Origin of the sequence: Acidovorax sp. Root217, from assembly GCF_001428645.1 — a bacterium.
Taxonomy (GTDB): Bacteria; Pseudomonadota; Gammaproteobacteria; order Burkholderiales; family Burkholderiaceae_C; genus Acidovorax.
This window is the reverse complement of the sequence record NZ_LMIH01000045.1, coordinates 38,786-95,108: the sequence shown is the minus strand read 5'-3', so window position 1 is coordinate 95,108 and position 56,323 is coordinate 38,786. Positions and strand designations below refer to the sequence as shown.

Annotated in this window: 51 protein-coding genes (1 of these 51 only partly in view); 32 read left to right on the top strand and 19 right to left on the bottom strand. The window is 67.4% G+C overall.

What is annotated here, in order from left to right:
* Positions 1–862 carry the 5' portion of a hypothetical protein gene (locus ASE31_RS30255; RefSeq protein WP_057206896.1) on the bottom strand. 620 nt of this gene lie to the left of the window's left edge, so only the first 862 of its 1,482 coding nucleotides appear in the window; the start codon lies at positions 860–862; its stop codon lies off the left edge, out of view.
* Between the two features lie 357 nt (positions 863–1,219).
* On the opposite strand from ASE31_RS30255, the gene ASE31_RS30250 reads away from it, so the two are divergent.
* A complete protein-coding gene (locus tag ASE31_RS30250) occupies positions 1,220–1,684 on the top strand; it encodes a VOC family protein (RefSeq protein ID WP_057206893.1) in 465 nt (154 codons plus the stop codon).
* A gap of 12 nt (positions 1,685–1,696) precedes the next feature.
* On the opposite strand, the gene ASE31_RS30245 is transcribed toward ASE31_RS30250, so the two are convergent.
* The gene (locus ASE31_RS30245) at positions 1,697–2,152 is read right to left on the bottom strand and encodes a GNAT family N-acetyltransferase (RefSeq protein ID WP_235514812.1); all 456 of its coding nucleotides are present in this window, start codon (positions 2,150–2,152) and stop codon (positions 1,697–1,699) included.
* A gap of 7 nt (positions 2,153–2,159) precedes the next feature.
* Positions 2,160–3,059: a LysR family transcriptional regulator gene (locus ASE31_RS30240; RefSeq protein ID WP_057206889.1), complete on the bottom strand. Its 900-nt coding sequence runs from the start codon at positions 3,057–3,059 to the stop codon at positions 2,160–2,162.
* A gap of 117 nt (positions 3,060–3,176) precedes the next feature.
* Between ASE31_RS30240 and ASE31_RS30235 the strand changes: the two genes are divergently transcribed.
* From ASE31_RS30235 to ASE31_RS30215, 5 genes are all read left to right on the top strand, one after another.
* Complete coding sequence (locus tag ASE31_RS30235) at positions 3,177–4,181, top strand: tripartite tricarboxylate transporter substrate binding protein (protein WP_057206887.1); 1,005 nt, start codon at positions 3,177–3,179, stop codon at positions 4,179–4,181.
* 27 nt (positions 4,182–4,208) lie between these two features.
* Positions 4,209–5,114, top strand: coding sequence for an alpha/beta fold hydrolase (locus tag ASE31_RS30230; RefSeq protein WP_057206886.1), 906 nt, complete (start codon positions 4,209–4,211; stop codon positions 5,112–5,114).
* A 24-nt stretch (positions 5,115–5,138) separates the two neighbouring features.
* A complete protein-coding gene (gene leuC / locus ASE31_RS30225) occupies positions 5,139–6,557 on the top strand; it encodes a 3-isopropylmalate dehydratase large subunit (protein ID WP_057207098.1) in 1,419 nt (472 codons plus the stop codon).
* Positions 6,554–7,204 carry a 3-isopropylmalate dehydratase small subunit gene (leuD, locus tag ASE31_RS30220; RefSeq protein WP_057206884.1) on the top strand — a complete coding sequence of 217 codons (651 nt, stop codon included), beginning with the start codon at positions 6,554–6,556 and terminating at the stop codon, positions 7,202–7,204. The genes leuC and leuD overlap by 4 nt, the downstream gene beginning before the upstream one ends.
* A gap of 117 nt (positions 7,205–7,321) precedes the next feature.
* Complete coding sequence (locus ASE31_RS30215) at positions 7,322–7,885, top strand: YcxB family protein (RefSeq protein WP_082604447.1); 564 nt, start codon at positions 7,322–7,324, stop codon at positions 7,883–7,885.
* A gap of 44 nt (positions 7,886–7,929) precedes the next feature.
* Here the strand turns inward: ASE31_RS30215 and ASE31_RS30210 are convergent, their stop codons facing one another.
* Both ASE31_RS30210 and ASE31_RS30205 read right to left on the bottom strand, forming a co-directional pair.
* On the bottom strand, positions 7,930–9,609 hold the full coding sequence (locus tag ASE31_RS30210) for a hypothetical protein (RefSeq protein WP_057206880.1): 1,680 nt from the start codon (positions 9,607–9,609) through the stop codon (positions 7,930–7,932).
* 172 nt (positions 9,610–9,781) lie between these two features.
* On the bottom strand, positions 9,782–10,795 hold the full coding sequence (locus ASE31_RS30205; protein WP_057206878.1) for a PhnD/SsuA/transferrin family substrate-binding protein: 1,014 nt from the start codon (positions 10,793–10,795) through the stop codon (positions 9,782–9,784).
* Positions 10,796–11,173: 378 nt separating this feature from the next.
* Here ASE31_RS30205 and ASE31_RS30200 point away from each other — a divergent pair, with 378 nt between their 5' ends.
* The 9 genes from ASE31_RS30200 to ASE31_RS30160 all read left to right on the top strand — a co-directional run bounded on the left by ASE31_RS30200 (position 11,174) and on the right by ASE31_RS30160 (position 19,780).
* On the top strand, positions 11,174–12,013 hold the full coding sequence (locus ASE31_RS30200; RefSeq protein ID WP_057206876.1) for a hypothetical protein: 840 nt from the start codon (positions 11,174–11,176) through the stop codon (positions 12,011–12,013).
* A 15-nt stretch (positions 12,014–12,028) separates the two neighbouring features.
* Positions 12,029–12,490: a hypothetical protein gene (locus tag ASE31_RS30195; protein ID WP_057206874.1), complete on the top strand. Its 462-nt coding sequence runs from the start codon at positions 12,029–12,031 to the stop codon at positions 12,488–12,490.
* Between the two features lie 176 nt (positions 12,491–12,666).
* Positions 12,667–13,929 carry a hypothetical protein gene (locus tag ASE31_RS30190; protein ID WP_057206873.1) on the top strand — a complete coding sequence of 421 codons (1,263 nt, stop codon included), beginning with the start codon at positions 12,667–12,669 and terminating at the stop codon, positions 13,927–13,929.
* A gap of 8 nt (positions 13,930–13,937) precedes the next feature.
* The gene (locus ASE31_RS30185) at positions 13,938–16,151 is read left to right on the top strand and encodes an ATP-binding protein (RefSeq protein ID WP_235514811.1); all 2,214 of its coding nucleotides are present in this window, start codon (positions 13,938–13,940) and stop codon (positions 16,149–16,151) included.
* 39 nt (positions 16,152–16,190) lie between these two features.
* On the top strand, positions 16,191–17,615 hold the full coding sequence (locus ASE31_RS30180; protein WP_157412716.1) for an ankyrin repeat domain-containing protein: 1,425 nt from the start codon (positions 16,191–16,193) through the stop codon (positions 17,613–17,615).
* 71 nt (positions 17,616–17,686) lie between these two features.
* On the top strand, positions 17,687–18,070 hold the full coding sequence (locus ASE31_RS30175) for a YkvA family protein (protein WP_057206867.1): 384 nt from the start codon (positions 17,687–17,689) through the stop codon (positions 18,068–18,070).
* A gap of 48 nt (positions 18,071–18,118) precedes the next feature.
* Positions 18,119–18,580 (top strand): GNAT family N-acetyltransferase, encoded by a 462-nt coding sequence (locus ASE31_RS30170; RefSeq protein WP_057206864.1) that lies wholly within the window; start codon positions 18,119–18,121, stop codon positions 18,578–18,580.
* Positions 18,580–19,098 (top strand): GNAT family N-acetyltransferase, encoded by a 519-nt coding sequence (locus tag ASE31_RS30165; RefSeq protein WP_057206862.1) that lies wholly within the window; start codon positions 18,580–18,582, stop codon positions 19,096–19,098. The genes ASE31_RS30170 and ASE31_RS30165 overlap by 1 nt, the downstream gene beginning before the upstream one ends.
* 46 nt (positions 19,099–19,144) lie before the next feature.
* Complete coding sequence (locus ASE31_RS30160) at positions 19,145–19,780, top strand: putative glycolipid-binding domain-containing protein (protein ID WP_157412715.1); 636 nt, start codon at positions 19,145–19,147, stop codon at positions 19,778–19,780.
* On the opposite strand, the gene ASE31_RS31995 is transcribed toward ASE31_RS30160, so the two are convergent.
* A complete protein-coding gene (locus ASE31_RS31995) occupies positions 19,736–20,209 on the bottom strand; it encodes a hypothetical protein (RefSeq protein ID WP_157412714.1) in 474 nt (157 codons plus the stop codon). The genes ASE31_RS30160 and ASE31_RS31995 overlap by 45 nt on opposite strands.
* Positions 20,210–20,508: 299 nt before the next feature.
* Here ASE31_RS31995 and ASE31_RS30155 point away from each other — a divergent pair, with 299 nt between their 5' ends.
* Positions 20,509–21,681: an esterase-like activity of phytase family protein gene (locus ASE31_RS30155; RefSeq protein WP_057206858.1), complete on the top strand. Its 1,173-nt coding sequence runs from the start codon at positions 20,509–20,511 to the stop codon at positions 21,679–21,681.
* A gap of 36 nt (positions 21,682–21,717) precedes the next feature.
* On the opposite strand, the gene ASE31_RS30150 is transcribed toward ASE31_RS30155, so the two are convergent.
* The gene (locus ASE31_RS30150; RefSeq protein WP_057206856.1) at positions 21,718–24,339 is read right to left on the bottom strand and encodes an ATP-binding protein; all 2,622 of its coding nucleotides are present in this window, start codon (positions 24,337–24,339) and stop codon (positions 21,718–21,720) included.
* A gap of 158 nt (positions 24,340–24,497) precedes the next feature.
* Positions 24,498–25,400 carry a LysR family transcriptional regulator gene (locus tag ASE31_RS30145; RefSeq protein ID WP_057206853.1) on the bottom strand — a complete coding sequence of 301 codons (903 nt, stop codon included), beginning with the start codon at positions 25,398–25,400 and terminating at the stop codon, positions 24,498–24,500.
* A 103-nt stretch (positions 25,401–25,503) separates the two neighbouring features.
* Between ASE31_RS30145 and ASE31_RS30140 the strand changes: the two genes are divergently transcribed.
* From ASE31_RS30140 to ASE31_RS30125, 4 genes are all read left to right on the top strand, one after another.
* Entirely contained in the window at positions 25,504–26,886 is a 1,383-nt protein-coding gene (locus tag ASE31_RS30140; RefSeq protein ID WP_057206851.1) for an acyclic terpene utilization AtuA family protein, read from the top strand.
* Positions 26,883–27,242, top strand: a complete 360-nt coding sequence (locus ASE31_RS30135; RefSeq protein ID WP_057206848.1) for a hypothetical protein — start codon at positions 26,883–26,885, stop codon at positions 27,240–27,242. The genes ASE31_RS30140 and ASE31_RS30135 overlap by 4 nt, the downstream gene beginning before the upstream one ends.
* 46 nt (positions 27,243–27,288) lie before the next feature.
* Positions 27,289–28,287 carry a tripartite tricarboxylate transporter substrate binding protein gene (locus tag ASE31_RS30130; protein ID WP_057206846.1) on the top strand — a complete coding sequence of 333 codons (999 nt, stop codon included), beginning with the start codon at positions 27,289–27,291 and terminating at the stop codon, positions 28,285–28,287.
* Between the two features lie 228 nt (positions 28,288–28,515).
* Positions 28,516–30,654 (top strand): alpha/beta hydrolase domain-containing protein, encoded by a 2,139-nt coding sequence (locus ASE31_RS30125; RefSeq protein WP_057206844.1) that lies wholly within the window; start codon positions 28,516–28,518, stop codon positions 30,652–30,654.
* A 55-nt stretch (positions 30,655–30,709) separates the two neighbouring features.
* On the opposite strand, the gene ASE31_RS30120 is transcribed toward ASE31_RS30125, so the two are convergent.
* Positions 30,710–31,609 carry a LysR family transcriptional regulator gene (locus ASE31_RS30120; RefSeq protein ID WP_057206842.1) on the bottom strand — a complete coding sequence of 300 codons (900 nt, stop codon included), beginning with the start codon at positions 31,607–31,609 and terminating at the stop codon, positions 30,710–30,712.
* A 114-nt stretch (positions 31,610–31,723) separates the two neighbouring features.
* Here ASE31_RS30120 and ASE31_RS30115 point away from each other — a divergent pair, with 114 nt between their 5' ends.
* The 3 genes from ASE31_RS30115 to ASE31_RS30105 are packed head-to-tail and all read left to right on the top strand — an operon-like array spanning position 31,724 to position 33,541.
* Positions 31,724–32,590: an MBL fold metallo-hydrolase gene (locus ASE31_RS30115; protein WP_057206840.1), complete on the top strand. Its 867-nt coding sequence runs from the start codon at positions 31,724–31,726 to the stop codon at positions 32,588–32,590.
* Positions 32,591–32,618: 28 nt separating this feature from the next.
* On the top strand, positions 32,619–32,900 hold the full coding sequence (locus ASE31_RS30110) for a hypothetical protein (protein WP_235514810.1): 282 nt from the start codon (positions 32,619–32,621) through the stop codon (positions 32,898–32,900).
* A complete protein-coding gene (locus ASE31_RS30105) occupies positions 32,897–33,541 on the top strand; it encodes a DsbA family protein (RefSeq protein WP_057206837.1) in 645 nt (214 codons plus the stop codon). The genes ASE31_RS30110 and ASE31_RS30105 overlap by 4 nt, the downstream gene beginning before the upstream one ends.
* A 25-nt stretch (positions 33,542–33,566) precedes the next feature.
* On the opposite strand, the gene ASE31_RS30100 is transcribed toward ASE31_RS30105, so the two are convergent.
* Positions 33,567–34,706: a zinc-binding dehydrogenase gene (locus ASE31_RS30100; RefSeq protein ID WP_057206835.1), complete on the bottom strand. Its 1,140-nt coding sequence runs from the start codon at positions 34,704–34,706 to the stop codon at positions 33,567–33,569.
* A 77-nt stretch (positions 34,707–34,783) separates the two neighbouring features.
* Entirely contained in the window at positions 34,784–35,650 is an 867-nt protein-coding gene (locus ASE31_RS30095) for a LysR family transcriptional regulator (protein WP_057206834.1), read from the bottom strand.
* Positions 35,651–35,734: 84 nt separating this feature from the next.
* Between ASE31_RS30095 and ASE31_RS30090 the strand changes: the two genes are divergently transcribed.
* The gene (locus ASE31_RS30090) at positions 35,735–36,703 is read left to right on the top strand and encodes a DMT family transporter (protein WP_057207094.1); all 969 of its coding nucleotides are present in this window, start codon (positions 35,735–35,737) and stop codon (positions 36,701–36,703) included.
* 12 nt (positions 36,704–36,715) lie between these two features.
* Here the strand turns inward: ASE31_RS30090 and ASE31_RS30085 are convergent, their stop codons facing one another.
* From ASE31_RS30085 to ASE31_RS30060, 6 genes are all read right to left on the bottom strand, one after another.
* The gene (locus ASE31_RS30085; protein WP_057206832.1) at positions 36,716–37,933 is read right to left on the bottom strand and encodes a porin; all 1,218 of its coding nucleotides are present in this window, start codon (positions 37,931–37,933) and stop codon (positions 36,716–36,718) included.
* A 524-nt stretch (positions 37,934–38,457) separates the two neighbouring features.
* Positions 38,458–39,417, bottom strand: coding sequence for a tripartite tricarboxylate transporter substrate binding protein (locus tag ASE31_RS30080; protein ID WP_082604457.1), 960 nt, complete (start codon positions 39,415–39,417; stop codon positions 38,458–38,460).
* Between the two features lie 72 nt (positions 39,418–39,489).
* On the bottom strand, positions 39,490–41,331 hold the full coding sequence (locus ASE31_RS30075; protein ID WP_235514809.1) for a CocE/NonD family hydrolase: 1,842 nt from the start codon (positions 41,329–41,331) through the stop codon (positions 39,490–39,492).
* 416 nt (positions 41,332–41,747) lie between these two features.
* Complete coding sequence (locus tag ASE31_RS30070; RefSeq protein WP_057206825.1) at positions 41,748–42,506, bottom strand: IclR family transcriptional regulator; 759 nt, start codon at positions 42,504–42,506, stop codon at positions 41,748–41,750.
* Positions 42,507–42,677: 171 nt separating this feature from the next.
* Entirely contained in the window at positions 42,678–43,124 is a 447-nt protein-coding gene (locus ASE31_RS30065; protein WP_057207092.1) for a nuclear transport factor 2 family protein, read from the bottom strand.
* 231 nt (positions 43,125–43,355) lie between these two features.
* Positions 43,356–44,360 carry an endonuclease/exonuclease/phosphatase family protein gene (locus tag ASE31_RS30060; protein WP_057206823.1) on the bottom strand — a complete coding sequence of 335 codons (1,005 nt, stop codon included), beginning with the start codon at positions 44,358–44,360 and terminating at the stop codon, positions 43,356–43,358.
* Positions 44,361–44,506: 146 nt separating this feature from the next.
* Between ASE31_RS30060 and ASE31_RS30055 the strand changes: the two genes are divergently transcribed.
* Both ASE31_RS30055 and ASE31_RS30050 read left to right on the top strand, forming a co-directional pair.
* A complete protein-coding gene (locus tag ASE31_RS30055) occupies positions 44,507–44,980 on the top strand; it encodes a DUF6882 domain-containing protein (protein ID WP_157412713.1) in 474 nt (157 codons plus the stop codon).
* A 118-nt stretch (positions 44,981–45,098) separates the two neighbouring features.
* The gene (locus ASE31_RS30050; RefSeq protein WP_157412712.1) at positions 45,099–45,425 is read left to right on the top strand and encodes a hypothetical protein; all 327 of its coding nucleotides are present in this window, start codon (positions 45,099–45,101) and stop codon (positions 45,423–45,425) included.
* Between the two features lie 90 nt (positions 45,426–45,515).
* On the opposite strand, the gene ASE31_RS30045 is transcribed toward ASE31_RS30050, so the two are convergent.
* Both ASE31_RS30045 and ASE31_RS30040 read right to left on the bottom strand, forming a co-directional pair.
* The gene (locus tag ASE31_RS30045) at positions 45,516–46,691 is read right to left on the bottom strand and encodes a trypsin-like peptidase domain-containing protein (RefSeq protein ID WP_057206817.1); all 1,176 of its coding nucleotides are present in this window, start codon (positions 46,689–46,691) and stop codon (positions 45,516–45,518) included.
* Positions 46,664–48,517, bottom strand: a complete 1,854-nt coding sequence (locus ASE31_RS30040; RefSeq protein WP_057206815.1) for a bifunctional UDP-sugar hydrolase/5'-nucleotidase — start codon at positions 48,515–48,517, stop codon at positions 46,664–46,666. The genes ASE31_RS30045 and ASE31_RS30040 overlap by 28 nt, the downstream gene beginning before the upstream one ends.
* Positions 48,518–48,755: 238 nt before the next feature.
* Between ASE31_RS30040 and ASE31_RS30035 the strand changes: the two genes are divergently transcribed.
* From ASE31_RS30035 to ASE31_RS30010, 6 genes are all read left to right on the top strand, one after another.
* Positions 48,756–49,973: an ROK family transcriptional regulator gene (locus ASE31_RS30035; protein WP_369818281.1), complete on the top strand. Its 1,218-nt coding sequence runs from the start codon at positions 48,756–48,758 to the stop codon at positions 49,971–49,973.
* Positions 49,970–51,457 carry a sugar ABC transporter ATP-binding protein gene (locus tag ASE31_RS30030; protein ID WP_057206813.1) on the top strand — a complete coding sequence of 496 codons (1,488 nt, stop codon included), beginning with the start codon at positions 49,970–49,972 and terminating at the stop codon, positions 51,455–51,457. The genes ASE31_RS30035 and ASE31_RS30030 overlap by 4 nt, the downstream gene beginning before the upstream one ends.
* Complete coding sequence (locus tag ASE31_RS30025) at positions 51,438–52,466, top strand: ABC transporter permease (RefSeq protein WP_200961183.1); 1,029 nt, start codon at positions 51,438–51,440, stop codon at positions 52,464–52,466. Before ASE31_RS30030 ends, ASE31_RS30025 begins: the two co-directional genes overlap by 20 nt.
* Positions 52,467–52,670: 204 nt before the next feature.
* Positions 52,671–53,651: a substrate-binding domain-containing protein gene (locus ASE31_RS30020; protein ID WP_057206811.1), complete on the top strand. Its 981-nt coding sequence runs from the start codon at positions 52,671–52,673 to the stop codon at positions 53,649–53,651.
* An 85-nt stretch (positions 53,652–53,736) separates the two neighbouring features.
* A complete protein-coding gene (locus ASE31_RS30015) occupies positions 53,737–54,750 on the top strand; it encodes a sugar phosphate isomerase/epimerase (protein ID WP_057206808.1) in 1,014 nt (337 codons plus the stop codon).
* Between the two features lie 18 nt (positions 54,751–54,768).
* On the top strand, positions 54,769–55,944 hold the full coding sequence (locus tag ASE31_RS30010; protein WP_057206806.1) for a Gfo/Idh/MocA family protein: 1,176 nt from the start codon (positions 54,769–54,771) through the stop codon (positions 55,942–55,944).
* Positions 55,945–56,323 lie beyond the last annotated feature (379 nt).

Here is a 56,323-nt window from a genome sequence, read left to right as displayed (position 1 = left end):
GGCTGCCGGCCTTTTCCGTGGCCCCGTAGCCGCCGTGCAGCGCCGAGAAGGAGGACTTGAACAAGTCCACCAGTTCCTGATTGCCGTTGCCGCGCTCTGCGGCCTTGTCCACCCGGCCCAGGTACTGCTGCACGGCTTGGGCCTTCTGCTCGGCGCTGCCCCAGATGGCGCTCTGGCGCAGGTCGGTCTTCACGCTCGCCGTGCCCTTCAAGGTCTTGATCTCGATCTCGCGGCTGTCGGCATTGGCCGTGAATCGCGTGCTCAGCACCATGGCACGGTCGCCCTTGTCGTTCAGGCCATAGAGCTCGGTCTTGAGCTCCACCTTGGTCAGGAGCTTGCTGTCGAACTTCATCAGCCCCTGAAGGTCCAGCGTGGGGGTCTCCCCCGTCAAGCCTTCAAGTGCCTGGTCGAATCCCTTGGACAGGGACTGCAGCGCCTCCTTCTCCTGGGGTGTCAGGTCGCCATCGACCTCAATCTGCACGGCGATGCCCGACCCCGTGGCGCTAGGGTTCTTTTGGTCGATGATGGAGATGCGCACCGTGGCGCCGGACTGGGTCTTGATGGTGAGGTCGGCACTGGCGCTGGGCCGGGACTGGATGGCCCACAGCGCATCGGTGGCCTTGCCCTGGATCTTGCCCGGCGAGTAGGTTGCGCCCACATTCACGATGGTCTGCCGGTAGCTGGCGCCCGTGCTGGCCACCTGCTCCAGCAGGGCCGAGCCCAGCCCGGCAAACCGGGCCTTCTCTGTGGTGGCACTGGCGTTGCGGCCGATGATCTGGTCCACCGCCGTGGTGGGTGCCTGCTCCCACACCTGCATCTGCCCGTTGCGGGTCTGCAGGTTCGCCAGTGCCTCGTAGGTCACGTCCACTGCTTCGAGGGACGCGGGGTACTGCGTGACGTGGAGAAAGCGGGTGTCGCCGGTGGCCGATGGTGCAATCGCCGGTGGGACAGATGCAGTGAATCTCGTGGCCGTGGCGACCGCTGCGCCCCCTCCACTGGAGGCTGTTGCAGGGACCGTGCTCGATGCGGTGGAGGCTTTGATGCTGGCACTCTGTGTGCCCAGGGCTGTTGCCGGAGAGGAAAGACTGACTGCACTCATTTTCTGGTTCTTGGTTTGTTGATGCGGTTCCGGTTGTTATCGGCAGGGCTTGAGAAAGCTGAAGATCCTGGCCTGTGCGAAGCTCTGCACCCTTGGAAAAATGAGGAGTGATGGCAAGCCATGGATCTGAAATTCAGCCACGTCGATGTTCTGGTCAGCAACCTGGAGGAGGCCTGCGCCTACTATGCCCGTGTCTTCAGCGCCCGGGTCTCCAAGACCCAAGTGTGGGAGCGCGGTGGCCTGCATGTGCGCTATGCCGTGGTGATGTTTGGCACCGAGCGCTTCATGCTCGTGCAGCCCATTGCCGGCAACCTGAAGGCGCTGATGGACACCCAGGGCGAGGGCACGATCTACCGCCACTGCTACGCCACCCCGGACATCGGGGCGGCCTACGATGAGTTGGTGGCCGCCGGTGTGCAGCCGGAAGACGAGCATGGCAAGCCCCTGGCGCGTGGCGATCTGCAGTCACCCAGCGGCGCGCGCATCCTGTGGCTGCCCAGGCGCTTTGGCCATTTTTCGATCGAACTGCTGGAAGAAAAAGAGCTTCAGCGCTTCATCGAGGATGCGTTTGCAGGCGTTGCATGAACCCGATGCGGCTCAGGGCCTGGCAATGAAGGCCTGTTTGCCATGCCGGTCAAAGCCTGCGGATTCATAAAACCGCAGCGTCGCCTCGTCCTTGCGCCCTGTCATCAGCATCACCTTGTAGCAGCCCTGCGCCCAGGCGAAGAACAGGGCATCGTGCAGCACCGCTTTGGCGTACCCGTGTCCGCGGTGATCGGCATGGGTCACCACGTTTTCGATCAACCCATAGGGGCGTCCACCGCGCGTGAGGTTGGGCACGATGGTGATGGTGCAACTGGAGATCAACTGGCCGTCAAGATAGGCGCCCAGGTACCGGTAGCGGTTGCTGCCCAGCAATTCCTTCCAGATATCCTCCAGTGCACCGCTGTCGGGCAGTGGCTCGTCGTCGGCATGCAGATGGGCATAGAGTTCCAGCAACTGCGGGAGCTCGGATCGTTCGATGGGGCGGATCTCCATGCGTGCATTCTGCATGGAGGGTTCAGCCTACCCGCCGCCCGCCAAACCACTCCCCCAGAAAATCCGCCAGCGCCCGCGTCTTGGCAGACAGGTCGCTCTTGGTCGGGTACACCAGCGTCACGTCCGCAGCGGGCAGTGCCCAGCCCGGCAGCACCAGCCGCAGGCGGCCTGAGGCGAGGTAGGGCGCTACGTCCCAGTGGGATCGCATGAGCACGCCGTGCCCGTCCAGCGCCCAGGTGGTGGCGGCGGCGCCATCGTTGGTGCTGAGCATGCCGCGCACCTTCACGGTCTCCTGCCGCTCGCCCTGGTGCAGGTGCCAGGTGCCGTAGGTTTCGTCGCTCTCGCGGATCACGATGCAGTGGTGGGCCAGCAGGTCGGCCGGCTGCGTGGGCTCGCCGGCCTGGGCCAGGTAGGCGGGTGAGGCGCACAGCATGCGCTGGTTGGCCATGAGGCGGCGGGCCGTGAGGCGCGAGTCGGGCAGGTCGCCAAAGCGCACGGCGGCGTCGAAGCCCTGTTCCACCAGGTTCACGGGGCGGTCGGTCAGGTGCAGTTGCACCTCCACCTCGGGGTAGGCGCGGGCAAAGGCCGACAGGGCAGGGGCGATGTGCACGCGGCCAAAGCCCAGCGTGGCGGCCAGCTTGATGAGGCCGCGCGGTGAGCTGCGGGCGCCGGCCACCGTGCGCTCCAGCGCCTCCAGGTCGCCGAGGATGCGGGCGCCGTCGAGCAGGTAGGTCTCGCCCTCGGGCGTGAGGTTGATGCGCCGGGTGGTGCGGTGCAGCAGGCGCACGCCCAGCCGGTGCTCCAGCTGGGCCAGGCGCCGGCTGACCGCGGGCGGGGTGATGCCCATCTGCTGTGCGGCAGCGGCCAGGCTGCCCTCCTTCATGAGCAGGGCAAAGAAGCGCAGGTCCGAAAAGCCGTCCATGGATGCTCTATTCGTGCTTTTAATTTATGAATGAAATGATTTTGACTGTATTTATGGCTTTGCACATCACTCATAAGATCCAACCACAACAAATAACCACCTGCAGGAGACAAACCCATGACTGATTTCCCGTCCCGTTTTCCAGGCCGCCGGCTGGCTTTGGCGGCAACCGCTGCCGCCACGGTGGCACTGCTGTCGCCCGCTGCGGCCCTGGCCCAGGCGGCAAGCTACCCCAACAAGGCCATCAAGCTCGTGGTGCCCTATGCCCCTGGCGGCAGTGCCGACATCGCCGCGCGGCTGGTGACGGACGAGTGGGGCAAGGCCCTGGGCGGCTCGCTGTTCATCGAGAACAAGGGCGGTGCCGGTGGCAACATCGGTGTGGACATGGTGGCCAAGGCCGCTCCGGACGGCTACACCATCGGCCTGCAGACCGTTTCGCTGGCCATCAACCCGGCGCTCACGGCCAAGATGCCCTACGACACCCTGAAGGACCTGGCGCCCATCGGCATGGTGGCCAGCTCGCAGCATGTGCTGGTGGTCAACAATGCGCTACCGGCGAAGAACATCAAGGAGCTGGTGGCGCTGCTCAAGGCCAAGCCGGGGCAATACTCTTACGGCTCGGCCGGGGCGGGCAGCACCTTCCACATGTCGGCCGAGCTGTTCAAGGCCGTGGCGGGCACGCCCATCGTGCACATCCCGTATCGCGGCGGCGGCCCGGCCATGATCGACACCATGTCGGGCCAGGTGGCGCTGAGCTTTCCGGTGCTGTCGGCGGCGCAGCCGCACGTGCAGGCCGGCAAGCTGCGGGCACTGGGCGTCACGGGCACCAAGCGCTCGGCGCTGATGCCTGATGTGCCCACCATTGCCGAGGCGGGCCTGCCCGGCTACGCTTTCGAGACCTGGTTCATCGTGTTCGCACCGGCCGGCACGCCCAAGCCCGTCATCGACCGGCTCAACACCACGCTGAACCAGGCGCTCAACACCCCGGCGCTCAAGGAGCGCATGGCCAAGGATGGCTTCGACCCCACGCCTTCGACCCCCGAGCAGGCCCGCGCCCGGCTTGAAAAGGAAATGCCGCAGTGGGCCAAATTGATCAAGGAGCGGGGTATCACTGCCGAATAGACCCCGCCGCAGTTCCAACGGACACCCATGACCACGACCACCCCGCTTTTCCCCGGCTTCACCCCCTACCGCGTGCCCACGCCCGACGGGCAGCACATCCACGCGCTGGTGGGCGGCAGCGGCCCGGCCCTATTGCTGCTGCACGGGCACCCGCAGACCTCGGCCATCTGGCACAAGGTGGCGCCAGTGCTGGCGCAGCACTTCACGCTGGTGCTGGCGGATTTGCGCGGGTACGGCGATTCGGCGAAACCTGCTGGCGATGCCGAGCATGCCCTCTACAGCAAGCGCACCATGGCCGCCGACATGCTGGCGGTGATGCAGCACCTGGGCCACCCGCGCTTCACCGTGCTGGCCCACGACCGCGGCGCGCGCGTGGCGCACCGCCTGGCGGCAGACCACCCGGCGGCCGTGCAGCGCATGGTGCTGCTGGACATTGCCCCCACGCTGGCCATGTACGAGCAGGCCAACAACGCCTTTGCCCGCGCCTACTGGCACTGGTTCTTTTTGATCCAGCCCGCGCCGCTGCCCGAGCGCCTGATCGAGGCCGACCCCGCTGCTTATGTGCGCGACGTGATGGGCCGGCGCAGCGCGGGCCTGGCCCCGTTCGACCCACGGGCCCTGGCCGAGTACGTGCGCTGCCTGGCACTTCCCGGCACGGCCCATGGCATCTGCGAAGACTACCGCGCCGCCGCCGGCATCGACCTGGTGCATGACCGGGCCGACCGCGACGCGGGTCGCCAGTTGGCAATGCCTCTGTTGGCCCTGTGGGGCGAGCAGGGCGTGGTGCACCAGTGTTTCAAGCCCCTGGCCGAATGGCAGCGCGTAGCGACCGACGTGCGCGGCCATGCGCTGCCCTGCGGGCACTACATCGCCGAGGAGGCGCCCGATGCGCTGCTCGACGCGGCGTTGCCCTTCCTGCTGGCCGGCCAATAAAAACGATATCTCCCCCCGATGACCATGACCATCCCCACAACGCTCTACCAGAAGCTGGTGGCATCGCACACCGTGGCCGTTCTGGACGAACAGAACGTGCTGCTCTTCTGCGACCTGCACCTGATGAACGAATACACCAGCCCCCAGGCCTTCGCCGGCCTGCATGAGGCCGGGCGCGGCGTGCCCGTGCCGGGGCAGAACGTGGCGGTGGTGAGCCACATCATCCCCACGCACCCGGTGCGCTGGCGCACCATCCAGGACCCGCCTTCGGCCCTGCAGGCCAGGAACCTCAAGGCCAACTGCGACCGCCACGGCATCCCGCTGTTCGACACCAACGACCCGCTGCAGGGCATCGAGCATGTGATCGCGCCCGAGCACGGCATGGTGCGCCCGGGCATGGTCATCATCTGCGGCGACAGCCACACCACCACCTACGGCGCGCTGGGTGCTTTGGGCTTCGGCATCGGCACGTCGGAGGTGGAGCATGTGCTGGCCACCCAGACCCTGGTCTACCGACTGGCCAAGGACATGCGGATCCGCGTGGATGGCACGCTGCCCACGGGCACCACCGCCAAGGACCTGATCCTCATGGTCATCAGCCGCATTGGCGCGCAGGGTGCGCGCGGCTATGTGGTGGAGTTCTGCGGCAGCGCCATCAGCGCGCTGTCGGTGGAAGCACGCTTCACGCTGTGCAATATGGCAGTGGAGGCGGGTGCGCGCGGCGCGCTGATCGCCCCCGATGCCACCGCCATCGACTACGTGCTGGCCAAGGCCCCCGACATCGCCGGTGACATGCGCGCGCAGGCCCTGGCCCACTGGGCCACGCTGCGTAGCGACGACGGTGCTGCGTTTGCCGTCGAGCATGTGTTCGACGCCAGCGCCGTGGCCCCCTTCGTCACCTGGGGCACCAGCCCTGACCAGGCCATGGCAATCAACGCCACCGTGCCCCGGCCCGAGGACATCACCGACGCCGTGCAGCGCAGCAGCGCCGAGCAGGCCCTGCGCTACACCGCGCTCACCGGTGGCCAGCCGCTGGCGGGCGTGCCGGTGCAGCATGTGTTCATCGGCTCGTGCACCAACGCGCGCATCGAAGACCTGCGCGAGGTGGACCGCATCGTCGGTAGCCGCCAAGTGGCCAGCGGCGTGCGCGCCATGGTCGTGCCCGGCTCGGGCGCCGTGAAGGCCCAGGCCGAGGCCGAGGGCATTGCCGAGCGCCTGGTGGCCGCTGGCTTCGAGTGGCGCCAGCCCGGCTGCTCCATGTGCCTGGCGATGAACGACGACGTGCTGGCCCCCGGCCAGCGCTGCGCATCCACCACCAATCGCAATTTCGAGGGCCGCCAGGGCCGCGGCGCCATCACCCACCTGATGAGCCCGGCCATGGCCGCCGCCGCCGCGATCACTGGCTGCATCACGGACGTCAGGACTCTGGAGGTGACTGCATGACCGCCGACAACAACACTACTGTGCGCGGCCAGGTGGCCCTGCTCGACATCGCCAACCTCGATACCGACCAGATCATGCCCAAGCAGTTCCTGCGCGGCATCGACAAGGCGGGCCTGGCGCCCGGCCTGCTGTACGACCTGCGCTTTGATGGCGCGGGCCAGCCGCGGCCCGACTTCGTGCTCAACCAGCCGGCGTTTGCCGGCACCGACGTGCTGCTGGCCGCCAGCAACTACGGCTGCGGATCGAGCCGAGAGCACGCCGTGTGGGGCATGCAGCAGTACGGCTTCAAGGCCGTGGTGGCATCGAGCTTCGGCGAGATCTTCTACTCCAACGCCATGAACAACCGCCTGCTGCTGGCCATGGTGAGCGAGCCTGATGCCCAGGCTTTCATGCAGGAGGCCCGCACCACCACAGCACCGCTGGCCATGGAGATCGATGTGGAGCAGCGCCAGGTGCGCACGGCGGGCCACAGCGCACCGTTCACCATCTCCGAGCGGCACCGGCGCATGTTCCTCGATGGGCTGGACGTGATCGGCGCGTCGCTCACTTACCAGGATCAGATCAACGCCTTTGCCGTGCGGCACTGGGCGGCGCAGCCCTGGGTGAAGGATGTGGCGCGGTTGACGCGGGACCGGCTGGGGGCGTGAGCGCACAACGCAAACTCTGCCGGCAACCGTGAGATTGTGCCGGTTGCGGCCGCCGTAGCAGGGCAGGGGATGGGTTGACCTCTATAGTGGGGTGACACATTGCCCCAAGCCGTACCCATGCAATCCTTTTCCCTTACGCGCAGCGACTATGTCGATATGCAAAAACGCATCCTGGCCAATGCCAAGGCCCAACTGCGGCGTGGTGCTGGCAGCAGTGATCAGCGCAGTGAAAAAGCCGCAGACGGGTCGGGACGATGGTGGTTGCCCCTGGTGCTGTGGGGTGCCTCCGTCGTGCCGCTGGTGTTCGTGTTCCGCTGGCTGGAGTCGTTGCCTGACATGGGCAGCCATCTGGCGGTGGGGGCTGTGGGCATCGTGGTCGGTGCATTGGCCTTCTGGGCGCTGGTCGGCAGCGGCACCCGTTCGCTCCAGAATGCCATGTTCGAGGACGACGGCTATTGCCTTGCGCCCCAGTCCCTCGACATACGGGCCGACTGCATTGAGCAGCGATCGGATGCGGCCCACAGCCTTTGGCAGTGGGCCGGCTTCAAACGCCGGCAGGAGAGCGATACGCTCGTGTTCCTGTTCGTGGACAACGCCGTGTGCTTGCCCGTGCCCAAGTCCATCCTCACGCCCGAAACCTATGCGCTCATCGAGCAGCGCGTGCCGCCTCAGGGGGACTGAAGATTTTTCACCCCTGGGCCGGCTTGCACGGGGGGGCCGTAGGGTCAGATCCCGAACACTTTGAGTACGGAATCCGCCAGGCCCTCCAGCCACCGCGCCGGGCCGCCCTGGTGCTTGCGCGGGTGGGGCAGTTCCTCGTACACATAGAAGCCGCGTTCGCCGCTGAAGGAGTCGTTGAGCAAAGCCTGCTTGCCGTGCAGGTAGGCGATGAAGGTCTCGCACCGGCGCGTGGAATAGCCCAGGTTGGCATTGAAGCCGATGGTCGCCGCCTGGCTGATGGCGCGACCCGCATCGGCCGGTTCCACCCGCACGCCCCGGCAGCCCTGTACGATCAACTGCGCGGGGCCATGGAACGCCAGGTAGCGCAACTGCAGCGTGAGCCAGGCATGCAGGCTGCCAAGCCGCCAATGCGAGGTGATGCGCACCGGCATGCCGCGCTGCTGCAGCACGCCCACCAGGTTGTGCGGCTGCATCACCAGGGCCGCGCCTGCGGGCAGCAGCAGCACGCCAATTTCACTGTGGGCGTCCTGCGTGGCCGACACCACGTAGGTGGCGGGCGCGGGGGTGCGGATGCGGGTGAGCGCCACCATGCCCGACGCCAGGCTGGTCAGCGGGTAATGTGGGTTCAGCAGCCAGCAGGTATCGCTGTGGCCTGCGGTGGATGCGCTCTGCAGAAAGTCGGGGTGCACCAGCAGCTCGTGGTCGGCGTCCACCACCACCTCTCGCGACACCGCTGCGTGGCCTGACTCCAGCGCCAGCTCGCCCAGGCTGTCCGGCAGCAAGCGCACGGGCGGGCGCCGTGCGGCCAGCGGCGCGAGCACGAAGTAGAACAGCGCCTTGATGGCCAGCGGCGTGAGCATGGCACCCAGCAGTATCAGCAGCGCCGTTGGCATGATCTCCAGCAGCGGGGCCGACAGCCTGCCAAACCAGTTGCCGGCACGCAGCTCCTGCAGCGCCGCCTGCCGTTCGCGCAGTGGTGCAAGCAAAGTGTCGATCTCGCTGCGGTTCGGCGCGAACGCCTGCAGGGCTGGCAGCGGCTGTATCTCCTGCACCAGCGCCAGCTGGCGCTGGTAGTCGCCGTCGGCGCGGCGGTTGTCTGCCAGCAACTGGTCCTGCAGCGCCCTCAATTGCCCGCACTGGCGGTACTCGGCCGATCCGATGCCCAGCCGGCATGCCACGGGATAGGTCTGCTCCAGCGCCTCCCGCTCCCTTTTGGCGGCCTGCCACTGCGTGTACACACCCTGGTGGATGAGGCGCAGCCGCTCCAGCTCTGCCCGGCGCGACTGCGCAGACTGGGTGGCCTGCAAGCGCAGCCGCAGTTCCTGCAGGTACTTGCGCTCCGCGTCAAGCAGGTAGATCTCGGCATCCAGCCGCATGCCAGCCAGCTGGTGCTCCAGGATGGGCTGGCCTTTGAGCAGAGGGCCGAGCTCACTGGCCTTCTGTCGCTCAAGCTGCTTGCGCCGGGTCTCCTGGTCCACTGCGTCGATGCGCTCGCTCAGGGCGCTCAGCGATGCGGACGATAGGCTGGCCACGCGCTCCTGGCTGGCGGCGGCAAGGGCGCTTGCATCGCGCGCGATGCGCTGGTCTGCCCCCGCCAGTTGCCCTATCTCGGCCCGTGATGACTGGTATGCCTGCCACTCGGCCCAACCCCATCGGCCCAGCAGCAGCACCGCGCAGATCAGCACGAACGACAGCAGGTGGCGCAGCAGGAACCGGGCGATCATTGCAGCAAGAGTGGTCAAGAGCGGGGCCTTTCGTCGTGGTGAAAGCGAGGTATCGCAACGCCTTTACAGGCGTGGGTTGCCAGCGTACCCGCCGGCAAGCGAGCCCAGACTGTGCCACGGCCGCGCAGCCTCCGAGCATGACCCACCAGTTGGCCGGCAGATCGGTGGCTCTTCAGGGCTTGGCCGCCGTGGCCGCCTTGCCCGCCTGGGCCTTCTGGGTCTTGTTGTAGACCTCCATCACCGTCGCAAAATCGCGCTCGAAGTTGATGGCCAGGAAGGTGTCGTTGCCGGGCAGCAGTTGGCGCAGCTTGGGCGAGAAGCTGTAGCTGTACGAGCACTTGGTCACGCGCGCCTGAACCTCGGGCGAGACGTCCTTGCCCAGGGTCCAGGTCTCGGTCATGAAGGGCGGGCTTTCCCACAGGGTGCGAATGCTCGACCCCTTCACGTCGCCCTTGACCACCATGCGTTGGTACAGGTCGCTGGCCACGGCGGCGGCCGGGTAAAAGCCGTGCATCACGCCGGTCACCGAGCGCTCGTGGCCATTGGAGAAGACCACCTCGTAGTTCTGGTCGGGTACCAGGCCCAGCGCAGGGAACAGGGCGCGTGGCGCCAGGTTGCCCGAGTTGGAGGTGGGCGTGGTGTGCGCGATCTTCTTGCCCACCAGGTCCTGCGGCTTGGTGAAGGGGCTGTCCACCCGCGAGATCAGGATCAGCTTGTACGAATTGCGCTGCCCGCTGGCCTTGTTGCCCGGAACGCCAAAGGGGGCGGGTTGGCCCGCCGCCACCAGCTGCGGAACCAGGCCGGGGTTGACCTGGGCGAGCTGCACCCTGCCGGCGACGATGCCGTCGATCAGCTCCTTCTCGCCCAGCGTGTCGATGTTCACGCTGCGTTCCAGCGATTCGCCCTGCAGATTCTGCAGGTCCAGGTTGCCGCAGCGTGCCAGGTGGTTGAAGTAGTCACCCCAGATGAGCATGGTCTCGCTCTTGGCGTAGGTCTTGGGCATGGCCACGACCAGCTTTTCGCGCGTGCCGCCAAACAGCGGGGCGGCGGGTCCGGCGGTCTGCCGCGCAGCGCTGGCCTTGGCCGGTGGGGTGGCCGTGGTCTGCGCGGCCACGGGGCCCAGCAGCAAGGTGGCGCCTGACAGCAGCGTCGCGCACAGGCGCGCATCCAGGGGTTTGGCAAGCATGGTGTTTTCTCTTCCTCGGTTCATTCTTGTGTCGGCCAACGCGGCGCCAGCCCCGCGCCCGGCGGGCGCTGGATGGCTGGTGGCAATGCGTTGGGAATGGCAGCCTTGCGGGGCAGGCCGTGGCGGCACAGGCGTGCTGCGAGGGGCCCGGTAGGCCGGGCCAGTATGCACGACGCGACCCACCTCTTTGTAACCTTGGCGACTTGCGGGGCCCCGGTGTGGTGCGCGTGCCAAAAGACCCATCCGCCATGGTTCGGTTGACACCCTGTCAAGCGCTGCGGGTGTGCAAATGGACAAGGTGGAGAGGGCGCAGCACACGCTCGGCGGCAACAATCCAACCACTTCGCAGCCAATCCCGGTCGCCACACCGACTCCACCATGTCCCAAAACGCCCATACCCTGCACCTGTTCTTCGAAGATTCGATACGGCTCAAGTACGCCCAACTGGTGTACCAGTACATCGCCGAGGGCAACACTGCAGAGGCCACGCGTTGGGCCGCAAAGCTGGGCGTGGCGCTGGCAGACCTTTGGGATGCCGAGTGGTTCAACCAGCAGGTGACGGCCGCGCCCGGTTACCTGCAGCTGAACTTCGACACCGGCACCAGCGACCCGCTGCCCCTGTCACCCCTGGTCGCACTGTTCGGCCACGGCCTGCAGGCTGCCGTGCTCGACGTGTTCTACGACCAGGTGGGTGAAACCCAGCGCATGTACTTCGACAAGGGCCAGTGGGTGCCGCGCCAGTACTTCCTGGCGCTGTACCCGCACCTGCAGGCCATCGTCGAGCCCGCGCACGACCCGGACGATGGCGACGAGCCCGGCGAACGCGCTGCAGCCGACGCGCACGACCCGGCCAAGCCCCTCTCCGTCGCCCGCCTGGCCAAGGACGAGGCGAAAAAGCGCAAGGAGGCGCAGGAGGCCGCCGAGGCCTTTGTCGAGATCGCCAAGGCCATGGGCAAGAACGGCGTCAAGAACACCATGGACGGCGTGATCGGCGTGGTGGTGCTGGGCTCGGCCCTCAAGGGCTTGCTGCACGCAGCGGTGTTCACCGTGGTCACCGTGCTGCTGTTCAAGGGCCTGTGGCTGTGGCTCGGGCTGGGCCTGGTGCTGGCCATTGCGCTGCCGCTGTACTACGCGACGCGCACGCACAGCGAGCTGAAAGGCGATGGCGGCGATGGTGATGGCGATACCGATGGCGAAGCCGCCGCCGTTGGCTCTTGACCAGGGAGAACACACATGCTGACGCAGATCGAATGGTGGGGTGGGGTGATCTTTGTGCTGGGGGCCTTGGCCTACCGGCTGGTGCTGGGCGCGCTGGAAAAGGGCGAGGGCTATGACTGGTACCGCTGGCTGATGCGCCTGTTCTTTGTGCTGCCGGGCGTGCTGCTGGCCGGCTATTTCTATCCGCTGGAACGCCTGGCGCTGCAGTACGCCTACCTGGGAGTGCTGGGCGTTGCGCTGCTGGCGGTGGCCGGGGTGATGGTGCAGGAGGTCACGGGCGACGCCGATTCGGACAAGGACAAGGCCGCAAAGGCCGGGAGGGAGGGAGAAAAAAGCCAGGCCGGGGAGGACAGCGAAGACGAGGAGCCTGGCTGGCTGATGACCATCGTGGGCGTTGCCGTGCTGTACAGCCCGGTGCTGGCTGCATGCGGGCTGGCTTGCCACAAGGCCTGGCCCATGGTGCAAAGGCTGGTGTGAGGGGGCATCGGATGGTCGCCTGTGCCCACCAGGCCGCTGTGGGGCGCGGTGTGCGTCCGATGCCATCGTTTTTTGGCCGCCAGCACCCCTGGCGCAGGAGACAATACCTGCTGGAGGCCTCGGCCTCTTTTTGTTGCCCTGCTCAAACCCCCTTGCCGGCTTGCCGCCCACCATCCATGGCCCACGATTCGTTCCCGGAGCTTTTGTCCCTCTACATGCGCCGCATCCGTGCGAGTGCCTCGGGGGTGGCCACCGAGATCGGCCTGAGCCGCGAGGCGGTGAACAACTGGCGCAACGGCATGTCGGCGCCCAACGCCCGTTCGCGCGAAAAGGTGGTGGCGTGCACCCGCTACCTGCGCCTGACCGAGGCCGAGGCCAACCGCCTGCTGAGTGCCGCCGGCTTCGCACCCGAGTTCCCGCTGCAGGCCGAGGTGGAGGCACCTGCCGCGGCCGTGGGCGCCGCCACAGGTGCCGAGAGCGAACAGCCCTTTGGCGCTTTCCAGGCCCGGCTGTTCGGCCAGCTCGCACAGGCCATGCCGTACCCCATCTCCATGCTGCTGTCGCCCGCGCACTGGGGGCAGCCGCCGTTCCGGCCCGCGCTGCTGCAGCGCGCGCGCCATCAGTATGGTGCCACCTCGGTGCTGCACATCCAGCCGCCCTACAGCGTGAGCACCGCGCCCACCGAGTACTTTGCCGCCATCGGCCGCCAGTGCGGGCTGGGCGAGGTGCAGTCGGACTACGAATTCGAATCTGCGCTGGAGCGGCGCCTTGTGGCCGGTGAGCGCCTGTTCTGTCTGGTCAGCCGCTTCGAGCAGGGCACGCCCGCGCTGCGCGAAACGCTGGCCGGCATCCTGCGCAGCCTGAGCGAAATGCACAGCGGCCGCCTGCACCTGCTGCTGTGCGGCGGCGAGGCGCTGGCCGACCTCAAGTACCGCAGCGGCGACATGTCGCTGCTCAACATCGCCCAGGTCAACCACTGGCCCGAGCCCACGCTGGCCGACCTGGCCCTGCTGGCGCGCCAGCGCTGGCCCGGCCACGACTGGCCGACGCCCGTGCTGGCCCACCTGCTGGACGCCAGCGGCGGCCATCCCGCGCTGTTCGAAGAGGGGCTGCAGTGGCTGGTGGAGCAGGGTATCAACGAGACCCAGGCTTCATCTGCCGCACTGCGCACGCAGCTGGCCGGCAGCCCGCGCCTGTGGCAGACCTTTCTGCCGCTGGCGCAGGAGGGCGCCCCGCGCGAGCGCCTGCGCAGCCTGCTGCAGGCCGACGACCTGGGCCGTGCCCGCCCCTACCTGCAGGACGACGACCTGCGCCGCCTGTTCTGGGGCAACCTCATCCACGTGCGCGGCACCGGCGATGCGGCGCGCCTGCACTGGCGCTGCGACACGGTGCGCCATGCGGGCCTGATGGTGCTGGAGGCCGCATGCTCGAGCAGTTGAGGTCCTGGATGACGTGGCCCGTGATCAGGGCCTTGATGGTCGCAGGCGCAACGCTGTTCATCGGTAGCGCGCTGCTCACGCCGCACCTGAACCCGGCCACCCGCGGATCGGTGCGCACGGCCGAGAGCATTGGCCCCGTGTGGGGCGAGCTGGTGCAGTGGCGCGTGGCCCTGGTGCAGGCCAGCCAGGAGCTGGGCCATTGGCCCGAGGACATCCAGAAGTACGCGCCGCAGATACCCTTTCCCAAGCTGCGCGTCACCTCGCCCGGGCCGCTGCGCCTGCAGGCCGACGTGATCAGCGACCCCGCGCTCGGCAATCTGTCCGGCACGCAGGTGCTGTTGCACATGACGCCCGACATGTACCACTGGACCTGCCGGCCCGGCAAGCCGCCCATGCCCCCGGGCATGCTGCCCATCAGCTGCGCAGCCGGCCCCGAAAGCCAGGACAACCAGGACGGCAAGGGCGACGACATGGACCCCGATGCCATCCGCCAGGCCCGCATCGCCGCGGTGGAAGCGGCCGAGCCTTTTGGCTGGCTGCGCAGCCTGATCAAGTGGTGTGCGCTGATCTTCGTGGTCGGCGCGGTGGTGTGGGTGCTGCGCCACCCGCTGATCGGCCCCGCGCAACTGCGCCCCGAGAAGCTGCTGCGCACCCCTGTCTCGCGCCTGCCGCGCATCGACCAGTTGCTGCGCACCGTGGGCCGGCTGCGCGCCACGCTCGAGGCCGCCGTGGTCCGCACCCGGGACTGGCAGAGCGCCGTGCAGTTCGCACACGACGACCCGGCCGACCAGTCCACGGTGCTGGCCGAGCGCGTGTCCGCCCGCAGCCAGCCGGCCCGAGACTGGGCGCTGCCCGGCGCGGTGTTCGAGTGGCAGTTTCCGCCCGACCTGCCGGTCTCGCTGGACCGTTGCCTGCTCTACATCCCCGCGCCGGGGCTTGACGAAGCCACCGTGCTGCGCCAGCTGCGTGCCGCGCAGACCGGTACCGATGTGCTGCTCATCCTGTGCGAGCACGGCACCGAGACCCCCTGGCCCCTGCTGCGCGCGCACACCGACGATGGTGCCAACCTGCACGTGATGGTGGACAGCGCCAGCCAGACCGAATGGCTGCTGTCGGCCCAGCCCCTGCAGGTGCTGCTGCGCCTGCTCTCGGCCCAGTTGCGCGTGACGCGCATCTCGCCCTACCAGACGCGCGGCGGCGTCACGCGCGAGGGCTCCTTTTTCGGGCGCGAGCAATTGCTGGCCCGGGTGGTCAACCGCGAACCGGCCAACTACCTGGTGGTGGGCGGGCGCCAACTGGGCAAGAGCAGCCTGCTCAAGGCCGTGCAGCGGCGCCTGCAGGGCCACCCGCAGATCGTGTGCCACTACGTGTCGCTGCGCGACCACCGGCTGGCGCCGCGCATGGCGCTGCAATTCGGCCTGCCGGCCGACACGCCGCTCGAAGCCATCGTGGACCACCTGCAGGCCCAGTACGTCGGCAAGCGGCTGTACCTGCTGATTGACGAGGCTGACCTGTTCTTTCGCGACGAGTCGAACAACGGCTACCACCAGCTGTCCACCCTGCGCTCGCTCAGCGAAGAGGGGCGCTGCTGGTTCATGCTGGCCGGCTTTTGGGACCTGTATGCCACGGCCGTGCTCGATTACCAGAGCCCCCTGCGCAATTTTGGCGAGGTGCTGGCCATCGGCGGGCTGGAGCGCCCCGCCTGCAAGGCCCTGGCCACCGAGCCGCTGCGCCGCCTGCGCCTGGGTTTTGGCGGCGATGCGCTGGTGGAGCGCCTGGTGGACGCCAGCGGCCTGCGCGCCAATCTGGTCGCCATCGTGTGCCAGGAATGCCTGGAGGCCCTGCAGCCCGGCGAGCGCGTGATCGAGGCGCGCCACCTGAACCAGGCCCTGGCCTCCCAGCCCGTGCAGGACGCCCTGGCCGGCTGGGGCCGCCTCTCGCCCGACGACGACGCCTGCCGGCTCGACCGCGTGGTGGTCTACCACGTCGCCCAGCAGGCAGAAACCAGCCTGGTGGCCCTGGCGGGGCTGCTGCAAGGCCATGGTGTGCAGGCCGACGCCCAGGCCCTGCGCCAGTCGCTCGCGCGCCTGCAACTGGCCTGGGTGCTGCGCCGCGTGGGGGCCGCCTACAGCTTTGCCATACCGCTCATGTCCGCGCAGTTCGAGCCCAGCGAGGTGGAGCTGTTGCTGCACCAGGAGCTGGCGGTGATGGCCAAGGCCTGACGAGCGTGTTGCATCTTTTCTTCTGAGGTTCCTTTTTCCATGGCCACATCTTCTTCCGTCACACTTGAACACGACATGGGATTCGAGCCCATCGTTGCCGAGATAGAGCGCTTGGTCCGCTCCGGCGTTCACCCTGACCGTATCAGCGTGTCCCAGTACCCCGCATCGCAGTGGGCCTGCAACCCCCATTGGGCGCGCAGCGATGGTCCTGACGAGGCCACAGCCACCCAGCGCGTGGATGCACAAATGGACTTGTTGCGCCTGCTGCTGGAGCACGGTGCGGATCCCAACAAGCGCAAGAACCGCAATTCCACGCCCCTGGCCGTGTGCTGCGAGCAATTGTGGAGCGGTCCCAGCGAGCGCTCTTTGGAGCGGCTGGGCCTGGTGCTGGCGGCAGGAGGTGATCCCCGCAAGACCAAGGATCCCGCGCTGTGCATTGTTCTCGGGTTGGGGGACATGCGCGGCGAGATTTTCAGCATCCCCTTTCGCGAGGATGCCGAGGCTGGGCATGCCGACGCCGTGTACCAGGCCATCGACATGCTGCTCGCGGCAGGCGCCGACATCGAGGCCATGGACCACCGCGAGATGTACAACCCGCTGCTTATGGCTGCCTACATGGGCAGCGTGCCGCTGCTGCAGTTTCTGAAGGGCCGGGGCGCCAACGTGCTGGCCACCAATCCCGCAGGCTCCAACGCATTGATGTACATCGCCGGCGACGTCGGCGGCCTGGACCTGAGCCGCGCAGGCATCTCGGTGGCCTGGATGCGCCACGGCGACCCCGTAGCCACCACCCGCCAATTGCTGGTCTGGGGCCTCGACCCTGCGGCCGCCAACGCCCGCGGGCGCACCCCGCTGCGCCTGGCCGTGAGCGCTGGCAACCTGGATGTGGCAGCCGTCCTGGCCGAGGCGCTGGCCGCGCAAGGCAAGTTGTTGGCGGCCGATGCACGCCTGTTTAAGGGCACCGAATACGAAGCCCGCGTGGCCGCTTTGAGTACCGCAGTGCCCGCGAAGAAGCCTCCCAAGGTGAACACCAACCCCGATGGTGCAGCCCAACGCGCATCGTGGGATCGCGCGCGTGCAGTATTCAACGGCCCTGCGTTCGCACCGCCCAACCCGGATTCCCAATGGTTCCTGCCTTTCATGCACGGCATCTTCGAGCATTTGGCCACCGTTGCCGACCCCCGCATACCGATGCAGGCCCTGTACGCCGAGTACGACAACCAGTTCACCGCCATCCGGCTGTCAAAGACGAAATCTTGGCTCAGCCGCAGCGGCGTGGTGGAGGTGGAGCCGGACGTGTTCTGGACCAACCTGCTCGTCAAGTATCGGCAACAGGAGGGCAATAATTTTCTCAGCAGGGAGGAGGTGGTGCTGCCCATCTCAGCCAACGCGCTGCCCCCATTCGAGGCGGTTGCCGATGTGGTGGGCCGTATGTGCGCGCACTACCTCAAGACGCAGGGATAGGGCAGGGCGCAGCTTTGGTTGGCCGTATCGCTGCGAAAAGAGTAGGACGCCTGCGGGATACTGCGCATGCCATGTCCCTCCTGACCACCGCCAAAGACTGGGCACGCCGCACAAAGCGCGACGTCGTCGCCGTCTACTTCGCTGCCCGCGATGCACGCACGCCATGGCCCGCGCGCTGCCTGGCCGTTGCAGTGGCCGCGTACGCGCTCAGTCCCATCGACCTGATCCCCGACTTCATCCCCGTGCTCGGCTACCTGGACGACCTGCTCATCGTCCCTCTGGGCCTGCTGCTCGTCATCCGCATGCTGCCGCCTGCGGTGCTGCAGGACGCCCGTGACAAGGCAGCCAGCGTGCTGGAGCGGCCCCGGAGCCGGGCTGCGGCGGTGGCCATCGTGCTGGTCTGGCTGGCCTGTGCGTCGGGGCTCATCTACTGGTGGGTGCATCGGCCGAACTGAAGGCAGCGGTGGGGTGCGATTCCTTACGATTCCCGTACGATAGCGGGCATGCAAATCCGATTGGAATCCCCCCGCCAGCCCGACGTGGTGCAGCTCATCGACGACCTCGACGCCTTCCAGAAGCCCTTGTACCCACCCGAGAGCCACCACGGCATCGACCTGAACGCGCTCGACCAGCCCCACGTGCTGTTCGCCGTGGCGCGCTCGGAGCAGGGCGTGGCCCTGGGCTGCGGCGCCATGGTGCTGGGCGCCGATTGCGGCGAGGTCAAGCGCATGTACGTGCGCCCCGAGGCACGCGGCCAGGGCCTGGCCCGGGCACTGCTGGCCTTGGTCGAAACTGCAGCCATCGCACGCGGCTGCACGCGTTTTGCGTTGGAGACGGGACCCCTGCAGCCCGAGGCGCTGGGTTTGTATGCCCGCATGGGCTATGAGGAGAGCGGGCCGTTTGGCGACTATGCGCCGGACGTGCACAGCGTGTTCATGCCCAAAGAGGTGCAGGTGGCTGCGTGATGGCTTCGGGCGATGGATTCATCCTGCGCCGGCTCACTGCCGAGGATGCCGAGACCTTCAGCGCGCTGCGCCGCCTGGTCGCTGCAGACAATCCCGTGCCCTTGGGCCTTGGCATGCAGGAGGAACTGGCTCGGCCCCTTCAGGGTTTTCGCGACCAACTGGGTGCCCCGACGAACGTGGTTTTTGGCGCCTTCGTCGGCGCAACTCTCGCCGCCACCGCTGCGCTAGCCCCGTCAGGACCCTTCGCATCGTCGCGCCACAAGCTTGTGTTGTGGGGCACCTTCGTGGCACCCGACCATCGCCGCCAGGGCCTGGGGCGCCTGGTGGTGGCGCAGGCCGTCGATCATGCTCGCCAGGCCGGTGTGCGCCGCATCCACCTCACCATGTACCTGCCCAATCTGGCTGCTGGTGCGTTGTACGAATCCCTGGGCTTCACCGTCTGGGGCACCGAGCCCGAGGCCGTGTGCGTCGATGGCATCTACCATGATGCCATGCAGATGGGTTTGCTGCTGCAGTAGGCAGTAACGTGGCGGCGCCCGGCATTCAATAGCAGGAGGAATCCCTGTGCCGCAGACCGTCGCGATGACCGCCGCACCGCAACACACCTTCTTCTGGCGCCGCATTGGCGGCGGGACTGGCAGCGATGTCTGCCGCGTCTACCCGCGGGCCGATGGCGGTTGGGACCTGCGCGGCATGGCGGTGTTCCATGAAGAAGGGCTGGCGTGCGACCTGGGCTATGCGGTCAGCGTCGATACAGGCTGGGTGACGCAGGCCGCCCATGTGTCCGGCCATTGCGGTGGGCGCGTAGTGGACTTGCGCTTTCACCCCGGCGCCGATGGCCGTTGGCGGGTGGGGCAGGGCGCTGGGCCCGATGCGGATACCGGCGTCAGCGTCAGCGCATGCCCGGACATGGACCTCAATTTCAGCCCTGCCACCAACATGATCGCGATCCGCCGCATGGCCTTGCAGGTGGGGCAGGAGGCGAAGGCGCCTGCGGCCTGGCTGTCGTTTCCGGAGTTGCGGCTTCAGGAATTGCCCCAGGTCTACCGGCGGCTGGATGCCCTGCGCTACCAGTACGACGCGCCTACGGTGGGGTACAGCGGAGTGCTGGAGGTGTGCGAGAGCGGCGCGGTGGTGGAGTACCCGGAACTGTTCTCAAGGCTGGGCACTGGGACCCCCTCGCTCTCGACGCCCGATTGAAAACAGCGCCGTCCTGCACTCAAGTACCAGTTTGTCCGCATCGGCCCGAAAACTTGGCCAGTCGATCACCGCGAGCGCCGCACGGGCGTCGTTCCTGACCGGCTCCCAATCGGAGTGGTTGAAAATTTCCGGATCACCACATTCCAAGGCGCCTGCATCCATGGCATTGCAGCTTTCCCACGTGCGCGCCAAAGCATGCCTGAAGTCCGGACCAACGGCCTGGGGGCAACTTTCAAGGTAGTCTTTGACCGGCAAGACCATGGAATACCAAGTCTCGCATGCCTGGCAATTGGGGATGCTGTTCGCCTGTTCTGGTGCACTGGAAGCCAGGAATTCGAGTGCTTGGCACAGCTCGCAAAGTGCGAGGATGTTCTTGTACTCGTCTTCTGCGTACCAGCTCCAGAGCACCAGGGATAGCCGTTCAGTCATGCAAACTACCTGTTCTTTAGCCGAGATGTCGAAAGGGCTCAATCCAGCGCCAGCTTGCACTGATCTTCATCCGCATGGCGGTGTTGGTGCAACAGCGATTGAAACATGGCGGCGGTCGATATCCAAGGTTGACTGCGGGAACCACCTGATTTTGATGCAACGCGCTGCTCCTGTACTGGATGTGCTGTGTTTCCCCGCAGCAACATGTGTCTCCAATGACTTGGAGTGTCACGCACCTGACGCATTCGCCCCCCAACCTCCCGTGCTGCTTTCCTCAATCCCCCAGAAAGACGCACAACATGAGTTTCGCTCACACCACCACCTCCGCCTGGCGCCGCACGGCTGCCGCGTTCGCGTTGGCCGCGCTGACGGCAGCCACCCTGGCCGCCTGCGGCGGCAGCGACGACGACAACGGCGAATCCCGCGTTGCATCCCTCAGGCTGATCGGCACCGCGTCCCTGCCCACCGGCACGCTGTTCGAGGGCGTCGAGTTCGGCGGCATCTCGGGGCTGGACCAGGCCACCGATGGCAGCTACTGGGCCATCTCGGACGACCGCGGTGGCGAGCGCGGCACGCCGCGCTTTTACAACCTCAGCATCGACTACGCCGCCACCGGCCCGGTGACGGTCAAGGTCAACCGCCAGACGTATATGCAGCGCGAGGATGGCTCCTCGTTTCCCGCATCGGCCCGCACGGTGGACCCCGAGGCGATCCGCCTGGCGCCCAATGGCAACCTGTACTGGTCGTCCGAGGGCAACTGGGGTACCACGGCGGCAACCCTGTTCCAGCCCTTCGTGCGCGAGATGACGACGGCCGGCAAGTTCGTGCGCGAGTTCAAGATGCCGGCGATCTACAACTATGTGGACAACACCACCACTGGCGCGCGCAGCAACAAGCTCTTCGAGGCGCTGACGGTGGCGCCTGATGGAACGGTGTTCGTGGCCAATGAGGATGCGCTGATCCAGGACGGCCCGCTCACCACCGTGCAGGCCGGCAGCGTGGTGCGCGTGACGGCCCTGGACCCGACCACCGGCGCGGCCAAGGCGCAGTATGCGTACCAGTTGCCGAAGATCCCGGTGGATGCGCCGGCCGGAGCGCCGTTCGGACCGGACAACGGCTTGTCGGACTTTCTGGCCATCGGCAACAAGAAGTTCATCGCGATCGAACGCGCCTTTGCATCGGGCATCGGCAACACCATCCGCCTGGTGCTGACCGAGATCACCGATGCCACGACCAACGTGACCAGCATGGCCAGCCTGGCGGGCTCGGCCGCCTACACGCCCATGACACGCAAGCTGCTGCTCGAGATGCCCATCACCTACCAGGGCGTCAAGCTCGACAACATCGAAGCCATCACCTGGGGCAAGACCCTGCCCAATGGCCACCGCACCCTCGTGCTTGCGGCGGACAACAATTTCACCGCCGACACGCAGGCCAATCAGTTCATCGTCTTCGAAGTGCTGCCAGATTGATTCTGTGAGGGGGCATGGTAGCCGCGCCAACGGCCCCTACCGCTCAATCATCTCCTGTACCTTGGCGGCCAGCGCCGCCACGTCAAACGGCTTGGTGATCACCTCCATGCCAAACGCCAGCAGGCCGTTGCCCACGGCCGCGTTCTCGGCGTAGCCGGTGATGAACAGCACCTTGAGGTCGGGGCGCGATACGCGGCCGGCGTCGGCCACCTGGCGGCCGTTCAGGCCGCCGGGCAGGCCCACGTCGGTCAGCAGCAGGTCGATGCGGCGCTCGGACTGCAGCACGTGCAGGCCGGCAGGGCCGTCGCCCACCGAGATCACGTTGTAGCCCAGGTCCTCGAGCTCTTCTGCGATCAGGCCGCGGATGGTGGCCTCGTCCTCGATCACCAGCACCACCTCGCCATCGGCCCGGTGGTCGAAGGTGGGCTGGATGTGCGGATTCTCCTGGTCGGCATCGCCCATGTAGCGCGGCAGGTACAGGCACATGGTAGTGCCTTCGCCGGGCACCGAGTAGATGCGCACCTGGCCGCCCGACTGGCGCACGAAGCCGTACACCATCGACAACCCCAGCCCCGTGCCCTGGCCCATGGGCTTGGTGGTGAAGAAGGGGTCGAAGGCACGTGCGATCACCTCGGGCGCCATGCCCACGCCGGTATCGGTCACGCACAGCGAGATGTACTGGCCCGGCGGCAGCTCGCGCTCGGCTGCGGCGCGGTCGTCCAGCCATTTGTTGGCCGTTTCGATGGTCAGGCGCCCACCGTTGGGGGCCATGGCATCGCGCGCGTTGATGCACAGGTTGAGCACGGCGTTTTCAAGCTGGGATGGGTCCACCTGCGTGAGCCACAGGCCGCCCGCGCCCACCACCTCCACCTCGACCGAGGGGCCCACCGTGCGGCGCACCATCTCCTCGATGCCCCCCACCAGGCGGTTCACGTCGGTGGGGCGCGGGTCCAGCGTCTGGCGGCGTGAGAAGGCCAGCAGTCGCTGGGTCAGCGATGCCGCCCGGCGCACCGCGCTTTGCGCCATGCCGATGTAGCGCTCGGTGTTGTCGAAGTTCCTGGCGGCGAGGCGCTTTTCCAGCACCTGCAGGCTGGCGCTCATGCCCGCCAGCAGGTTGTTGAAGTCGTGCGCGATGCCGCCGGTGAGCTGGCCGATGGCTTCCATCTTCTGCGACTGGCGGAACTTGGCCTCCACCTCCATCAGCTCGTTGGTGCGCTCGGTCACCTTGCGCTCCAGCGACTCGTTCATCTCGCGCAACTGGGCTTCGTTGCCGCGCAGCTCGCTTTCGGAGCGCACGCGCTCGGTGGCAGTGCGGGTGCGGCCCGCAATTTCGCGCATGAACTCGCACTCTTCGTGGGTCCACTGGCGCACGTTGTCCTGGTTCACGAAGAGCACGGCCACCAGGCGTTCGTGCTCCACCACGGGGATGTTCATGAAAGCACGGGCACTGCGCGACTCCAGCGCAGTGGCGGCCACCGCGGTACGGGGGTCGCTGCGCGCATCGGTCACCCTGACGAACTCGTCGTTCTTGAGCGAATCGATGAAGGTGCCGAAGTCCCGCAGGCAGAGCTCTCCCTGCAGCGTCAGCACCCCGGGCGCCGTCCAGTCGCACTGCACCTGCAGGATGTCGGTATCGTGGTCCACGCGGCCATAGCCCGCGCGGCTCACTTTGAGGGTCTGGCCCAGGATGCGGGCTGCGGCCAGGCTGATATCGTCCACGTTGTCCAGCCCGCGCAGCTGGCTGGTGAACTCGATCAAGGCGTCGCGCTTGGCCTCAGCGGCCACGCGCTCTGTCACGTCCAGGCCATCCACGAAGATGCCGGTCACCGCGCCGGAGGTATCGCGTATCGGCTGGTACACGAAATCCAGATAGCGCTCGCTCACTGGCTCGCCCGCATGCTGCTGGATGTCGAAACGGGCACCAAAGGCCGTTGCCGCCTTGCCGCTGGTGTACACGCCATCGAGCATGGCCACATACCCCTGCTCTGCTGCCTCGGGCAGAGCGTCGGCCACCGTGCGGCCCAGCAGGGTGCGGTCGCCCACCAGTTCCAGGTATTTGGGGTTGGCCAGCTCGATGCGGTGGCTGGGCCCCTGCAGCAGCACCATGAAGCTGGGCGACTGCTCGAACAGGGTGGCAAAGCGCTCGCGCTCCATCAGCAGGCGCCGGTCGGCCAGCACCTTGTCGGTGGTTTCCACCACCAAGGCCATGGCGCCCACCGGGGTGCCTGCGTCGTCTACCAGGGGGGAGTAGTTCAGGTCCACCCACAACGGCTTGTGCACGCCGTCGCGGTTCAGGCTCAGCTCCTGGTCTTCATACGTGAGCGTGCCGCCGGCCAGGCAGACCTTGAGCACCCGGTCGTTGAGGTCGGCCGCCTCGGGCCAGGCCTCGCGGATCTTCATGCCCAAGAGGCCCGGGTGGCGTGCGCCCGAAAACCTGGAGTAGGGGTCGTTGTAGATCAGCACGCCCGATTCGCCCCACAGCGTGGCAATCGGCATGGGGCAGCGCAGCATGTTGGCCAGTGCCAGCATGAGGTGAGCGGGCCAGTGTTCGAGCGGCCCCAGTTCGGTAGCGGCCCAATCGAAGCGCGCAATCAATCCGGCCATTTCGCCGCCGGCGGACAGGAGGGAAGCTTGGGTAGTGGGTATGCCGGAGGACATGGGTGCCTGGTTCTGTGATCGGGCCGTGCCCGGGGAAGGCGGTGCGGCACCGCATTTTTCGCACGATGATAAAGACACCTGTCCAGAGATTTTGTAGGCATTCGCCTATGCCACTACCAAAAACGTGCACGACTTGGCAATGACAGACCGATAGGGGGCTACCCCTGGCCCGGTCGCTGCGACATCACCAGCGTGTACAGCGCCTGCGCCGCCACCGACAGGCTGCGGTCGCGCCGACGCACCAGGTAGATCTGGCGCAGCAGGCCGGGCAGGGCCAGCGGCCGCGTGACCAGGCCCGGCTGGTCGAAGTGGAACAGCGTGAGCGCCGGCACCACGCTGATCCCCAGGCCCGCGCGCACCATGCCCATCACGGTGGCCAGTTGTTCCACCTCCATCAGCGTGTGCATGGCCTCGGGGTGGAAGGCGGCCTCCAGGTACTGGCGCACGCTGCTGTTGCGCGCCAGGTGGATGAAGGGCCAGGTGGCCAGGTCGGCGGGGGCAATGGGCTTCTTGCGGTGGGCCAGCGGGTGGTCGGCCCGGCACACCAGGTGGAAGTCGTCGCTGCAAAAGGGCTCGGCCTGCAGCTCGGGTGTGTCGGCGCGGATGGCGGCCAGCGCAAAGTCGGCCTTGCCGCTGGCCACGCGCTCGATGCAGGGCTCCGAGAGCACGTCGGCAATGTCGATCTCGATGCCCGGGTAACTGTTGCGGTAGGCCGCCAGCACGCCCGGCAGCCAGCCCGCAGCCAGCGACGGCAGCAGCGCCACGGCCACGCGCCCGCGCTGCAGGGTGGCCGCGTCGCGCATGGCGGCCAGGGCGGTGGTGATCTCGGCGCGGATGCGCCGGGCCGACTCCAGAAAATTCTGTCCCTCGCCCGTCAGGTCGACATGCCGCGTGCTGCGGTCGAACAGGCGCAGGCCCAGGTCCTCTTCCAGCGCACGGATGAGGGCGCTGAACGCCGGCTGCGACAGATGGCACTGGGCCGCGGCGCGCGTGAAGTTGCGCTGCTCGGCCAGCGCCAGGAAGGCGTCGAGCTGGCGGGTGGAGAGGTGGTGGCTGCTCATTGCCGATAAATTAATCTGAAAAACGGATGGATTGATACCAACAATCTATTTCACAGAATAACACCCGGTGCCTACAGTGCGGCACAGGAGACAAAGACACCTTATGGCGAACAACGCAACACTGCTGGTCGGCTGCGCCGCCGGCTTCTCGGGCGACCGCACGGACGCCGCCGCGCCCGTGGTGCAGGCCCTGATCGCCAGCGGCAAGCCGGCTGTGCTGATCTTCGAGACCTTGGCCGAGCGCACCCTGGCCCTGGCCCAACTGGCCCGCCGCAGCGACCCCGATGCCGGCTACGAACCCCTGCTGGTCGACATGCTGCGCCCCGTGCTGGGCGACTGCCTGGCGCATGGCGTGCGCATCGTGAGCAACTTCGGCGCCGCCAACCCCGAGGGCGCGGCCCGGCGCATCGTGCAACTGGCGGCCGAGCTGGGCCTGCGCCGCCCGCGCGTGGCGGTGGTGCAGGGCGACGACCTGAGCGACCCCGCGCACCGCGCCCTGCTGCAGGGTGCCCTGGGCAATGCGATGCCCACCGAAACCATCGCCAGCGCCAACGCCTACATCGGCGCGCAGGCCATTGCCGGCGCGCTGCGCGAGGGCGCTGATGTAGTGGTCTGCGGCCGCGTGGCCGACCCCTCCCTGGTGCTGGGCCCGGCCCTGGCGCACTACGGCTGGGCACCCGACGACTGGGATCGCATGGCCCGCGCCACCATGGCCGGCCACCTGCTCGAATGCGGCGCCCAGGTCACCGGCGGCTATTTCGCCGACCCGGGCTACAAGGACGTGCCCGGCATGGCCCGCCTGGGCTACCCGATTGCCGAGATCGATGCCGACGGGCATTGCACCATCACCAAGCCCCCGGGTACCGGCGGGCGCATCGACGAGCGCACGGTCAAGGAGCAACTGCTGTACGAGTTGCACGACCCCGCCGCCTACCTGACCCCCGACGTGGTGGCCGACATCACCGAGGCCACCGTCACCGCCGTGGGGCCCGATGCCGTGCGGCTCGAAGGGGTACGCGGCCATGCCCGGCCGGCCACGCTCAAGGTCAACGTGTGCTTCGAATCGGGCTGGTTCGCCGAGGGCGAGATTTCCTACGCCGGTGCCCGGGCCGAGGCCCGTGCCCGCCTGGCGGGCGAGGTGCTGCGCGAGCGCCTGGCCGGCCTGGGCCCGCTGCGTATCGACCTGATCGGCGTGACCAGCGTGCTGGGCGACGATGCCGGCCGCTGGCTGGATGCCACCGGCGACGGCGGTGCCCGCGACGTGCGCCTGCGCGTAGCCCTGCAGCACCGCGACCATGCCAGCGCCCAGCGCCTGCTGCGCGAGGTGACGGCGCTCTATACCTGCGGGCCCGCAGGTGGCGGCGGAGTACGCACGGCGATGCGGCCGCGCCTGGGCACCGTGTCGTGCCTGGTGCCGCGCGAGGCCGTGCCCACGGGCTACCGCATGTTCGATGCCATCGTGCAAGAAGAAAGGGCGGCCGCATGACCGACACCATCACTGTTCCGCTGTACCGCCTGGCGCACAGCCGCACCGGGGACAAGGGCAACCGCTCCAACATCAGCGTCATCGCCTGGCACCCTGCACTGTGGGATGTGCTCATGGCCCAGGTGACCGAGGCCGCCGTGGCGCACCATTTTGCGCACCGCGAGCCGGGCCGCGTGGTGCGCTACGTGCTGCCGCAGCTGCAGGCCATGAACTTCGTGCTCGACGACGTGCTGGACGGTGGCGTCAACGACGCCCTGAACCTCGACAGCCACGGCAAGGCGCTGAGCTACCTGCTGCTCGACCTGCCGGTGCAGGTGCCGCAGGCACTGGCCGGGCATCTTGCGGGCCCGGGCTGACCCCGATTTCGTTCCTTCACCATCACCAACAACACCAGGAGACAACATGAGCGCTTTCAACACCATGCATTCCCCATCCCGCCGACGCACCCTTGCCGCCGCCATGGCCATGGCCGCATCGCTGGGCTTTGCCGGCACGGCCATGGCCCAGGCCTACCCGGCCAAGGCCATCACCTTCGTCGTGCCGTTTGCCGCCGGCAGCGCCACCGACCAGCTGGCGCGCGCCATCGGCCAGTCCATCACCAACGACACCAAGCAGCCCGTGGTCATCGACAACAAGGCCGGCGCCAGCGGCATGATCGCCGCACAGGCGGTGGCCAAGGCGCCTGCGGACGGTTACACCCTTCTCATCACCACCAACACCACGCACGCAGCCAACGAGCACCTGTACAAGAAGCTCTCGTACGACCCGGTGAAGGACTTCGCGCCCATCAGCGGCCTGGGCAAGGGTGGGCAGGTGATGGTGGTCAATGCCGCATCGCCCTACAAGAACGTGGGCGACGTCGTGGCCGCGGCCAAAAAGGCGCCGGGCAAGCTCAGTTTCGGCAGCGGCAGCTCGTCGAGCCGCATGGCTGGTGAAATGCTCAAGCAGCTGGCCGGCGTGGACATACTGCACGTGCCCTACAAGAGCAACCCCTTGGCCATCACCGATCTGCTGGGCGGGCAGATCGACCTGATGATCACCGACACCTCCACCGGCGTGCCCCAGGTCAAGGCCGGCAAGCTGCGCGCGCTGGGCTACTCCACGCAAAAGCGCAGCTCGCAGCTGCCCGATGTGCCCACCATCGACGAGGCTGGCGTCAAGGGCTATGACATGGGCTACTGGTTCGCCGCCTACGCCCCTGCGGGCACGCCGCCTGCCGTGGTGGCGCGCCTCAATGAACTGATGGGCGCGGCCACGAAGAGCGCGGCCGCCAAGGCCTTCTTCGACATGGCGGGCTCCGAAGCCTGGACGACCACGCCCGACGAGCTGGCCAAGTTTCAGGCCGCCGAAACGGTGAAGTGGGGCAAGGTCATCAAGGCTGCCGGTATCGAAGCCGAGTAAACCGCCCACCTGCGTGCCCAGCCGGCACGCAGCCCTGTGCCGCGTTTTTGAGGACGCGCACAGCCCACCCCTGAAAGAGACGCCAATCGGCCGCGCGCCTGCGCCGCCGGTATGGGCGCAGCCATGCCCGAACACCCGACTCCCCGTGAGCGAGGTGCGAAGCCGCTGCATGTCCGTTTTTCCCGCAAGCAAGAGACCACAAGAGCAACCACACAGGAGACAAGCAACATGAGAAAACATCCTCTTCCCACCTGGGGCGCCATCGCTCTCACGGCTGCGGCCGCAGCAGCCGTCACCGCATGCGGCGGCAGCAGCAACGACGACGGCCTGACCGGCAAGGCCCCGGCCATGAAGCTCGAGATCACCGCCCGCGAGGACTTTCCGGGCACCTACGGCACGGTGGGCGCCTACGAGCGCCTCACGGGCACGCTCTCGGGCGAGGTGGACCCTGCCGATCCCAAGAACGCGGTCATCCAGGACCTGGCGCTGGCGCCTGTCAATGCCCGCGGCATGGCCGAATACAAGACCGAATTTGTGATGTTGAAGCCCAAGGATATGGCCAAGGCCAGCGGGGTCTTGCGCTACGACGCGCCCAACCGCGGCAACATCCTCACCATGCTCAACCCCACGGCCACGCCCAGCGATGCCGTGTACCTGGAGCGCGGCTACGTGATGCTGTACTCCGCCTGGCAGGGCGACGTGCCCAAGAGCGCGGCGGCGCGCCTCACGGCCACCGTGCCCGTGGCGAAGAACAAGGACGGCACCAGCATCACCGGCCCGTACCGCGCCGAGTTGGTGCCCACGGCGGCCAGTCCTGCGATGACGCTGCCCGGCGGCGTTTTCAATGGCACTATGATCCCCTACGAGCCCGCCAGCCTGGACAACACCCAGCCCGGCTATTCGCTCACGCGGCGCGCCAACGAGACCGATCCATACGTGACCATCTCCGCTGCGGACTGGAAGTTCGCCACCTGCGACGCCACGGGCGCCAAAGCCTTCCCTGGCACGCCCAGCCCCACCAGCGTCTGCCTCAAGGGCGGGTTCGACCCGGCCTACCTGTACGAGCTGGTCTACGTCGCCAAGGACCCCAAGGTCATGGGCGTGGGCCTGGCCGCGCTGCGCGATACGGTGAGCTTCTTCCGCAGCAAGGGGGCCGACGCCAGCGGCACGGCCAACCCGGTGGCTGGGCGCATCACGCACACGCTGGGGCAGGGCACCTCGCAGTCGGGCAACGCGATGAAGACCTTCTTGCACCTGGGCTTCAACCAGGCGCTCGATGGCAGCAAGGTGTTCGACGGCATGTACGCCCACGTGGCCGCACGCCAGACCAACATCAACACCCGCTTCGCCGTGCCCGGCGGCGGCGGCGGGCTGCGCACCGACCACACCGCCTTCGGCCAAACGGCGCCGCGCGGGCTGGACAAGGACTACGTGGACGACATCAGCGGCCGCCAGGGCGGGGTGATGAAGCGCTGTGCCGCCACCAGCACCTGCCCCAAGTTCTTTTTGGGCCTGTCGGGCACGGAGTTCTGGCAGCTGCAGGGCTCGCCGGTGCTAACGGACGCCAATGGGCTCAAGGACCTGACCCAGCCCGACAACGCGCGCATCTACTACTACGCCAGCACCCAGCACGGCGGGGCCGGCGGCACGGCCAGCATCAGCTATGCGCCGAGCCGCGCGCCATACCCCACGGGCACGGTGGTGCAGTTCAACGACACCTTCCGCGCGCTGTTCCTGGGGCTGGAGGACTGGGTGGTGCGCGGCACCACGCCACCCGCCAGCCAGGTGCCCAAGGTGGCCGATGGCACGCTGGTGCGGCCCGCGCAGGTGGCCTTCCCGGCCATGAAGGGGCTGACCTGGGCGGTGAACGGCGCGCAGACGGCCATCCCCGACTTCAACTACCTGGGCTGGCACAACAACTTCCCGCTGTTCGACTTCGGCCCGCAGTATGTGCCGCAGGACGAGGCCGGCATCGCCAGCGTGCTGCCCCCGCGCAACCTGAACCGCGACTACGCCATCCTGGTGCCCCAGGTGGATGCGCGCACGGGCCTGACCCGCGCCGGCATCCAGAGCGTGGAGGCGCGCGCGCCGCTGGGCACGAGCTTCGAGTTCAACTATGTGGCCACGCCCGGCATCACCGACCTGGCCAACCTCACGGGCGGCTACATCCCGTTCCACACCACGCGGGCCGCGCGCTTGGCGGCCGGTGATGGCCGGGTGTCGCTGGAGGAGCTGTACGGCAACCAGGCCGGCTATGTGGCCGCGGTGACCGAGGCGGCCAATGCTCTGGTGGCCCAGCGCCTGTTGCTGCCGCGGGACGCACAGGCCCAGATCGACCGGGCCAGGGCTACGGTGATCCTGCCCTGACGGTAGGTTGGCCCTTTGATGCAAAGGCCAGGGCTGGTGCCCGGGCCTTTGTATTTCAGAGCGACCAGGGGGCTCCCTTGAAGCGCTCGACGAGAAAATTCAGCAACGCCCGCACCGCAGGCGACTGGTGCCGGCGCGAGGTGTACAGCGCATTGATGGCCATCACCGGCAGTTCCCAGCCGGGCAGCAGAGCCTGCAGTTCGCCGCTGGCGATGTGCGGGTTGGCCAGGTAGGTGGGCTGCAGCGCAATGCCGCCGCCGGCCAGTGCGGCGCGCAGCAGGGTGGTGGCCTCGTTGGCGCTGAAATGGCTGGACACGGCCACGCGCTCTGTCTCGCCGCCCCGGGCCAGCTCCCACACGCTCTTGCCGAAGTTGGCATAGCTCAGGCAGCGGTGGCGTTCCAGGTCGACCGGCAGGGCGGGCACGCCATGGCGCGCCAGGTACGCGGGCGATGCCACCAGCACCGAATCGCAGCGCGCCAGCGGCCGGGCGATCAGCATCGGGTCGGGCCCGCTGCTGATGCGGATGGCCAGGTCGATGCGCCGCTCCACCAAGTTGAGCGCGCCTTCGCTCGCATCCAGGTCGATCTTGAGCAGCGGGTGCAGCGCCAGAAAGTCGGTGATCGCCTCGCCCAGCTGCGCATAGGCGAACGACACGCTGCAGGTCAGCCGCAACTGGCCGCGCAGCTCGCCTTCACCCGTGGCGGTGGTCTCTTCCTCGATGTCCTGCGCCAGCGCCAGCATCTGCTGGCAGCGGCGCAGGCAGGCCTCGCCCGCATCGGTCAGCGTCACGCTGCGGGTGGTGCGCTGCAGCAGGCGGGCCTGCAGCCACTGCTCCATCTCGCCCACATAGCGCGTGACCATGGCGCGCGACATGTCGAGCCGGTCGGCCGTGGCACTGAAGCTGCCGCTGGTGGCGACTTCCACAAACACGCGCATAGCGGTCAGGCGGTCCATATTTGATCTATTGGTGCAACAAATATGCGCAGTTTAAGCGGTTTATTAGATCGATTGGCGCAAATAAACTGCAGCCTGTACCGAGCAACACCATCCACTTCTGGAGATTCCCGCATGTTCAGCACCACCGTTATCGCTGCCACCCTGGCCATCGCCTTCACCGCCGCACAGGCTGCCGAGCCGCTGCAGATCAAGGTCTACAACGCCGACGGCAACAGCTTCAATGTCAACTCCACCCTGGTCTACGGCGAGAAGGAGGCCATGGTCATCGACGCCGGGTTCACCCGTGCCGACGCGCTGCGCATTGCCGCCAACGTGCTCGACAGCGGCAAAGCGCTCAAGACCATCTACGTGAGCCAGGCCGACCCGGATTACTACTTCGGCGTGGAAACGCTCAAGGAGTTCTTTCCCCAGGCTGAGGTGGTGACCACCCCCGCCGTACTGGAAAAGATCAGCGCCAAGCTCGCTGGCAAGCTTGCCTTCTGGGGCCCCAAGATGGGTGCCAACGCACCGCGCACGCCCGTGCTGCCCAAGGCCATCACCGGCAACACCCTCACGGTCGACGGCCAGGTGGTCGAAATCCGTGGCACCACCGGCCTGCTGGCGCACCGCCCCTATGCCTGGATCCCCTCGGTGAAGGCTGTGGTGGGCAACATCGGCGTGTTCGGCACCAACACCCATGTATGGACCGCCGACACCCAGACCGTGGCCGAACGCAGTGCCTGGGTGGCCCAGCTCGACGAGATGGCCGCCCTGCAGCCCGCCGTGGTCGTGCCCGGCCACATGGGCGCCGGCACCGCACTGACCGCTGCCAATGTGACCTACACCAAGGGCTACCTGCAGGCCTTCGAGAAAAATGCCGCAGCGACCAAGACCAGCGCCGAGCTGATCGACGCCATGAAGAAGGCGTACCCCGCCGCGCCCATGGGCTTGTCGTTGGATATCGGTGCAAAAGTGAACAAGGGCGACATGAAGTGGTAAGCAACAGGTTTACCAATCCCCCAAAGTGATGGACCACCAGATCATGCCAACGCACCCACTTCAACCCGTTTTGCTGCATCTGCGCGCCGGGCGCTGGAACGAAGCGCACGATCTGGTGCAGCACGATGGCTCCCTGCTGGCGGCCTGGCTCCATGGCATCCTGCACCTGCAGGAGGGTGATCTGGAAGACGCCGAGAACTGGTACGACCGCGCCAACCGGCACTTCCGCAGCCGCGGCACCCTGGAAGAAGAGCTGGCGCTTTTCGAAGCGGCGCTCTCCCAACCTACTGAAAAAGAACCAAGACCATGACAACGGCAGTGACGTATTTGTTTGACCCCCTGTGCGGCTGGTGCTACGCCGCTGCGCCTGCCCTGGGCCGCCTGCAGGGGACCCCCGGCGTGCATGTCACCCTGGCGCCATCGGGCCTGTTCGCGGGCGCTGGTGCCCGGCCCATGGATGCGGAATTTGCCGCCTATGCCTGGTCCAACGACCAGCGCATCGAAAAGCTCACCGGCCAGCCGTTCAGCGAGGCCTACCGCGACAAGATACTAGGCGCGCCTTCGGGCCGCTTTGATTCCGGCCCCGCCACCCTGGCACTCACCGCCGTGGCGCAGACCACGCCAGACCGCGAGCTGGATGCCCTGCACGCCCTGCAGCGCGCCCGCTATATCGACGGCCGCGACACGGCCGATGTGCAGGTGCTGGCCGACGTGTTGACCACGCTGGGCCTGGCCGACGCAGCCGCGCAGACCCTGGCGCCCGATGCCGCACTGCACCGTGCCATGGCCGAACGCGTGGCCAAGTCACAGGCCACCCTGCGCGCCGTGGGCGCACGCGGTGTGCCGCAACTGGTGGTCACGGGGGAGGGCGGGGCGCTCAGGCTGATCGGCGGCGACGCGTTGCTCGGGCCGCATGAGCGCTTGCTGGAGCTGGTACTGGCTGCCGCCTGATTTCAGCGCCGTTGGCGCTCACCGTCTACTTCGACGGATCGATCAGCACCTTGGCACCGGTGTTGCGCGGCCCGTAGAAGGCAATGGCATCGGCGCTCAGCGCCTCTGCCAGCGATACCGTGCGCGCATAGTGGCTGGCGAACGTGGTCTTGAGCTCGGCCGCCACGCGCTGGCGCAGCGCCTGTGCCGCCTCGTTGCCGATCTTCTGCAAGAACGGGAACAGCAGCCAGCCGCCCACGCCCCAGGCCATGCCGAAGCTGCGCTGGATCTCGGTGGGGCGGGTGTCCAGGTGGCCGTACAGGTAGACCTGCTTGTGCACGGCCGAGCCATAGCGGCTGTACTCGGTGGCCTTGCGGTTGATGGCGGCTTCCATGCACTGCAAAATCTGCCCAGCCAGCGTGCCGCCGCCTGTGGCGTCGAACGCGATGGTGGCACCCGTCGCGGCCAGGGCATCGGTCAGCTCGGCCATGAAACCGGGCGCACTGCTGTCGCACACGTACTGGGCACCGATCTCGCGCAGCAGCGCCGCCTGTTCGGGCTTGCGCACGATATTGACCAGGCCGATGCCGTCCTTCTGGCAGACCTTGTTGAGCATCTGGCCCAGGTTGCTGGCGGCGGCGGTATGCACCAGCGCGGTGTGGCCCTCGCGCTTCATGGTCTCCACCATGCCCAGCGCTGTGAGCGGGTTGACGAAGCACGACGCACCCTCGGCCGCGGTGGTGCCGGCCGGCAGCGGCAGGCACTGCGCGGCGGGCATGGCCCGGTACTGCGCATACATGGCCCCACCGATCAAAGCCACCGTGCGGCCAAGCAGGGCCTGGGCGGCGGGAGAGGAACCTGCCGCCACCACCAGGCCCGCGCCCTCGTTGCCCACGGGCATGCTCTGGGCCAGGCGTGCGGCCATGGCGGGCATGGCGCGGTCCGGGATGCGCGCGGTCACCACCGGCCGGTCGGCGCTGCCGGACACCTGCACGGTGGACAGGTCGGCCGGCCCGAACAGCAGGCCGATGTCCGATGGGTTGATCGGCGTCGCCTGGACCTGCACCAGCACCTCGTCGGGCCCCGGGGTGGGCACGGGGGTGGGTTCGAGGCTGATCTGCAAGGTGGCATCAGGCTGCACCAGCGAGCGCAGTTGCAGAGCGGTGGATGGAATGGCGGTGGTCATGGGTGTCTCCCGGTGGAATAACGGTTTCGACTTTCATTGTCGCCGTGATGGGGCGTCTGTGCTGTCACCCACTTGGCTCACTGGGCCAACGTCCGCACCATCTGCTCATACATCGCATCCACCGCCGGTGAGCGCTGCGACTCCTTGCTGCGCAGCACCGACACGTCCATCGAATCGAGGGCGGGCAGGTCGAACTCGGCCGGCAGGTTCTGCAATATCTGCAGGTTGGGCGGCACGCTGCAGCGCGTGAGCACGGCCACGGCCAGGCCGCTTTCCACGGCGGCCAGCTGGCCCGCCAGGCTGGAGCTGTGGTAGACGATGCGGTAGGCGCGGCGCCGCGCGGCCAGGGCCTTCATGGTGGCGATGCGCGCCAGGCTGGCCGATTCGTAGACCGCAATCGGCAGCGGGTCGCGCCGCCAGGCCTCGAACTGGGCGGCGCCCACCCAGACCAGGGGCTCCTGGAACAAAAAGCGCCCACGCTGCGGCTTGTCGCGCGACACCAGGGCCAGGTCCAGCTCGCCGCGCACCACGCGCGGGATCAGCGAGGTCGATTGCTCGCAGGTCAGCTCGATCTCCACCCCCTGGTAGCGGTGCGAAAAGCTGCGCAGCACGGGGGTGAGGTAGGTCGATGCATAGTCGTCCGGCACGCCCAGGCGCACCCGGCCCGCCAGCTGCGGGCCGAACAGGGCGGTCTGCGTTTCGGCCTGCAGCTCCAGCATGCGGCGCGCGTACGACAGCAGTTCCTCGCCCACGGGCGTCAGTTCCAGGTGGCGCGGGCCGCGCAGCAGCACCGGGCGGCCCAGCGCCGCTTCGAGCTTCTTGATCTGCATGCTGACGGCCGACTGCGAACGGTGCACCAGCGGCGCCGCACCCGAGAGCGAGCCAGCGTCCACCACGGCGACGAAGGCGCGCAGCCAGTCGATCTGCAGGTCGGGATGAGTCATGCGTGCAATGTATTCGATTATCGAATGGCTGTGCCGCGAACTATGCGCTTTACCTCGGTGGGCAAAGCCACGACCATTGGCGCCATGAACTACAAGGTCTCCGCACTTCCCGCATCACCGGCCATCCTCGCCAGGGGCTCGGACCCCGCAGGCATTGCCCGCGAGCGCACCGGCCAGTGGCTCATGATCGCCGGCGGCGTGCTGCTGGGCACCATCGGAGTCTTCGTCGAAGAGGCCGGCCAGCACCCGCTGGTGACGGTGTGGTTCCGCTGCGTGTTCGGCGCGCTGGCCCTGGTGGCTTGGTGCCTGGCCACGGGCCGGGGGCGCGAGCTGCTGCTGCGCCACCAGGCCAGGAGCCGCTGGGTGGCCTGCGCCACCGGGGTGTTCATGGTGCTCAACTGGGCGCTGTTCTTTGCGGCCATCCCGCGCACCTCCATCGCGGTGGCCACGGTCATCTTCCATGTGCAGCCCATCTGGGTCATCGTGTTCGGTGCGCTGTTTCTGCGCGAGGCCGTCTCTCCAGTCCAATGGATGGCCACGCTCGCGGCATTGGCCGGGCTGGTGCTCACCACCGGGCTGCTCGATGGCATACCCGCCGGCACGGCCGATGGCGGGGCCTACCTTGCCGGGGTGCTGATGTGCCTGGGCGGCTCGTTCTGCTATGCCGCCGTCACGCTGTTGGCCAGCCGCGCGCCCGCGCCCATCAGCCCCTTTGCCCTGGCGCTTTGGCAGTGCCTGGTGGGCTCCGTGGTGCTGGCGTGGGCTCCGTTAGCCTTCGGCTGGCCGCACACGGCGGCCGCATGGGCGTGGCTCACGGGCCTGGGCGTGCTGCACACGGGGCTGGCCTATGTGATCCTGTTCGCCGGCATGGCGCGGCTGGCTCTGGGCAAGATCGCGGTGCTGCAGTTCGTCTACCCGCTCACCGCGGTGCTGGTCGACTGGGCGGTGTACGGGCGCACGCTGAGCCCGGTGCAGTTGGGCGGCGTGGTGCTGATGGCGGCTGCGCTGTGGACGATACGGCGGCCGGGCAGGGCTGTGGCCCGCCCCGCCTGACGGCCGTCGCTCTCAGAACGTGTGGCGGATGCCGGTGCCTAGGGCCGTGGTGGCGTTGCCGGCCCCGGGCGCAGGGCCGATGATGCCGGGGCTGTACATGGCATCGGCCTTCAGGTGGGCCACGGTGGCGTACAGCGTGGTGCGCTTTGACAGGCGGTATTCTGCGCCGGCCGTGTACTGCGTGAGCTTACCCTTGCTGGCGGCGCCGATGAAGTTGTAGCGTGACTGGATGAAGCTGCCCTTGAGCAGCCACACGCCCATGGCGTACTCCACGCCCAGGTCCGCAATATTGCTCGACGGGTTGTTGGGTCCGCCAGCAGTGAAGGGCTGGGTGCCGGTAGGGCGCGTGAAGTTGGCTGCGAAGTTGGGCCCAGCGCCCGCGCCTGTGCGCACCAGCGGCTGGTTCACGCGCGAGAAGCTGCCATGCAGGTGCAGGCCGCCGGTCTTGTAGCGTGCGCCCACGATCCACGTGCGCATACAGACCTCGCCCGGCTGGCCCATGCCCACGGTGTTGCAGCCCGCGCCCGTGGCGGCTCCCTGGTCGCTGCTGCTGTTGGCCGTGGCGGTCACCACGCCCAGTTTTGACTGCCAGTAGCCCACGCCGGCACCGAAACCCTCGGTGTTGTAAATGGCGCCCGCGCCGAACGATTGGCCCGTGGCAGTGCTGTCCGCCGTCTCGCCCAATCCGTAAGTCACGTTGGCGCGAAAGCCGTTCCAGCGCGGGGTGCTGTAGTACACCATGTTGTTGGCCCGGTTACCCCCGATACGGTCCATGTTGTTGGAGTGCACGCGCGTGATGAAGGTGCCGAACGGCGTGATGCTGGAGAACGGTTCCGCGATCTCGTCGGTGAAGTCCTTGCGGCGGCCGATCTGCAGATCACCGATCCAGCCAGCCAGGCCCACTGTGGAGCGCCGGCCAAAGGGCAGGCCGCCTTGGCTGAATGAGCCACTGTCAATGGCCAGCCCGCCCTCCAGCCCGAACTGCGCCCGCAGGCCGCCTCCCAGGTCCTCCGTGCCCCGAAACCCCAGGCGTGAGGCTTGCAGCAGCCCCGAGTCTTGCAGCCAGCCGCTGCCGGTGTTTTTCGGTGCCGCAGTAGTAGGGGCCTGCACGGTGCCGACATAGGCCACACCCACGTCTGCAATGCCATAGATCTGTACGCCCGACGTTTGGGCGAGGGCCGGGCCCGCTGCGGCCAGGGTGGCGGCAAAGGCGATGGTGTGTTTCTTCATGGAGTCTTTCCGGTATGGGTGGATGACGACCTGCGGCCCATCGGCTGCAAGCCCCCTACCGCCATGTCTCAATTCATGGTGTTTTATTGGTTGATACAATGTTGCGATGGGTGAGACAATTTTGAAACCGAGATAACGCTCCGTCAAGTGTTTGTTTTGTCTGTTGATCTTTGGTGTTGTCTGTCGATGCTGCGTGCAATGTGGTCCATCGCATGCGCCATGGCGGTGCGCGCTCACCATGAAGGTGCATGGCGAAATCACGGGCCAAAAAAAAGGACCAAGTGGTTAGCACTTGGTCCAACACGCCGAGGTCGTCAAGCCCCACCAGAGCGGCGTGGGGCAGGGGTGGGAGTTCGCCCCTGTCTTTCAACAGATTCTTCGCATGGTGTGCAGCAAAGCCGTTGCTGCACGCAGGCCATTTCTCATATCCTTCGAATGACGTGAAGGTCTGTGCAGGCGCCCCTTGCGGGCGAAGGCCGTTGCACCCGTGCCGCAGTCCTGAACTGGTCGCCTGCCGGTGGCGCCTATTCGTCGAGACTCAGCTTCTTTTCCTGGATCAGCTTGCCCCAGGCGGCGGTGTCCGCCTGCACCATGCGGCTGAAGGCCTGGGGCGTTGAGCCCTTGGCATCGGCGCCCTGGGCGCGCATCTGCTGCACGATGGCAGGCTCGGCCAGAAGCTTCTGCATGTCGGTACTGAGCTTGGCCACGATGGCCGCCGGAGTGTTGGCTGGTGCGAAGATGCCGTACCAGATCTGGTAGTCGAAGTTGGGTACGCCGTCCTCCGTCATGGTGGGAACATTGGGCATGGACGCATCCCGCCTGGCACTGGCCACGGCCAGGGGCGTGAGCTTGTTCGTATTCACGTACTGCAGCACTGTGGGTGTGGCATTGATGCCCAACTGTACGTGCCCGGCCAGCAGCTCTTGCACCGAGGGGGCTCCGCCTCGGTAGGGGATGTGCGTCATCTTGGTGCCCGTGATGTCGTTGAACATCTCCATCATCAGGTGGCTGGGGCTGCCGTTGCCTGCAGAGCTGTAGTTGAGCTCGCCGGGATGCGCCTTGGCGTAACTGATGAGGTCCTTGAGCGTCTTGACCTTGAGCGAAGGGTGCACGGTGAGCACCGGTGTGTTGGTGAGCAACAGGCTCACGGGCACGAAGTCACGCTGCGGCTTGTAGGCGAGCTTGGGGTTCATGAGGGGCGCCGTCACCATGTGCGAGCCCGCGCCCAGCACGAAGGTGTAGCCGTCGGCCGGCGCCGAGGCCGCCACCACGATGCCTGGCGCGCCGGGCCGGTTTTCCACCACTGCGGGTTGGCCCCACAGCTCACCAAGGCGCTTGGCCACGACGCGCATGGCAGCGTCGGATGGACCGCCCGCCGGAAACGGCACGATGAAGCGCACCGAATGATCGGGCCAGGCCGCGTGGGCCGCTAGGGACGTGAGGCTCAATGCGGCGGCAGTGAGCAGGCTGGCGAATCGCTTCATGGTGTTCTCCATTGTTTCAAGAAATGGGCAGGGGTGGCGGGGATGGAAAATCTGTAGGGGTGCATCAGCGGCTCAGGGCTTGGCGGCACGGGGCGCCATGGGCAGCTGCAGGTGTGACGCGTGCACGCCGCCCATATGGATGCGGTTGATCGCCACGCGCGAATGGGTGGCCTGCGCCTCGGGCTCGCCCGTGTTGGGGTTTACGTCGAACTTGGGGAAATTGCTGCTCGAGATGTCGAGCCGGATGCGGTGCCCGCGCTGGAACAGGTTGCTGGTGGGGAAGAGTTCTATGCGCAGCGCATAGACCTGGCCCGGCTCCATCAGGGCCGGGTGCTCCCAAGAATCACGGTAGCGCGCGCGCAGGATGCCGTCCGTGAGGTTCAGCGCATAGCCCTCGGCGTAATCGTCGCTGGGGGGGTACACGTCCACCAACTTCGCGGTGAAGTCCGTGTCCGGGCAGTTGCTGGAGACGTGCAACACCACCTCGATGGCGCCGGTCACCTCCACGTCGTGGCTGAGCTGCGGCGTCTCGAATACCAGCACATCCTGCCGCCGGGCAAGTGGGCGGCCGGGCATGCGGCAACCGAAAAAGTCCGCGCGCTCCACCTGGTTGAACCCGCCCGCAAAGATGGCCGGCGGGCGCGATACCACGCTGCCGCCCAGGGTGGGGACGGGGTCTTGCGGGTCGAAGACGTATTCGTGCGCGCCCTGGGTCTGTGGGGCTGGCCCGCTTTGCAGGCTGCCATCGGCATGCAAGTACAAGCGCGTGTCCCGCGCGCCGAGGATGGGCCAGTCCTGCTCGACGCGCCAATGGCCGCCATGGTCCAGCCGGCCCTGGGCATTCTTGCGGCCGCTGCCGCCGCCCATTACGAACAGGCTCACTGGCGAGCGGGCAGTGGCTTTGGCGCCGTGGCCCGTTTGCATACCCTTGAGCCAGCGGTCGAACCACTGCAGGCGAAGCTCCAGGAAGCTGGGCGCCAGGCTGGCGTCCAGCCGCGCCGCAGGGCCGAAGTCCACGTCGCCTGCAAAGGTCTCCCAGCGGTTGCCATGCGTCCATGGGCCCAGCACCAATTGCTGGGGCGCGCCATGCCCCTTTGTTCCCTTGAAGTTCTCGACAGCGGTGCGAGGGTACACGTCGTACCAGGAGGAAATATGCAGCGCCGGGATGTGCCACAGCCGGTCGTAGTAACCCTCTGCGTAGATGCCTGGCTGCTTCCAGTAGCTGTCGAAGTTGCCGCGCTCCCACTGGTCGAAGAGAAAGTCCTCGTAATCGGGTGCCCCCGTCAACGGCGAATCGCCGCGGCGCCAGGGCATGCGCTTGAACCAGCGGTCCAGGTCCTGCGGCGTGAGGTGCAGGCCGTCGCTGTCATCGGCGTGCTTGCGGCGCGAATGCTCGGCCGCGAACATCACTGCCCAGGCGGCCTGCTTGAGCTCGTAGGCACCGCCCTGGCGGATGCCGCTCTGAAAGCCGTTGGAGAAGCCGCCCGAGTCCACCACCATCGCGCGCAGGCCGGGCGCGCCCAGGCTGGCCGCCGCCATCTGCGTGTGCGCTGCGTACGACAGGCCCTTGGTGCCTATGGCGCCGTCCGCCCAGTCCTGTTCCAGGATCCATGCGCAGGTGTCGTAGCCGTCCTTGGCATCGCTCAAGTACTTGACGAAATCGCCTTCGGAGCCGTAGCGACCCCGGCAGTCCTGGTAGACCACCACATAGCCATGGGCAACGAAGTACCCCGCTACCTCGGCGCGGGTGAGGGGAGTGGCGTCGGCGTGCGTGCGCTCGGAGCGGCTGGGCACGCTCTTGCCGTAGGGCGTGCGCTCCAGAACCACCGGAAAGCGGCCGGGCAGACGCTGGCCGGCCGCTGCGGGAAAGTAGATGTCCGTGGCCAGCCGCACGCCATCGCGCATGGTGATCATCACGTTGTGTTCCACCCCGTGGCATGGGGTGATTTGCCGCTTCTGCGGCTGTTCGATTGCTGCTTGCATGTTTTGTTTGTTGATACTGTGTTTTGTTCAGTAATACAAATGCTATCACATGAAAAATTGCGCGTAAAGCGCTCGGGCGTTGGTATGGGCGTGCGAAATCGCTGCGCAGCCGCTGTCGGGCGGGGCCTGCAAGGGGCTTTGCCAGCAGGCGAGCAGGGGGTGGACGTGCAATGTCGACCAGGCAGCGAGGGCTGGTCTTACGGGAACGGTCAGAGGCCGGGGCCTGCGAGCGGCGGCCGCGGCTTTTCAGGCGGGCAAGGCCGCCTGGCGCAGCTGTGTCAACGGCAGCGCATCAGTGGTGAAAAGCGTGAAAAAGGCGGGGTATCGCCCGAAGACCCCGCAGCCGGTCAGCCGTGGTTGCGCCAGCCCAGCTCGAACGACAGGTCGGCTGCGCTCTTGCTCACAGCCTGGATCATCTTCGCCAGGTCGTCCGGCGCGCGGTTGGAGGGCAGTGATATGCCGATGGCTGCCTGCACCGAGCCTGTGGAGTCGAACACAGGCGCGGCGACCGCCACCACGTCGGCCGCCATCTCCGCTATCGAGGTGGCATAGCCCTGCTCTGCGATCCGCTTGAGCTCCTGCTTGAGCTTGGTCTTGCTGGTGATGGTCTGGGGGGTGAACTTGCTCAACTCGCCCTCCAGCACGGCAGCCTGCACTTCGGGCGATGCAAAAGCCAGCAGCACTTTGCCCGATGCGCCCGCATGCAGTGGACGCCGGCGCCCGACCGCGCCCTGCACCCGCACCTCGTGCGTGCTGAGTTTTTGCGCAACCGACACGGATTCGAGTTCGTCACGCACCAACACGGCCGAATGCTCGTTAAACCGGTCCTGCAGCGCTTCGAGGTATTTGTCGGCCAGCCGCGTCAGGCTTACTTGCTCTTGCGCGGCCAGGCCCAGCACCAGCGCCTTGTAGCCCAGGCTGTAGGCCGTCGAGTCGCGGTCACGCTGCACGAAAGACGCTTCTTCCAGTGTGACCAAAAAGCGGAAGGTTCTAGCCTTGGTGTTGCCCGAGCGCTTGGCTATCTCCGTCACGCCTAGCCCCGGGTTGTGGGCTACCACCATCAGAACCCCGAGCGCCTCCTGCACCGCATTGACCGTGTATTCCATGACCGTCCTGTTTCACTGATTGAGACGATTATAGGGGGGCGGATTCCGAGGCCTGGGGTAGTGGATGCAACCTTCGTGCAGTGTCAAGGACTTGGCGATGGACGTGGGCGCCGTCCTGGCAAGACGACTGCGACAGGCTCCGGTGCGAAGCCAGAACGCGCCATGGCGCGTTCAGACCTTGATGCCGTCGCCCGCCTTGCGCATGTCCGCATGGCGGTGGATCAGCTTCCACTGGCCATCCTCCAGGCGAAACACCTCGGTCGTGCGCAACTGCATCGACACGCGCTCGTCCTTGCCCTCCATCACCACCTCGGCATGCTGCACGCCGGTCCAGAACGCGAGGGTACCGCTGCTGGCGCTCTGCATGATCTCGAACTGCCCCGTGCTGCCATCGCGAAAGCTCTGCGCGCCCTGGCGCTGGCTGGCTGATACCTCTGCCGCTCCCTGCACCGTGGTGCCGCTGGGCGGGAAGAAGGTGGCGGGGTCGTGCTGCGTGGCGATGTCCGCCAGCGGCTCGGGGTGGCCGTTGATGTAGTCGTTGGAGATCCGCTCGCGGGTGCGCAGGAAGTCTTGGAAAGAGCGGGTGGGCTGGAGGAACAGGTCCTTGGGTGCGTTCATCAGTGGTGCTCCGTTCTGGCAAGCGCTGCGCACGGCATGGATGCTGTCGCGCGGGCTTGGTGCTTGGTTCATGACAGGCTATTGCATTGCCCGCTGAAAGGTGTAGGAGGGAATGCATGCGACCTGTCGGACATGGCCTTGCGCAGGGTGCCGCGCGGCGGCGGATTTCAATGATTCGCGGGCCGCGCAGAAGAAGGCCAGGCCCAAGGCGCCTGCACCGCAGAAGGCCGCTTAAGGCGCGACGGTCAGCCGCACGACCACGGGCCGATGGTCCGACCCCAAGTCCGGCCCGATGCCCCCGCCCACCACCTGCCAGCCGCTCGATGCCAGCACATGGTCCAGCGGCAGCACCGACAGCCAGCCGAAGGCATTAGGCCAGCTGGGTGCCATGCCATTGGCGCGGCGCATGCTGCCGTCCACCGCGAACAGTCCCCGCGCCCAGGGGGTGATGTTCAGGTCCCCCGACATCAGTGCCAGGCCGCCCGGTTGCGCTGTGAGGTGCTGCGCCTCCTGCACCAGGGCCCGGTCGCGGGCCTGGGCGAAGCCTTGGTCCAGCGGCGGCATGGGGTGCAGCGCGCTCAGGTACACGGCCTTGCCATTCCATGCCACGGTGGCGCGCAGGCGCAGGGTGTCGCGCAGGTCCTGTGGCTGCAGCGTCTGCAGGCCCGACAAGGGATGGCGCGACAGCACGGCCAGGCCAAACGGGTCGGGCTGGGGAACTGCGAGGCGGTGGGGGTAGCGCGCGGCCACGGCGGGGTTGCCGGTGAGCGCCTGCTGGGCCAGCTCGGTGAACTCCTGCAGAAACACCACATCGGGCGCATCGGCCAAGGCCAGCCAGTCGGTGAGCGGGCCGAAGTCGGTGGTTGCCGCATTGAGGTTGGCAGTGCCCACTGTCAGTACCGCGCCGGGGTCGGCCGGTTCGGCACCGCGCGGCAGCGTGGCCGGCTGCCACAGGAAGATGCCGCCCAGAACCAGGGCTGCCAGGGCCGGCAGGGCCAGCCACCCCTTGCCCATGCCGCTGCGCCCCGAGAGCATGAGCAGCACCAGCGAGGTCGCGCCCACCACCAGGTAAAGCCACTGCCAGTGGGCCGGAAGCTCCACCAGCCATTGCAGCGAGGGCACCTGGTCGGCTGGCAGAAAGCGCGCTATCGGCGCCGCCAGCGCGCCCAGGGTGCACAGCCAGACCAGCCACCGGGCCCTGGCGGTGATGAAGCGGGGAACTGCGGGATATGGCATACGGTCAATTGGCGGGGTGGCAGGGCAAACGTGCAGGACAATTTCTGGAATGTACTGATCGTGGAATAGTGCCTGGGTTGGATGGCTGATTGCGTACTGTCCAGCCTGCGGCACCACGATACCCGGATACTATCGGCCGAACTCCCATGCATCTCCATCGCCACCACCAGGACACCACAGACGCCAGGTTTGCAGACTTGCTGAGCATTGCCATGGACGGGTACCGGGCCAGGCAGGAGGCCTTCAGCCAGGCCATTGCCGGCTTTTCTGCATGGAACATCGATAAAGAAGCAGCGACCCTGACACTCACCGGCGATGGTGGCCGGACATGCGTGTACCAGGCGACACCCATCGTCACCTACCTCCCCGCATTGGAAAGCCTGGCCTGGGCATGGGCCAACGATGTGTTCCCTGTGCTGTCAAGAAACAGGGCCGCTCAGGTCAGGGAGCTGGCAACCCAGACCGGCTACCAGGTGTTCGATACCCCGCAACTGCGCGCCACCCCCAGCGATATGGACGAGCTGTGCGCCCTGGCACTGCACCATCTGCAAGGCATTGCCGTGTTCAAGACCAAGAACCAGGAGCCATGGGTTTGCTATGTCCTGCATGCGGCCGCCTGAGCTTGGCGCCCAGCCGTGGCCCCGCGTTGTGGTCGTGCCCCGTCCACCATGGGCGGGGCCTGTGGACAGGGAGCGGTGTGATCGCTTCGAGGACGTTGACTACGAGGCCCTCCAGGGTTTGCGAGCCGTCATCGAGGCCGAGGTGTGGCGCCTGGTGGCGCAGTACTTCAGCGGGCTGCCGCCTGGCAGTGCATTCCCTGGTCTGGAAAGGTTGACCGGCGAGTGCTACCTGTCTGCCGAGCGCTATTGGGTTCAGGACGAACCCTGGTTTGCCAAGGTTGGCAGACAAAGGGAGGTGTGCTTGAGCTTCTTCGTGCGCTGCCTTGAGCGGCAGACCGCGTTCAACACAAGTGATCGCGACTATCTGGGCCTCGAGGTGCATTTTCGGTGGCTGCGAGAGTCGGTTCGTTTTCAGTGGACTGCCACCGACTCAAGCAGCATTTAGCCATGCACCCATCAGTGCCCAGCGCCAGGGTTCCGCCATAAAGCAGAAGACGCGCCTGCACAAGCGCAGGCATTGCAGCCTGCCCGCGCCTCAGCGGGCGGCGATCACCTGCAAGGTGCTGCGCAGCGCCGCTTCGTACACCGCGTCGGGCCCCAGGCGGCCAGCCTCCGAGGACGCAGGCAGCGCCACCCGCCCCGCGAATGCCGCGCGCAAACGGGGCGCGGCCACCAGCCTGGCACCACCGGCACCACCGGCATATTCAGGCAGCGCAATGCCCGCGAGCCGGCCGGCCTGGTCGAAGACAGGCCCGCCCGGCGCCAGGCCCCGGTGCATGGACAGATCGAGCTCACGATCTCCCTGCGCACCCGTGGCGGCACCGACGAAGCCCGTGCGCAGCAGGGGCCAGGCGGCGCCCGCATCGTTGGTCTGCGCATACGCCACGGCGAAGGCCACGGCACCCGGGAACACATCGGCGGGCACGGTGCCCATGGATGGTGCGGGTAGCGGGCTGCCCAGGCGCAGCAGAGCGACGCCACTCTCGCCGCGCACCGGCATGGCGGAGGCCGGCACTAACTGCCCCAGCCCGTTGCGAACCCACAGGCGCCGGCTGCCGGCGACGGCCCGCGCGGGCACCAGCGCCATGCGGCCTTCATCCACCAGGGTGCCTGCTGCGACCATGCGCGCGGCGCGCGGCAGTGCCGCCAGGTTGTTGGGGTGGCTGTACGGGGCCAGCCGCGCGGGCGCCAGCAGCATGTCGCCGCTCGCATGCGGCGCGCCCGAAGCGAGCTCACGGGCCACACCGGCCACCAGAGGCTGCGATGGTGCACGCGCCTGCGCATCGGCCAGCAGCTTGCGGGCGATAGCGTCCTGCCCGCCCGCGTGGAGCAGCCAGGCATACAGCGCCGCGCCGCCGACCACGTCCAGGTGCGCACCTGCCGTGTGCGCGCCAAACGCCAGCGCGCGCCGGTACTGGCCCGACTGCATGTAGCTGCGCACCAGGCCCATCTCGGTGTCGGCCGAGTGCAGGATCATCGCGGCGCGGTCGAAGCCCTGCTCGGCCGTTTGCGCATCGCCGGCCGCCAGCGCGGTCTCGGCTTCGCGCAGCAGGGTTTCGCGCTCGCGCAGGCGCTCGGCGTCGGGCGGGCGGGTGGCTGCCGCTTGCATGATCGCCTTGAGCTTCTCCTCGGTGGCCGGCGAGGCCGCCAGCGGGCCGGCCGCTGCCAGCGCCAGCAGACCGCTCAGGAAGTGACGGCGCCGGTCGGACATGCGGCGTTGGAGCCAGTGCCAGTGCGGTTGATGCGCACGCTGCCCGCATCGTTGGGGTTGCTGCCCAGCGTGTACGGTGCCTTGGGCGCCTTGAAGCCCGACAGGTAGGCCACGAGCGCATCGATGTCCTGCGCGCCGCCCAGGCGGTTGGTGCCCTTGAGGAAGGTGGAGTAGCCGTCGCCGCCATCGGCCATGAAGTTGTTCATGGTGACACGGTAGGTCTTGGTCGGGTTGGCCACCGCGCCCGCAGCGTCGACGATGGTCTCCGTCGAGGCCCCGTTGCGCAGCGTGACATTGCTGACGCGCGCGCCGCAGGCCTTGGCGCCGTCCCAGGTGTACTTGAAGCCGTTGGACGGCAGCATCACACGCGTGGCCGTGGTCGACTGGCCCTTGCACCCCGCGAACTGCTCTTCCAGCACGTCCTTGAGGTCCTGCGCCGTCAGCGACATGGTCACCAGGCTGTTGCCGAACGGCTGCGTGGTAAAGGCCTCGCCGTAGGTGACGTTGCCGGCACCTTCGCCCACCGTGCTGCTCGCAAAGGTGAAGCCGGGGTTGCGCACGCCGCCGCCGTTCATCAGGGCGATGACCGCCGAGCCGAAGGTGGGGCCCTGCGTGGCCGCCAGCATGGCGTCGGCGACCAGGTCGCCGGCCGGCATGTTGCAGGCGCCATCGGAGCGGCTGTTGGGCAGCTCGGCGGCGATGGAGCCGATCACCGTGTTGGCGATGGGCGAGACCAGGGTGTTGTAGCCGGCAATGATCCTGGCCACGGTCGCATCGGCAGGCACGGTGGGGTCGTTGCGCACCACGAGGCGGTTGGTGGTGGCGATGGCCGTGATGTCGCGCGTGGACGGGTCGATGGTCAGGTCCATGTCGGTCAGCACGCGGCCGAACGAGCTGGAGCTGGTCACAGGGATGGTGCGGCCCGTGGCGTTGGGCAGCTTGCAGTTATAGGCGGCGTGGGTGTGGCCACTGATCACCGCGTCCACCGCGTTGTCCAGGCCCTTGACCAGGGTGGCGATGCCCGAGCCGGCGAGCGCGCCCTCGCAGCCGTTGATGTCCGAAACGGTGCCCGACTGGAAGCCGCCCTCGTGCACCAGCACGACGATGGCTTCGATGCCCTGGCCCTTGAGCTCGGGGATCAGGCTGTTCACCGTCTGGATCTCATCGCGGAACTCCAGGCCGGCCACGCCCGTGGGCGTCACCACGGTCGGCGTGGCCTTGAAGGTCATGCCGATGAAGGCCACCTTGACGCCCTTGAATTCCTTGATGCCATAGGCCGGCAGCAGGGGCTTGCCGGTGGCGGTGGCAATGACGTTGGCCGACAGCCACTTGAACCTGGCGCCTTCGAACGGCACCGGCGTGCCGGCCACCGCGCCCTTGCAGCTGTTGGGCTCGCCGGTCTTGCAGCCGCCGTTCTGCAGGCGCAGCAGCTCGGCCGAGCCCTTGTCGAACTCGTGGTTGCCCACCGAGTTGAACTCCAGCCCGATGCGGTTGAGCGTTTCCACTGCGGGCTCGTCCTGGAACAGCGCGGAGATCAGCGGCGAGGCGCCGATCGAGTCGCCCGCACCCACCACCACGTTGTTGGGGTTCTGGGCCTTGAGCTTCGCGACATGGGCCGCCATGAACTCGGCGCCGCCCACCGGCGGGCGCTCGGCCGCCGGAACGGCGGCACTGGCACCGAAGGTGCCGGGGGATTCCAGGTTGCCGTGGTAGTCGTTGAAGCCGATCAGCTTGACGGTGAACGGCGGCTCGCTGCCATCGCTGCCGCAGGCGACCAAGGTGGCGGCCAGGACGGCGGTGGCCCCGGCAATCAATCGCAGTTTCATGGAAGACCCTCTGTTGGTGGTGGTGTTCGGTTTGTTGCCGAGTGGACCCAGTCCTTGTGACAGCGCCATGAATGCGGCACTCGCATGGGGCTTTGGACAAAATTAGGTCTAAGTTAAGTCTTGTGTGGCCGAAGTGGGCCGCATAGTATTTGCCCAACGCGTCCATTTGAGGCGCTGGTGACCCAGGCAAGGCCCACTACGGCCCCTGGGATCCCATGACAAGAATAGGAGACAAGCCTTGGCACGCTGGCACAACTGCGGCACCGAAGACCTGGACGTTCTGCAAACCATTTTCTGGTCGGCGGGCGCGTCGCGGCATGCACTGGCGCAGCGGCTGGCCTACTCCAAGAGCAAGGCCAACGCGCGGGTGGCGGCCTTGCTGGACGAGGGCCTGCTCGACGAGGTGGGCCTGCAGGAGTCCTCCGGAGGCCGCCGTGCCGAGACCCTGCGCCTGAGCGAGACCCTGGGCGTGGTGATCGGCGCCGACCTGGGCGCCACCAGCATGCAGGTGGCCATCATGCGCCCCGACATGACCGTGCTGGCACGGCACCGCGAACCCATCGACGTGCGCCAGGGCCCGGGCGTGATCCTGGCGCGGCTGCGCGGCCTGATGCGCGAACTGATGGCGCGCTGCGGGCTGCCGGCCTCGCAGGTCATCGCCATCGGCATGGGCGTGCCGGGGCCAGTGGATTTTGAAAGCGGCCAACTGGTCAACCCCCCGCTGATGCCTGACTGGGACGGCTTTTCCATCCGCGACTACCTGCGCGAAGCCTTCGCCGCCCCGGTGTTCGTGGACAACGACGTGAACCTGATGGCGCTGGGCGAGCTCTGGCGGCTGCAGCGGAACCTGCCCAACTTTCTGGTGATCAAGATCGGCACGGGCATCGGCTGCGGCATCGTCTGCCACGGCCAGGTGTACCGGGGCGCCAATGGCTCGGCCGGCGACGTGGGCCACATCTGCGTGGACCAGGCCGGCCCACGCTGCCACTGCGGCAACCAGGGCTGCGTGGAGGCCATGGCCGCCGCGCCCGCCATGGCGCGCATGGCGCTGGCCGCAGCCCAGGCGGGCGAGAGCGCGTTGCTGGCTGAGCGCCTGCAGGCCACCGGCACCCTGACCACCGAGGACGTGGCCCAGGCCAGCCGCGCGGGCGACGTGGCAGCCAACGCCATCATCCAGCGCGCGGGCAATCTGGTGGGGCAGATGCTGGCCTCCATCGTCAACTTCTTCAACCCCTCGCACGTGTTCATCGCGGGCCGGGTGGCGGACATGGGGCCGCTGTTCCTGGCCTCGGTGCGCCAGAGCGTGTACCACCGCTCGCTGGCCCTTTCCACGCGCCACCTGGAGATCCAGTACGCCCCCCTGGCCGACGATGCCGGCGTGGTGGGCGCCGGTGTGCTGGCCATGCAGGAGAGCATGGCCCAGTCGTCTGCCCGTTCGGGAGGGGCCGCACGATGAGCGTCGCCGTCGAGTTCCGCAACGTGACCAAGGAGTTCGGGCCCGTGCGCGTGCTGCACGGCGTGGGCTTTGCGCTGCAGCCGGGCCGGGTCTATGGCCTCTTGGGCGAGAACGGCGCGGGCAAGTCCACGCTGATGAAGATACTGGCCGGGTACGAGAGCCCGACCACCGGCGAGGTGGTGGTCGACGGCGCAGTGCGCGCCCCCGGCGGCGGCTCGCGCGCGGCCGAGGCCCAGGGCATCGTGCTGATCCACCAGGAGTTCAACCTGGCGGACGACCTGACGATTGCGCAGAACGTCTTCCTGGGGCACGAGATCAGGAAGGGCCTGTTTCTGGACGACAAGGCCATGCGCGAGAAGACGCGCCAGGCGCTGGCCCAGGTCGGCCTGCCGCTGGACCCCGACACCCGCGTGAAGAAGCTCATCGTGGCCGAAAAGCAGTTGGTGGAGATCGCCCGCGCGCTGGCCCGCAATGCGCGCCTCTTGATCATGGACGAGCCCACCGCCACGCTCACCCCCGGCGAGACGGAGCGCCTGTTCGCGCTGATGGCCGAGCTCAAGGCCGCGGGAGTGACCATCATCTACATCTCGCACAAGCTCGACGAAGTGGAGCGCACCACCGACGAGGTGGTGGTGATGCGCGACGGCCTGCTGGTGGCACGCGAGCCCACGGCCAGCGTCACGCGGCGGCAGATGGCCAACCTGATGGTAGGCCGTGAGCTGGCCGACCTGTTCCCCGCCAAGCTGCCCGCTCCGGCAGGCGAGCCCATCCTCCAGGTGCGCGGCCTCACCGTGCCCGGCTGGGCGCAGGACGTGGATTTCGAGGTGCGGCGCGGCGAGATACTGGGCTTTGCCGGCCTGGTGGGCGCCGGCCGCACCGAGCTGTTCGAGGGCCTGCTGGGCCTGCGCCCTCGCTCTGCCGGCACGGTGGAGCTGGCGGGCAAGGCGGTGCAGCTCAAGAGCCCGCGCGATGCGGCTCGCCACGGTTTGACCTACCTGAGCGAAGACCGCAAGGGCAAGGGCCTGCATGTGCACTTCAGCCTGCGGCCCAACCTCACGCTGATGGCGCTGGAGCGCTATGCCAAGCCTTGGCTCAACCCGGCGGCCGAGCAGGCCGCGCTGCGCGATGCGGTGCAGGAGTTCGGCATCCGCACCGGCTCGCTCGACGTGCGCGCATCGTCGCTGTCGGGCGGCAACCAGCAAAAACTCGCGCTGGCAAAGGTGCTGCACCCCGGCCCCAGCGTGGTGGTGCTCGACGAGCCCACGCGCGGTGTGGACGTGGGCGCCAAGCGCGAGATCTACCACCTGGTGCAGCGCCTGGCGGCGCAGGGCCTGGCGGTGATCGTGATTTCGTCCGAACTGATGGAGCTGATCGGCCTGTGCCACCGCGTGGCGGTGATGCGCGCCGGCCGGCTGCAGACCACGCTGCAAGAACCCCATTTGACCGAAGAGGAGTTGATCGTCCATGCCACAGGTACCCGCTGAGAACACCGCCGCCGCGCCACAGGCAGGCGGCAGCCGCCACGGTGCCGCAACCGCCTGGTGGGGCAAGCTGCACGGCATGGGCCCGGTCATCGGCCTGGCGCTGCTGTGCATTGCCGGCACGCTGCTCAACAGCAACTTCGCCACCTATGACAACGTGATGAACGTGCTCACGCGCACGGCCTTCATCGGCATCATCGCGGTGGGCATGTGCTTCGTCATCATCTCGGGCGGCATCGACCTGTCGGTCGGTTCCATGGCGGCGCTGATCGCCGGCTCGGTCATCCTGTTCATGAACGCCATGGCACCCGTGCTGGGCTCGCCCATGGCCGCCGTGGTGGTCGGCATGCTGCTGGCGGTGGTGCTGGGCGCGGTGTTCGGCCTGGTGCATGGCCTCTTGATCACCAAGGGGCGCATCGAGCCCTTCATCGTGACGCTGGGCACGCTGGGCATCTTCCGCGCCTACCTCACCTACTTCTCCAACGGCGGCGCCATCACGCTGGACAACGACCTGTCCGACATCTACAGCCCCGTGTACTACGCCAACCTGCTGGGCGTACCCATCCCGGTGTGGATCTTCCTGCTGGTGGCATTGGTAGGCGGTGTGATCCTCAACCGTACGGCCTACGGCCGCTACGTACAGGCCATCGGCTCCAACGAGCAGGTGGCGCAGTACGCCGCGGTGGACGTGCACAAGATCAAGATCCTGACCTACATGCTGCTCGGCGTGTGTGTGGGCATCGCCACACTGCTCTACGTGCCGCGCCTGGGCTCGGCATCGCCCACCACGGGCCTGCTGTGGGAGCTGGAGGCGATCGCCGCAGTGATCGTGGGCGGCACCGTGTTGAAGGGCGGTGCGGGCACCATCACCGGCACGGTGGTGGGCGCCATCCTGCTGTCGGTCATCAGCAATATCCTGAACCTCACCAGCATCATCAGCGTGTACCTGAATGCGGCGGTGCAGGGCTTCGTGATCATAGCCGTGGCCTTCATGCAACGCGGCAAGAGGTGACGGAGTGGCCGGAACAACTCTCCTGGCGTTGTTGCTGTGTCTTGCCGTGCTAGCCGCACTGTCTGCGACGCAGCGCCTAGCCAGGACCGCTTCGCTGAGTTTTCCAGCCACTCTTTGCGTGCATTTGTTTTTCGAGGTGTTCCCCAGCCGGCCAGCTTCCATGGCCTTTTTCATCAAAGCAACAGCAACAGGAGACAACGCATCATGAACAGCCAACTTACTTTCACCCGCCGCCTGGCCCTCTCGGCCGTGGGCGCCGCCGCAGCGCTGGCGCTGGCCGGCCCGGCCGTGGCCCAGGCCAACAAGGTCGTGGTGGGGGTGGCCATTCCGTCGGCCACGCACGGCTTCACGGGCGGCATCGTGTACTGGGCCAACCAAGCCAAGAAAGACCTGGAGAAGGCCAACCCCGGCCTGCAGGTCATCGTCAAGACAGCCGGCGGCGCGCCCGAGCAGGCCAACCAGCTGCAGGACCTGGTCACGGTGAACAAGATCAACGCCCTGGTCATCTTCCCGTTCGAATCGGCCGCGCTGACCAAGCCCGTGGCCCAGGTCAAGGCCAAGGGCGTCTACGTGACGGTGGTGGACCGCGGCCTGACCGACACCAGCGCGCAGGACGCCTATGTGGCCGGTGACAACACCGCCTTCGGCAAGATCCCGGCCGAGTACATCGCCAAGGCGCTGGGCGGCAAGGGCAACGTGGTGGTCATGCGCGGCATTGCCACCACGCTGGACAACGAGCGCATGGACGCCTTCAACGCGGTGCTCAAGAACCACCCCGACATCAAGCTGCTGGACGCCAAGTACGCCAACTGGAACCGCGACGACGCCTTCAAGGTCATGCAGGACTACCTCACGCGCTTCCCCAAGATCGATGCCGTGTGGGCGGCCGACGACGACATGGCCGTGGGCGTGCTCAAGGCCATCGAGCAGGCCAAGCGCAAGGACATCAAGCTGGTGTTCGGCGGCGCCGGTGCCAAGGGCATGATCAAGACGCTGGCCGACGGCAGCAACCCGCTGATCCAGGCCAACGTGTCGTACAGCCCCAAGTTCATCTACGACTCGATCAAGCTCACGGCCGAGGCGCGCATCAAGGGCGACAAGCTGCCGCCCACGACCATCATTCCTTCGGTGCTGATCACCAAAGAGAACGCCAAGAGCTTCTACTTCCCTGACTCTCCATTCTGATCAGGACGCCTGATGGGGTCTCGCCCCATCGCAGCGGCGGCCGCCCGGTGGGCTGGTCGCTGCCCCCATTTTCTGGAGCTCCACCATGCCAAGACCCGTCACCCTCTTCACCGGCCAGTGGGCCGACCTGCCGCTGTCCGAGCTCGCGCCGCTGGCACGCAGCATGGGCTACGACGGCCTGGAGCTGGCCTGCTGGGGCGACCACTTCAACGTGCAGGAGGCGCTGGCCTCCGACCAATACGTGAAAGACAAGCACGCCTTGCTGGCCCAGCACGGCTTGCGGTGCTTTGCCATCGGCAACCACCTGGTGGGCCAGGCCGTCTGCGACCGCATCGACGAGCGCCACCAGTCCATCCTGCCGCCCCATGTGTGGGGCGATGGCGAACCCGAAGGCGTGCGCCAGCGCGCAGCCAGCGAGCTGGCCGACACGGCGCGGGCCGCCGCGAAGTTCGGCGTGAAGACGGTCACGGGCTTCACGGGCTCGTCCGTCTGGCACGCCATCTATGCCTTCCCGCCCACCAGCCAGGCGTACTGGGACAAGGGCTTTGCCGACTTTGCGCAGCGCTTCGGCCCCATCCTCGACGTGTTCGAGCAGCACGACATCAACTTCGCGCTTGAGGTGCACCCCACCGAGATCGCCTTCGACATCGCCTCGGCCGAGCGCGCGATTGCCGCTGTGAATGGGCACCGGCGCTTCGGCTTCAACTATGACCCGAGCCACCTGGCCTACCAGGGCGTGGACTACGTGAAGTTCATCCGCCAGTTTGCCGACCGCGTCTACAACGCCCACATGAAGGACGTGTGGTGGGGCAGGGGCGACGGCACGGTGGGCGTGTTCGGCGGGCACACCAGCTTTGGCGATGCGCGCCGCCACTGGGACTTTCGCAGTGTGGGCCGCGGCATGATCGATTTCGAATCCATCATCGTCGCCCTCAACGACATCGGCTACCAGGGCCCCCTCTCGGTAGAGTGGGAGGACAGCCGCATGGACCGCGTGCACGGTGCCACAGAAAGCGCTGCCTTCTGCAAGCGGCTCGACTTCAAGCCCGCCGCTGGCGCCTTCGACGCCGTTTTCGCCCGCGACGAGCAACCGAAATAATAACCAACAAGGGTATCCATGTCCTCTGAACGCAAGCTGCGCTACGCCATGGTGGGCGGCGGCAACGGCGCCTTCATTGGTGCCGTGCACCGCAAGGCCATGGCGCTGGATGGGCAGTTCGAGCTGGTGGCGGGCGCGCTCTCGTCCTCGCCCGAGCGGGCCCGCGCCTCGGGCGCCGCCCTGGGCCTGGCCGACGAGCGCAACCACGGCAGCTGGCAGGACCTGCTGGCCGACGAGCTGCGCCGCCCCGCTGGTGAGCGAATCGACCTGGTCAGCATCGTCACCCCCAACCACGTGCACCACCCGGTGGCCCTGGCCTTCGTGCAGGCGGGCTTCCACGTGGTGTGCGACAAGCCGCTGGTGCACACCAGCGCGCAGGCCGACGAGCTGGTGGCCGCCGTGCGCCAGGCCGCCACCGTGTTCGGCGTGACCTACAACTACACCGGCTACCCCATGGTGCGCGAGGCGCGCCACCTGGTGCACAGCGGCGCCCTGGGCACGCTGCGCAAGGTCACCGTGGAGTACAACCAGGGCTGGTTGGCCACGGCGGTGGAAGAGGGTGGCGGCAACAAGCAGGCCGACTGGCGGCTGGACCCCGCGCGCAGCGGCGCCGTGGGCACCATGGGCGACATCGGCTCGCACGCCGAGAACCTGGCCGCCACCGTCACCGGCATGGAGCCCGAGTGGCTGTGCGCCGACCTGACCGCCTTCGGTGCGGGCCGCCGGCTCGACGACGACACGCAGATGCTGCTGCGCTACGCCAATGGCGCGCGCGGCATCATCGTGGCATCGCAGGTGGCTGCGGGCCTGGAGAACGACCTGCGCCTGCAGGTCTCGGGCACCCTGGGCACCATCACCTGGCGCCAGGAAGACCCCAACCACCTGGTGCATTCGCCCGTGGACGGGCCGCGCCGCATCCTCACGCGCGGCGCCCCCTGGCTCAGCCCGTCTGCGTTGCGCGCGGGCCGCATCCCATCGGGCCACCCCGAGGCCTTCATCGAGGCCTTTGCCAATGTCTACCTGGGCGTGGCCGCCGACATCCGCGCCCATGCCACCGGCCAGCCGGCCGACCCACTGGCAGCCGACTACCCGCGTGTGGAAGACGGTGCGCGCGGCGTGCGCTTCATCGAGCGGGTGGTCGAGTCTGCGCGCAGCGAACGCAAGTGGACGGCGCTGGCGGGCGAAGGGGTGTGAGCCGGGCGCTGCTGCGTCACCACTGGCATTTGAGCAGTCCATTCCTGCGATGGGGTGCGATGGTGCGGTGAGCAGTGCGCGCTGCATGCGCGCACACGACTTGCAGCCCATGGGCAGGCCCATCGTCGAGGCCACGGCCTTCGCCATCTCTCAGCGCGACGGCATGGCGGCATGGCACAGAAGAGCGCCACGCCGGTGAGGCAATTCTCCGCAACTGCGCAGTCACTGCGCGCCGTGCAACTCTGACCATTCCGCGAACAGCCCACCCTGCGTGCTGCTGCGCGATGCAGCCCCCTGCACATTCTGTTCAAGCATCTGCAAAAAACCGAGGGTGAAGGCCTTCTCCAGGCCGTGTCTGCCGGCTATCGCCTCCGGCGTC

Bases quoted from the DNA above. Each gene is read 5' to 3' on its own strand.
- ASE31_RS30150 (WP_057206856.1), bottom strand. From the start codon at position 24,339: ATGTCCTCCGGCATACCCACTACCCAAGCTTCCCTCCTGTCCGCCGGC.
- ASE31_RS30175 (WP_057206867.1), top strand. From the start codon at position 17,687: ATGTCCCTCCTGACCACCGCCAAAGACTGGGCACGCCGCACAAAGCGC.
- ASE31_RS30100 (WP_057206835.1), bottom strand. From the start codon at position 34,706: ATGACCACCGCCATTCCATCCACCGCTCTGCAACTGCGCTCGCTGGTG.
- ASE31_RS30210 (WP_057206880.1), bottom strand. From the start codon at position 9,609: ATGATCGCCCGGTTCCTGCTGCGCCACCTGCTGTCGTTCGTGCTGATC.
- ASE31_RS30205 (WP_057206878.1), bottom strand. From the start codon at position 10,795: ATGCTTGCCAAACCCCTGGATGCGCGCCTGTGCGCGACGCTGCTGTCA.
- ASE31_RS30075 (WP_235514809.1), bottom strand. From the start codon at position 41,331: ATGATCACCATGCGCGATGGCGTGCGGCTGGCCACGGACATCTACTTT.
- ASE31_RS30125 (WP_057206844.1), top strand. From the start codon at position 28,516: ATGAGAAAACATCCTCTTCCCACCTGGGGCGCCATCGCTCTCACGGCT.
- ASE31_RS30235 (WP_057206887.1), top strand. From the start codon at position 3,177: ATGACTGATTTCCCGTCCCGTTTTCCAGGCCGCCGGCTGGCTTTGGCG.
- ASE31_RS30200 (WP_057206876.1), top strand. From the start codon at position 11,174: ATGTCCCAAAACGCCCATACCCTGCACCTGTTCTTCGAAGATTCGATA.
- ASE31_RS30190 (WP_057206873.1), top strand. From the start codon at position 12,667: ATGGCCCACGATTCGTTCCCGGAGCTTTTGTCCCTCTACATGCGCCGC.
- ASE31_RS30095 (WP_057206834.1), bottom strand. From the start codon at position 35,650: ATGACTCATCCCGACCTGCAGATCGACTGGCTGCGCGCCTTCGTCGCC.
- ASE31_RS30090 (WP_057207094.1), top strand. From the start codon at position 35,735: ATGAACTACAAGGTCTCCGCACTTCCCGCATCACCGGCCATCCTCGCC.
- ASE31_RS30240 (WP_057206889.1), bottom strand. From the start codon at position 3,059: ATGGACGGCTTTTCGGACCTGCGCTTCTTTGCCCTGCTCATGAAGGAG.
- ASE31_RS30180 (WP_157412716.1), top strand. From the start codon at position 16,191: ATGGCCACATCTTCTTCCGTCACACTTGAACACGACATGGGATTCGAG.
- ASE31_RS30055 (WP_157412713.1), top strand. From the start codon at position 44,507: ATGCATCTCCATCGCCACCACCAGGACACCACAGACGCCAGGTTTGCA.
- ASE31_RS30060 (WP_057206823.1), bottom strand. From the start codon at position 44,360: ATGCCATATCCCGCAGTTCCCCGCTTCATCACCGCCAGGGCCCGGTGG.
- ASE31_RS30020 (WP_057206811.1), top strand. From the start codon at position 52,671: ATGAACAGCCAACTTACTTTCACCCGCCGCCTGGCCCTCTCGGCCGTG.
- ASE31_RS30155 (WP_057206858.1), top strand. From the start codon at position 20,509: ATGAGTTTCGCTCACACCACCACCTCCGCCTGGCGCCGCACGGCTGCC.
- ASE31_RS30045 (WP_057206817.1), bottom strand. From the start codon at position 46,691: ATGTCCGACCGGCGCCGTCACTTCCTGAGCGGTCTGCTGGCGCTGGCA.
- ASE31_RS30135 (WP_057206848.1), top strand. From the start codon at position 26,883: ATGACCGACACCATCACTGTTCCGCTGTACCGCCTGGCGCACAGCCGC.
- ASE31_RS31995 (WP_157412714.1), bottom strand. From the start codon at position 20,209: ATGACTGAACGGCTATCCCTGGTGCTCTGGAGCTGGTACGCAGAAGAC.
- ASE31_RS30030 (WP_057206813.1), top strand. From the start codon at position 49,970: ATGAGCGTCGCCGTCGAGTTCCGCAACGTGACCAAGGAGTTCGGGCCC.
- ASE31_RS30085 (WP_057206832.1), bottom strand. From the start codon at position 37,933: ATGAAGAAACACACCATCGCCTTTGCCGCCACCCTGGCCGCAGCGGGC.
- ASE31_RS30145 (WP_057206853.1), bottom strand. From the start codon at position 25,400: ATGAGCAGCCACCACCTCTCCACCCGCCAGCTCGACGCCTTCCTGGCG.
- ASE31_RS30065 (WP_057207092.1), bottom strand. From the start codon at position 43,124: ATGAACGCACCCAAGGACCTGTTCCTCCAGCCCACCCGCTCTTTCCAA.
- ASE31_RS30215 (WP_082604447.1), top strand. From the start codon at position 7,322: ATGCAATCCTTTTCCCTTACGCGCAGCGACTATGTCGATATGCAAAAA.
- ASE31_RS30250 (WP_057206893.1), top strand. From the start codon at position 1,220: ATGGATCTGAAATTCAGCCACGTCGATGTTCTGGTCAGCAACCTGGAG.
- ASE31_RS30120 (WP_057206842.1), bottom strand. From the start codon at position 31,609: ATGGACCGCCTGACCGCTATGCGCGTGTTTGTGGAAGTCGCCACCAGC.
- ASE31_RS30025 (WP_200961183.1), top strand. From the start codon at position 51,438: ATGCCACAGGTACCCGCTGAGAACACCGCCGCCGCGCCACAGGCAGGC.
- ASE31_RS30010 (WP_057206806.1), top strand. From the start codon at position 54,769: ATGTCCTCTGAACGCAAGCTGCGCTACGCCATGGTGGGCGGCGGCAAC.
- ASE31_RS30080 (WP_082604457.1), bottom strand. From the start codon at position 39,417: ATGAAGCGATTCGCCAGCCTGCTCACTGCCGCCGCATTGAGCCTCACG.
- ASE31_RS30230 (WP_057206886.1), top strand. From the start codon at position 4,209: ATGACCACGACCACCCCGCTTTTCCCCGGCTTCACCCCCTACCGCGTG.
- ASE31_RS30185 (WP_235514811.1), top strand. From the start codon at position 13,938: ATGACGTGGCCCGTGATCAGGGCCTTGATGGTCGCAGGCGCAACGCTG.
- ASE31_RS30170 (WP_057206864.1), top strand. From the start codon at position 18,119: ATGCAAATCCGATTGGAATCCCCCCGCCAGCCCGACGTGGTGCAGCTC.
- ASE31_RS30195 (WP_057206874.1), top strand. From the start codon at position 12,029: ATGCTGACGCAGATCGAATGGTGGGGTGGGGTGATCTTTGTGCTGGGG.
- ASE31_RS30140 (WP_057206851.1), top strand. From the start codon at position 25,504: ATGGCGAACAACGCAACACTGCTGGTCGGCTGCGCCGCCGGCTTCTCG.
- leuD (WP_057206884.1), top strand. From the start codon at position 6,554: ATGACCGCCGACAACAACACTACTGTGCGCGGCCAGGTGGCCCTGCTC.
- leuC (WP_057207098.1), top strand. From the start codon at position 5,139: ATGACCATCCCCACAACGCTCTACCAGAAGCTGGTGGCATCGCACACC.
- ASE31_RS30110 (WP_235514810.1), top strand. From the start codon at position 32,619: ATGGACCACCAGATCATGCCAACGCACCCACTTCAACCCGTTTTGCTG.
- ASE31_RS30245 (WP_235514812.1), bottom strand. From the start codon at position 2,152: ATGCAGAATGCACGCATGGAGATCCGCCCCATCGAACGATCCGAGCTC.
- ASE31_RS30015 (WP_057206808.1), top strand. From the start codon at position 53,737: ATGCCAAGACCCGTCACCCTCTTCACCGGCCAGTGGGCCGACCTGCCG.
- ASE31_RS30070 (WP_057206825.1), bottom strand. From the start codon at position 42,506: ATGGAATACACGGTCAATGCGGTGCAGGAGGCGCTCGGGGTTCTGATG.
- ASE31_RS30115 (WP_057206840.1), top strand. From the start codon at position 31,724: ATGTTCAGCACCACCGTTATCGCTGCCACCCTGGCCATCGCCTTCACC.
- ASE31_RS30040 (WP_057206815.1), bottom strand. From the start codon at position 48,517: ATGAAACTGCGATTGATTGCCGGGGCCACCGCCGTCCTGGCCGCCACC.
- ASE31_RS30130 (WP_057206846.1), top strand. From the start codon at position 27,289: ATGAGCGCTTTCAACACCATGCATTCCCCATCCCGCCGACGCACCCTT.
- ASE31_RS30165 (WP_057206862.1), top strand. From the start codon at position 18,580: ATGGCTTCGGGCGATGGATTCATCCTGCGCCGGCTCACTGCCGAGGAT.
- ASE31_RS30105 (WP_057206837.1), top strand. From the start codon at position 32,897: ATGACAACGGCAGTGACGTATTTGTTTGACCCCCTGTGCGGCTGGTGC.